The organism is Synechococcus sp. UW86 (genome assembly GCF_900474085.1).
GTDB lineage: Bacteria > Cyanobacteriota > Cyanobacteriia > PCC-6307 > Cyanobiaceae > Parasynechococcus.
On the sequence record NZ_UCNU01000009.1, the window covers coordinates 165874 to 222018 of the forward strand.

Genomic DNA, 56145 nt, shown 5'->3' on the forward strand with positions numbered 1-56145 from the left:
CAAAGGATGATCAAAGGCCAACGGCGTTGTTGAAAGGCTTGGAACATCAGATCAGGCCTCCACCATGCGTCCTTTTTGCGGGAACAGACCCGCGGGACGGAATTGAAGGAACACCACGATCAGAGCGAACACCATCACCTGGGCCATGCTCGTGGTGGCGAAGAAATTCACCGCGCCGGCCAGGGGAGCTGGCATGTCAGGCCAGATCGTCAGCAGACGTCCAGCACCGATCAAGTCGGTGAGCAGGCCAATGGCAAAGGACGCGAGCACGGTGCCCAACAGGTTTCCGACGCCACCGAGCACCACCACCATGAAGCAGCCCACGATGTAGGAGCCGCCCACGTTGGGGCCCACCGAACCCAGCAGGGAAACAGCAACCCCCGCCACACCGGCCAAACCGGAGCCGATGCCAAAGGTGAGCACATCAACGGTGTCGGTGGGGATGCCAAGGCAATCACTCATCGAACGGTTCTGAGTCACAGCACGAATGCGCATTCCCCACACGCTTTTGTTGAGGAACCACGTCACCCCAACCACCGCAACGATGGTGATCACGATGATCACCAGGCGCGGCACGGGAAAGGTGATGTCCATGAATTCGATCCCGCCGCGCATCCATTTGGGTGCCGTCACATCCACATTGCGGGAGGTGGCCCTGGCGATGCGGCTGATTTGTGAGGCCAGGCCACCGGCCAGCAGCACACCGCCCAGGGCTGAAACAGCCCAACTCCCCGCACGCACCAAACGAGCCCGAGGCCCCGAAAGAAGCGAGGAGGGAAGCAGCAGCGGCAGGCCAAAGCCCAGCACCAGCGCCAGGATCAGGCCGGCGGCGTGGGCCAGGGCAACACTCCGCACGAACTGCTGAAGAATCAAGCTGACGCCCCAGGTCGCGAGCAGGGTCTCCAGCGGGTTGCCGTAGAGCCGGCGAATCACGGTACGTTCCAGCAGGATGCCGACCACACCACTGACGATGAAAGCCAGGGGAAGCGCCACCAGCACGTAGGCGTTGTAAACCGGCTGCAGCGCAGGCAGCTTGAAGATCAGCTGCACCACGTAGGTGGTGTAGGCCCCAAGCATGATCAGCTCACCATGGGCGAGGTTGATCACGCCCATGAGGCCGAAGACAATGGCCAGTCCGAGGGCGGCCATCAGCAGCACCGAGCCGATGGCAACACCGTTGAACAGGCTTTCGAGAAGCAGTTGCACGGACGTGTGAAACGAAGCGTTCAATGAAACGACGAAAGGAGGAGCCCGTCACCGGGCTCCTCCCTGAAGAGCAATCAGGCTGTGATCAGAAGATCAGAGCTTGTACTTCTCACCCTTGGCGGCGTCGGTCCAGTCGCAAGCGAAGCCCTTGGAGCTGGGCTCGAACTGGTTCCAGGCCTGAGGAGCCACGGGGCCATCGGTGGATTCGAGGATCTCGAACTGGCCGTCAGCAGTGATCTGGCCGATGCGCACGGTCTGGGAGAGGTGGTGGTTGGGCATCACCTTCACAGGTCCCTGAGGAGCGTCAAACTCGATGCCGACCAGGGCCTCACGCACCTTGTCGTCGTCGAAGCTGTTGGCCTTCTCGACAGCCTTCTTCCACAGGTAGACCATGTTGTAGGCCGACTCCTGAGGGTCAGCGACCTGGCGGTCGGCGCCGTACTTGGCCTTGAAGTCAGCAGCGAACTTCTTGGATGCCGGGGTGTCGATCGACATCATGTAGTTCCAAGCGCCGTAGTGGCCCTCAAGGAACTCAGAACCGATGGTGCTGATCTCCTCTTCCGCGATGGAGTAGCTCATCACGTAGTAGCCGTTATCGGGGGTGATGCCGGCGTCCTGGATCTGCTTGAAGAAGGCGACGTTCTGGTCACCATTCAGGGTGTTGATGATCACACCACCGTCAGGCAGGGCCTTCTTGATCTTGGCGATGATCGGAGCAACCTCGGTGTTGCCCAGGGGCAGGTAGTCCTCACCGACCACTTCGCCACCCAGGGACTTGAGCTGTTCCTTGGTGATGGTGTTGGAGGTGCGGGGGAAGACGTAGTCCGAACCCACGAGGAAGAAGGGCTTGCCAGCGGCAGGCGACTTCTCATACATGAATTTGGTGGCAGGCTCCGACTGCTGGTTCGGAGTGGCACCGGTGTAGAAGATGTTGTTGGAACACTCCTGACCCTCGTACTGAATCGGGTAGTAGAGGAAAGCGTTCTTCGACTCGTACACAGGCAGCATCGCCTTGCGGCTGGCGGAGGTCCAGCCACCGAAGACCACGGGCACCTGGTCCTGGTCGATCAGCTTCTTGGACTTCTCAGCGAAGGTGGGCCAATCGGAGGCACCGTCCTCGACGATGTACTCGATCTTGTACTTCTTGCCATCAACTTCAACGCCACCGGCGGCGTTGATCTCATCGATCGCCATTTTCTCGGTGTCCACCAGGGTGGACTCGGAGATGGCCATGGTGCCGGTCAGCGAGTGCAGGATGCCGACGGTGACGCTGTCGTCGTAGTCAACGTTGGCAGCCTTGTCACCGCCACCGCATGCGGTCACGGCAAGGCCCAGCGATGCCGCGGCCATGCCGGCGAACAGACGCTTAGAGAGAGAAGAGCTCATGGTGTTCCAAAACAGGAATGTGCCTGACGGCAGCTGATGGAAGGTACGGATCAGCGCGTCCTAGTTTTGGTATCAAGAAGAACTAAATAGCGAGCCCAGCAGCAGCGAATCATCGATTCGGTAGCTGTTGCAACAGGAACCCCACCACCTGCTCCAGGCCTTCGCCGCTGTGGAGATTGGTGAAACACCAAGGCCGGTCTCCCCGCATCCGCCGGGTGTCCTGTTCCATCGCTGAAAGATCGGCACCAACCTGGGGAGCCAGATCAATCTTGTTGATCACCAGTAGGTCAGAGCGGGTGATGCCAGGCCCTCCTTTACGGGGGATCTTGTCGCCGGCCGCCACATCAATCACGTAGATGCAGAGATCCACCAGTTCCGGACTAAAGCTCGCCGCCAGGTTGTCGCCGCCGCTCTCAACCAGAACAAGATCGAGATTCGGAAACTGCGTCTCCAGCTCCGCCACGGCAGCTCGGTTGATCGAGCAGTCTTCACGGATCGCTGTGTGAGGGCAACCACCGGTCTCCACGCCACGGATCCGCTCTGGATCCAGGGCACCCGCACGGGTGAGGAACTGGGCATCCTCCTGGGTGTAGATGTCGTTGGTGACCACCGCGAGCTGGAGCTCGTCGCGCAAGCGGCGACAGAGGGCCTCCACCAGTGCGGTCTTGCCGGATCCCACAGGGCCCGCCACCCCCAGGCGCAGTTTGCTGCTCATCAGCTTCGAAACAGGCGTGAATACAGCTCAGCATGGGCAAGCTGCGCCATGCCCGCACCCACACCGCTGCTCCAGAGCTGCTGGGGATCGGCCGCCTGGAGCTGCTGCGCTTGGGAGGCAATCAGCAGCAGCAGCCGCTGTTGCAGCACCTGCGCTCGGGAGGGACCCAACGGCAGCAGCCGCACCGAGGCACTGAGCTGATTGGCAACCCAGCCGTAGAGGTACCCCTCCACCATGTCTCCCCCTGAAACCGACAGGCGCACAGCGGCCCAGGCCCAAGCCGCTGGCCAGCTCAGGGCCACAGGTTCAGGCAGGTCGTGCCCCATATCCGACATCAACTGCAGCAGCGACATCCCCATCTGACGCTGCTGCGCTCGCAACTCCGCGGCCTCGCGGGTGGCCAACAGCCAACCATCAAGATCGATCAGGCGCCCCTTGGCCGCCGCATCGGCCTGGGTGGACCACCCCACCAAAGCCTCCGCCAGAGGCCTTAATGCCGCGGCTTCCAGCCGCACCGCGCCCCGTTGCAGTTCAGCCTCCAACCAAGCCTGGATGGCCTGCTCATCGGCGATGGAGCCCGCCTGAATCAACACCTCCAGCCCCTCTGAATAGCTGAAGGCACCCACGGGCAGGGCAGGGCTGACCAGTTGCAGCAACGCAAGGGACGTCATCCGTGCTGATGGCCTCCATAGGCACCGCCTTCAGGGGCAAACGGCTGCAGACAGCGACTCACCGTCAATCCCCGCCCTTCCAGCATCGTGGCGAGAACGGAATCCTCCGGCAGCAACAGCTCCTGCTCATGCAGCTCCAGGGCGACATGGCGATTGCCCAGGTGATAAGCCGCCTGCAACAGCTCCAGGGGATGCGATCCCTGCACCCGCAGCAACGCCTCCGGCGCTGCCGTCACCTCCACAACGGTCGAACCGGACTGATCCCCCAACAAGTCACCGGGCTGGAGAGAACCCTCACGGGGCAACTGCAGAAGCACCGGACGACCGCAGGAGGTGGTGCGACGGCCCCGCAGCACCGTGCGCTCTTCGGCCGTTAACGGCAACTGCAGATTGGCCGTGGCACTGCTGTTCTGAAGGCGCTGCTCCAACACGACCACCGCATCCGTCACCAGCAGCTCCTCTCCAGTTCCAAAACAAAAGCGTGCCGATCAATCAGCAGCGCTTTGGTGTGCATTGCTACAGAGTTGAAGCCGGTGGCGGCGGAGCGTGAGGCCATGCAACGTCTCGATCCCTGGCACGGCCGCTGCGACCTGCAGTTTCATGCCACCAACGGCAGCACCAAACACCAGGGGGGCTGCACGGCTCCGTTCAAGCTGCTTCGCAGTGAACGCGGAGAAGACGGACGCTGCGAGCTGCCGGTGCTGCACACCGCCGGAGGCCTGGTGGGCGGCGATCAACTCAGCCTGGACTTCAAGCTTGAGGCCAACAGCCGCGGCCTGATCACCAGCGTGGCGGCGCAGAAGGTTTACGGATCGATCGGCCGCAGCCGCCTGCAACCCGAGGGCTGCTTTGCCCATCAACAGGTGCGCTGCTCACTGGCCAGCGGCAGTGACTTCGAATGGCTGCCGCAGGAACTGGTGCTGTACGCCGATGCCCTGTTCGAGCAGCAGCTGACGGTGACCCTGCCCCAGGACGCCTCCTTTCTCAGCGCAGAGATCGTGCGCTTGGGCCGAACCGCCGCCGGCGAAACCCTGCAGCAGGGACGGTGGCGCTCGAGCCTCACCATTCAGCGCCTCGCAGGCAACCGCTCAACCTGGGAGCTGGCGGATCGGGTGGAGCTCGGCGGCGCCAGCCTGGACAGCCCGCATGGGTTGGGAGGCGCGCCGGTGTTCGGAACACTGGTTTGGGCCGCACCGATGGCCATGGGTGCCGAATCAACAGCATCACTGCTGGAGGGAGCGCGGGCCGACCGCGAAGGCCTGACGGGCACAATGCGCTGCGGCGCCCTGAATCAGGGCCTGATCGCCCGCTATTCCGGCGAGTCCAGCCGTGATGCCCGCTTCTGGTTCAGCCGGATCTGGGAGCGAACGCGAACGATCCGGGGGCTGACAGGGCCTCGCATCCCCAGGGTCTGGCCCCTGCAGGAACAGCCTCTGCGCCGACAAACGTCCACTGTGAACGCTTTCGAGGCTGCAGCGGAGACACACTGAAGAAGACCGAGCTTCGCCATGCATCTCAGTCCCCAGGAAAAGGACAAGCTCCTGATCGTGACCGCGGCACTGCTTGCTGAGCGGCGCTTGAACCGTGGCCTGAAGCTCAACCACCCCGAAGCGGTTGCCTGGCTCAGTTTTTTGGTACTGGAAGGCGCCCGTGACGGCAAGAGCGTGGCGGAGCTGATGCAGGAAGGCACCACCTGGCTGCGTCAGGACCAGGTGATGGAGGGCGTGCCCGAGCTCGTCCATGAGGTGCAGATCGAGGCCGTCTTTCCCGATGGCACCAAGCTCGTCACCCTGCACGACCCGATTCGCTGAGGCAGAACCCATGGCACCTCTCATCCCAGGCGAACTGCTCCCCGAACCGGGTGAACTGGAGCTGAATGCAGGCCGGCCCGTCACCACACTGAGCGTCTCCAACAGCGGCGACCGGCCGGTGCAGGTGGGCTCCCATTTCCATTTCGCCGAAGCCAATGCCGCCCTGCAGTTCGACCGGGCCGCAGCCCGCGGTCAACGGCTCGACATCCCCGCCGGCACCGCCATCCGCTTCGAACCCGGCGACAGCCGCGACGTGAACCTGATTCCCTTCGCCGGTGAGCGACGCGTCATCGGCTTCAACGGCCAGATCAACGGACCCCTCGACGCCTGACCCATGCCCTACCGCATCTCCCGCCAGGCCTACGCCGAGACCTACGGACCCACCACCGGCGACAGGGTTCGCCTGGCCGACACCGATCTGATTCTGGAAGTCGAAAAGGACTACACCGTCTACGGCGATGAGGTGAAGTTCGGCGGCGGCAAGGTGATCCGCGACGGCATGGGCCAATCCCAGACCCCTCGAGCCGAGGGCGCCGTCGACACGGTGATCACCAATGCCCTGATCCTCGACTGGTGGGGCATCGTCAAAGCCGATGTCGGCCTCAAGGACGGCCGCATCGTGGGCATCGGCAAAGCCGGCAACCCCGACACCCAGGAGGGGGTGACGATCGTGGTGGGCCCCGGCACCGAAGCCATCGCTGGGGAGGGCCACATCCTTACGGCGGGTGGCATCGACACCCACATCCACTTCATCTGCCCCCAGCAGATCGAAACGGCACTGGCCAGCGGCGTCACCACGCTGATGGGCGGCGGCACCGGACCGGCCACCGGCACCAATGCCACCACCTGCACCCCCGGCGCCTTCCACATCGGACGGATGCTCCAGGCCGCCGAAGGCCTGCCGGTGAACCTGGGCTTCTTCGGCAAAGGCAACGCCAGCACCCCGGAAGCGCTGGAGGAACAGGTGCGCGCCGGTGCCTGCGGCCTGAAGCTGCACGAAGACTGGGGCACCACGCCCGCCACCATCGATGCCTGCCTATCCGTGGCCGATCGGATGGATGTGCAGGTGTGCATCCACACCGACACCTTGAACGAAGCCGGCTTCGTGGAAGACACGATCGCCGCCATCAAGGGACGCACGATTCACACCTTCCACACCGAAGGCGCCGGCGGTGGACACGCGCCGGACATCATCAAGATCTGCGGCGAAGCCAACGTGCTGCCCAGCAGCACCAACCCCACCCGGCCTTACACCCGCAACACGCTCGAGGAGCACCTCGACATGCTGATGGTGTGCCACCACCTCGATCCGAAGATCCCCGAGGACGTTGCCTTTGCCGAATCACGGATCCGGCGCGAAACGATCGCCGCCGAAGACATCCTTCACGACCTGGGCGCCTTCTCGATCATCGCCAGCGACTCCCAGGCCATGGGCCGCGTGGGCGAGGTGATCACCCGCACCTTCCAGACCGCCCACAAGATGAAGGTGCAGCGCGGTGCATTGCCGGAAGACTCCGCTCGCAACGACAACCACCGGCTCAAGCGTTACATCGCCAAGGTGACGATCAACCCGGCGTTGGCCCACGGCATCAGCAGCGAAGTGGGGTCAATCGAAACCGGCAAACTCGCCGATCTTGTGCTGTGGAAGCCTGGCTTCTTCGGCATTCGCCCGGAACTGGTGGTGAAGGGCGGTTCGATCGTCTGGGCCCAGATGGGCGATGCCAACGCCTCGATTCCCACCCCGGGCCCGGTGCACGGCCGGCCGATGTTCGGCGCCTTCGGCAAAGCCCTCGCGCCCAGTTGTCTCACCTTCGTGAGCGAAGCGGCGATGGATGCTGACATCCAACGCCAGCTGGGGCTGGAGCGCACCTGCATGGCGGTGAAGGACACCCGCAGCGTGGGCAAGAACGCACTCAAGCTGAATTCAGCGCTGCCCAAGGTGAGCGTGGACCCACAGACCTATGAGGTGTTCGCTGATGGTGAACTGCTCACCTGTGAGCCCGCCGAGGTGCTGCCCCTCGCCCAGCGCTACCTGCTGCTTTGAGCCCCACGCTGCTGGTGGTCCAACACGTGGACCATGAAGACGCCGCACTGGTGGGAGAGCTGGCGCGGCAGCGGGGCCTGACACTCGAGATCCTGAGGCCCGACCGGGGCGACCCACTGCCGGACCCCAGGACATGTGCGAACAGCATCGCCCTTGTGCTCGGTGGCCCGATGAGCGTGAACGATCGCGAGCAACCATGCATGGACTGGTTGCGGCAGGAACTGGACTGGTTGAGGGCCTGGCACCAGCAACGCCGACCGGTGCTGGGCATCTGCCTGGGGGCACAGCTCTTGGCTGTGGCTGCAGGGGGCAGCGTGCAACCGCTGCAGGTGGGAGCACCACCGCAGCAGCTGAAGGAACTGGGGCTCGGCGCGATTCACTGGGTCGCGGATCCCAGTGATGAGGCCCTGCTCACGGGGCAACCAAGCAGCACCCTGGTGCTGCATTGGCATGGTGATCGCATCCACCTCCCGGCTGATGCAACCCTGCTGGGTTCTTCACTGCACTGCGCCGAACAGGTGTTTCGACTCGGAGCCCACGCCATTGGCCTGCAGTGCCACCTCGAGATCGACGGTGAAGCGCTTGAATGCTGGATCGCCAACGACCACGACTACGTGGTGAACGCCCTTGGAGCTGAAGGGCCCGATCGCCTGACCCAGGACTGGCTCAGGCTGGGCACCACGCTTCAGGAACAAGGCCGAAACTTCTTCAATGCTGTGCTCGATCAACTGATTGAGATCAGCCAGACCCACTAATTCCTACGCACAAAAATAAACAAAACCAAAAACTTTTCTGAAGAGGTATCAACCTGAACACCACTTCGGCATTTGCAAGAGCTTCAATATTTCTGTAGCAACAGCTACCGATCGTTCACTTCGCATCGCGCGAAGCGCAGTTCGCCTCAGGCCATGGAACGGGGACCTGAGCTTGCTTCGAGGACCATCCAATGACCACCCTTCTCTATCGCGGGCATCAGTACCAGCAAAACAACGCAACTCAGGGCAAGCCCGGGGTGCAGCTGGTTTACCGCCGCAACGTGTACCAAGCCCGCCAGATCAACAACCACCGCACTCCGGTGCAGCTCGTTTACCGCGGCGTGGGCTACACGCGCTAGGCCAACTTCTTAATCCGTAGCAACTCGAACATTCCAGTCCCGAGGATTGAGGCGTAATAGATCCAGCTTCAGCAACGACGTTGGATCTCATCACCTCTCGCCTCGACCAAGGCCTTGTGCAAGTGAGTCCCTCCAGCGTGCATGGAGTGTTCTGGCTGCAGACCCACTTTCCGTCTCAGGAATGGGATGCCCTGCTGTCTGGACAAGCCGCCTTTGGCATGGATTGCATCGATGACCTGATCACCGACGCCCGTCAGGCCGGCCTGAACGTGGAGTGGGAAGCATCCGTCCCCAGCTGAACACACCGGAAATGAATTGCCGATAAGCCCTGCACACGGCTGTGTTGCAGGGCTTTTTTAATGGCGTGACCGATGGTGAATGCTTAAGCCACCAAACGGTTGAGCATCGGCAACTCCGACAGTTCATCCCTCCACTCCTGGGCCCAGAGAGCCTGACTGCGCTCGTACACCTCCATCAACTGCTCCACGGCGCGCTCGTGGAAATCAACGCGCAGATCCAACAGCGGGAAAGCCGCTTCGCCGCTCACCTGCACCGCCGCTGACGTGCAGAAGGGAGAACGATGGTCACCACCAGCCGCTTCCCCGGCCAGCAGAGCCATCATCAGGCGGCGGCCCAGTTTCAAGCTAGGGTCGCTGGTGAGAAAGGCCTGCTCCATGGCTGCCAGCACGCCCTCATCCACCAAGCAATTACCGGCAACAGACAGATCACGCTGATGGCGATGGCCTGCCCAAGGGCCGCAATCCTGCCCCGTCCAACAGGCCGTACGACCGTCCAGATCGATCAGGTGAAACTGACGCCGGTCACGGTGCTGATCATCCGCAAGAAGGCTGGTGAGAACGCTCTCGGCATCCGAACTCTGCTCCAGGCGCTCAAGGCCACAAATCCCCAGATACGGATTGGTGTGGGCCTGGGTGGCGACGGCACCAACCCCGGCGCGGATGTGAGGCACAGTGGATCCAACGGCCAGATGACAGGTGGCCACAGCAACACCAAAGCGACCGTTGCTGGGGTCCCGGGCCAGGATCGAAAAGGTCACGGCAGCTGACGGTCGAGCCGCAGCAACGTTTCCAGCAGCACCGCGGTGCCCGCCCAGCACTGCTCGTCACTGGTGAACTCTGCAGCGGAATGACTCAGGCCGCCCCGGCTGGGCACAAAAATCATTCCCATCGGCCAACGGCGGCCAACCTCCTGCGCATCGTGGCTGGCACGGCTGGGGAGATGGCTGTGGGACAAGCCGAGATCGGCCGCGGCCGCAGCGATCGCGGCCATCACCACAGCATCAGCGGGGGTGGGATCAACGCTGAACTGAGGGTCCACCGCAATCGGACAGCCCGTTTCAGCACCGATGTTCTCCACCTGCTGCATCAACTCCTCCACCAACTGATCGAGGACGGTCGGATCCACATCCCTGAGGTCAACGGTCAAGGCGACAGCACCGGGGACAACATTGGCGGCATTGGGCCAAACCTCCAGTCGACCCACCGTCGCCACCGGATCTCCGGGATGACGGGAGGCCATCGCCTCGACGGCAAGAACAAGACGCGAGGCCGCCACGAGGGCGTCCTGTCGCAACCCCATCGGTGTGGTGCCGGCGTGATTGGCCTGGCCCCTCACATTGATGCTGAAGCGACGCTGACCAACAACACCCTCCACAACACCGATGGCATCGCCGCGTTGCTCAAGAACGCCACCCTGCTCAACGTGCAACTCCAGGAAAGCGGCATAGGCCTCATCGGAGCGGCGAGCCGAGGCCAGGGAGGGCCAATGGCCGCCGATGCGCGCCAGGTTGTCCTGAATCGGCTGACCATTGCTGGTCGCAAAACTCTCCGGGTCATCGGAGGCCGTGCCCGCCAAGCCCTTGCAGCCCACCATGGTCGACTCCTCGTCGGCAAAGGCGATCAACTCGATGCCGTGTCGCAGGCGCAGGCCCTGGTCTTGAAGAGCGCGGCAGGCTTCCAGACCGGCCAACACCCCCAGGGCCCCATCAAAACGTCCACCGGTGGGAACCGTGTCGAGGTGCGACCCGGTCACCAGGGCAGGGCGGTGGGGATCGAGGCCTTCCAGACGTCCGATCAAGTTGCCAGCGGCATCAACACGCACCTGCATGCCGAGCTGCTTCATCCAGTGGGCCAGCAACTCACGGCCCTGCACATCCTCCGGCGAGAACCCGCGTCGACAGACGCTGCCGTCCGGCTTGGCGCCAATGCTGGCGAGCTGCTCAATCGTTGCGATCAGCCTGTCACGGTTCGGTCGTGCGGAAACTTTGCTTGGCTCGATCCCGGTTGCAGGGGTGGTCGGAGAAGCCGAGATGAGCGTGGGCAATGCCGTGACCTTCGTTTCAAACGGAAGGCAATACTCACCCGAAAACCCGCGGAGCCTTGTAGCTAGCGCAACGATTTAATCCTGACCAAAGAATTCAAACGGGCATCAGCACCCGCCAGCCCAGGCGGTCCGCCTCCCGGCGTGCCAGGGCTGGCACGTCTTCCGCCACAAACATGCGGTGCAACATCTGCACGCCCAGCAGGTGATTGATCACCGCATCCATCTGCACACGCTCCGCGTCGGTGGTGGCCGGGTCCTCGTGACGGGCAAACAAGGCGCGCACACCGGCTTTGCTCAACAAACCAGCGGCATCGATCGCCTCATCACTGAGGTAGTCGTTGGCGAGCTGCTTCATCTGCTCCCATTTCTCAGGCTCGGTGTGGGCGGGCGGGGCCATGAAGGCGAACTTCTCACGCCGGTACAGCACCTCCGGCAACAGGCCAGCCATGGCTTCCCGCAGCACGTATTTCTCGGTTTTCCCCTTGATCCGCAATTCGGGCGGCACCTGCACCGCCACCGCAGCCAGATGGTGATCGAGGAAGGCAGGTCGCGCCTCCATGGAATTGGCCATGTCGACCCGATCGCCACCCCAGGTGAGTATCTGGCCCTCCAGCATGGTCTTGATCCAGACGTACTGGGCCTTGTCCAGGGCATGGCGCCCGTCCAGTTGATCCCCATCCAGTTGCTCGGCAATCGCCTTGCCCGGGGAGTAATCCTTCAGGACTTCGGCATGGGACTGTGCCAGAAGCTCCGGCACCAAGGGCGCGCAAGCCAGCCACGGCTGCAGGCAACTGGGGGTGAAGCCGACCACCGCATCAAGATCGGGGTCATCCACCTGATTTTCAGCCAGCATCGCCCCCTTCACCAGGGCATTGGACTGCTGCAACAGGCTTTCCCAGCTGGCGCGCTCCTCCTGCGGCAGGTCATCCAGACCATGGAGGAACATGTCGCGGCGAAAGGCGGGATAGCCCCCGAACAGCTCATCGGAGCCTTCGCCAGTCATCACCACCTTGTAATCCACATCATTGACATGGCGGCTCATCAAGAACTTGGCCACCGCCAGGGTGTTGTAGATCGTTCGCTCCGCATGCCAGATGGTGCGCTCCATGTGGCCATAGAGCTCCTGACCCGAGAGACGCATCAGATCCTGCTCAGCGCCGGTGGCTTCGGCCATCTCCCGGGCAATCGGCGACTCGTCGTAACGGGCGTCGTCAAAGCCGATCGTGAACGCCTTCACCGGTGCCTGGCTCACGGCTGAGGCCAAGCCAAGGATCGAACAGCTGTCAATGCCGCCGGAGAGGTAACAACCCACCGGCACATCAGCCACCATGCGCAGCTCAACGGCCTCCAGCAATGCCGCACGAACGGCAGCGATGTGGTCGGCTTCGGTTCGCTTGGGGTCCCGCTCGTCCTTGCGCGGAAAGTCGACGTCCCAGTAGGTGGACTCCGACACTTCCAGATGGCCATTCACCCGTTGCACCTTGAGCACATGGCCGGGCTTCACCTGATGCACCCCGGCAAAGGCGGTGGTGCCGGGAACCATGGTCTGCATCAACTGGTGGAACAGACCCTCCGAGGTGAAGCGTCGCTCCACCGCCGGATGGGCAAACAGCACCTTCAACTCGGAACCGAACACCAGACCCTCAGGCGTCATCGCCCAGTACTGCGGTTTGATGCCGAAGCGGTCCCGCACCAGGTAGAGGCAGTCTTCGGAGCGATCAAACAAGGCGAAGGCGAACTCACCGCGCAACAGGGGCAGGGTCGCCTCCAAGCCCTGGCGTTGGTAAAGCCGCAGCAGGATCTCGGAATCGCTCTTGCTGCTGAAGCGCACCCCCTGGGCGGTGAGGTCAGCCCGGATTCGCTGGAAGTCGTAGAACTCACCGTTGTGGGCCATCAACACCTCACCGTCATCGGTGAGGAAGGGCTGCCGGGCCCGAGACTCATTCAGGTCAATGATCGAAAGGCGGGCATGGCAGAAGCCGACGCCGGCCTGATCGAGCACCTCAACGCCGAAGCCATCGGGCCCGCGATGGGCCTGAATCGCCGCCATGTTGACCAGCAGCTGGCGATCCACCCTCTGGCGACGGTCTGCATTGAAAACACCTCCGATTCCGCACATCAGCCCGCCTCAGATCACATCCATCACGCGTTCAGCGCGATCCACCATGCAGGTGAGCAGGGCCATCCGCAGGAACACAGCTCCCCTGGCCTGGCTGAAGTACCAGTTGTGGGGCGTGTCATCCAGGCAGGTGCTGAGTTCGGCTCCCCGCGCCAAGGGATGGAGCACGATCGCTTCCGGTTTGAACGGCATGTCGCGGGTGAGGCGGAATCCTCCGCCGTGCACTTCATAAGAATCCCCCACCCAGGCAATGGCATTGATGTAGACGACATCCAAGTCGGGCACTTCAGCCTGAAGATCGGTGCTGGAGCGCACCTTCATCCCACACGCTTCAAGCTCCTCCAACTGTCCTGGGTCGAACAGCAGCTGATCCGGCTCCAACCCAGGGGCGTGAATCACCACCACCTCGTCCACGGTCTGCGGGAATTTGGCAAGGATCCTCAACAGGGAGCGAACCGTTCGCATCCGCGAGGGAATTCCGACGATCCCAATGCGAATCCGATCAGCGGGTGCCACCTCAGCTTCAGCAAGCTTGGGACGCCACTTGAAGATCGTGTAGAGATCGGCCATCGCCTGGGTTGGATGCTCATCGATCCCATTTCCAGCGTTGATGATCGGGATCCGCAGGGTTGACGTCATCGCGTAGACGGCACCGGGATCGCTGTCCCGAAGCACCACACAATCGCCGTAGTTGTTGAACATGTGGGCGACATCTTCCAGAGATTCACCCTTGGCAATCCCCGTGGTGGCCCTATCGGTGATGTTGATGGAGGTACCGCCGAGTCGGTGCCAGGCACTATCAAAAGACAGCCGCGTGCGCGTGCTTGGTTCGTAAAACGCGTTGATCAGAATCTTGCCTGTAAGAGGCGTGTTGTGACGGCAATAGCGATCTGGATTGCTCTCAAACTTCGCCGCCAGGCGAAACACCTGCAACAAAACCTCAGGGCGAAACGGTTGGATCGACACCACGTGCTGATCCACCAAATCCTTCAAAGGTTCAACATCTTCAGCAATCGCGGCCAGCAGCTCCTGCGGTTGGTTCTGCCCGTAGACATCGGGCCCCATCGGCTCAAACCGAATCTGAACCGAAGACGCGTCCACAACTGCTGTTTTGGCCTGTGCCATAGCGGGATCTGATCAACACTCTGTTTGCCAAACCGAGTGCTAAAGCCAGGAACTACATCTTTTACCGGTAACAACAACCACACCGCTGCGTCCACGAAGAAGCAGCTTCTTAAGCAAAGATCCGGAAAGGATTGTGCTGGGTGGACAGCTAAAGGAGACATCACCAAACCCGGCCATTGCGCCACTCCACCCACCAAATCACCAGCAGCACGAGCACCGACAGCACCAGGGCGAACTGACTGGCCACCAGCAGAAACTGAAAACCCGACAGACCAACAAGGCTGGCCATCAAAGGAAGTGTTTGGATCATCCCTCCTCCTGCAGCAAGGTGAAGTCGAAGCGTTCCGGCCGCATGCGACTGCCAATCAGCATCACGACGGCCGAGACGGCCGCTGAAAACACAGCAGCGCAGTAGGGCGCGATCAGCCCATAGGCGAGCAGGCCCACAACGCTGCCGGCAAGCATGGCCGCGATGGCAGCCGTGCGGTTGGCCGTGCGCCAGTACAGGCCGCATGCCACAGGCCAAACCGTGGAGGCCACCAGGGCACCGGTGAAGAACAGCACCGACGCCAGCGAATCCAGCCGCGGCCAGGACAGCGCCAGGGTGACGACGGCCAAGCCCACCACCATCAGCCGCGCCGCCTGCTTGAGCTGCAGGTCGCTGGCCTGGGGCCGCAACAGGCGGAAGTACACATCCTCCGCCAACAGATCGGCGGTGGATGCCAGCAACGAATCCAAGGTGGAGGTGAGTGAGGCAAACACCACCACAAACACCAGGGCCGCGCCACCGGCCCCAAGCAGATCGGCTGCCATCACAGGGAACACCATGTTCACCTGCTCGAGAGGCAACTCACGGGCCAGGGCCACCAGTCCGATGGAGCCCGTCACCATCGGCACGCTCATCCAGGCGATTCCCCCCAAAACAAAAGAGGTCATCACCACCGAGCGCCGACTAGCGAACACGCGGGACCACCAGATGTTGTTGTGAAACACCTCGCCCATCGAAAAGAGGGCGGAATTCCAGGCAATCAACAAGCCCGCCGGCAGCAGCAGATCAAGCCGATCGGGATGCCGGGCCAACAAGGAGGCATGCACCTCGGGCATCGAGAATTGACGGAAGGCGAGCACCGCCACCACCGCCAGCAGCACCATGATCAACAGCGACTGAATGAAATCGGTGCCGATCACGGCCCGCATTCCACCGAAGAGGGTGTAGACGGTGGCAACACCAATCACCACCACCATTCCCACGTGGTAATCAAAGCCTGAAAGGGCCTGCAGCAGCAGGCCAGCACCCATCGCCTGGGTCATCAGAAAGCCCAGGGTGTAGATCGCGGTGATCAGCATGAACACCCACCAGGCCAGGCGTCCGTAGCGCAATCGGATGAAGTCCCCACTGGTGCGACCGTTGGGCATCAACTGCTTGATCCGGGAGGCCAGGGGGGCGAACAGAATCAGGCCAAGCCCGGCCAGCGCATAGCTGAACATGCCCCAGAGGCCAGTTTTGTAGCCGAATTCAGGAGCGAGCAGGGTGGTGTTGCCGGTGACCCAGGAGGCCATCAACGTGGCCGTGCTCAAGGCCAGCCCGATGTTGCGCCCCGCCAGCATGTAGTCGTCGGCATTGCCTTGACCACGCCGGCCCCAGGCAATCCCCAGCGCCACCCAGAGAACAGAGAACAGCACCACCAACGCCCAGGCGATCCCGGGCTGAAGGAAGGGAACCGAGTCAGCGGACATCCATCGACCCCCTGCGGTTCCAATACATGTGTCCGCGCAGAATCATCACCACCGTCGCCGCAGTCACAACGGCACCAAGGGCAAAGATCAGTCGCGCCCAGAGCAATTCATCCAAGGCGAAGAGCGTTTGAACTCCAGAGACAGATAAGCAAAGGAGGCACCCTGCCCTGGCCCTGTGCCCTCGATTCAGGTGCCTACGGATACCCAAACAACAGGCGATCAGCGTCCTCTTGCCTGAAATTGCGGAATGTGTAGCAACCACCACCCGAAGTGGAGTGGGGCGACGCCTTGGATAAACCTCGATTGTGCGATCAGGATGTTCACCGACTACAAACCGACAGTCGGCTTCGACGAATATTTCTGCGGTGAAACGGCCACACCACGAACCGATCTGGCCCCACTACTCGCATCACTGGGGCAGATGGGATTGCCCGAGCTCAACCGCAGCCATGCTTCGGCCAGTCAGCTGCTGCGTCGCCTCGGCGCCACCTTCCGCCTCAACGATTCCGGCCTCAAAGGCAGCGAACGAATTCTCCCCTTCGATCCCTTGCCTCGGCTGATCGGCCGCAGCGACTGGATCACCCTGGAGCGGGGACTGCTGCAACGCCTGGAAGCCATCGACTGCTTCCTCGCTGACATCTATGGCCCCCAGCAGATCCTCAACGACGGTGTGATCCCACGGGAAGACGTGGAAAGTTCCTCCGGTTGGCGACCTCAGATGCAGGGCATCAGCCTGCCCCTCAACCGCTGGTGCCACATCTCCGGGCTTGACCTGATCCGCGACGGCAAGGGCACCTGGCGGGTGTTGGAGGACAACCTGCGCTGTCCTTCTGGGGTGGCCTACTTCCTCGAGAACCGTCGGGTGATGAAGCGATTGTTCTCTGGCCTGTTCGAAGGCCGTGCCGTTCAACCGATCGACGACTATCCCTCCCATCTGCTGCGCACCCTTCAGGACCTGGCGCCCTGGAGTGACACCCCCCGCGTGGCGATCTTGACGCCCGGGGTGTTCAACAGCGCCTATTTCGAACACAGCTACCTGGCCCAAGAAATGGGCATTCACCTGGTGGAGGGGCGCGATCTGGTGTGCGAAGGCGGCCGGGTGTGGATGCGCAGCACCAATGGCCTGGAACCCGTGGATGTGATCTACCGACGCATCGACGATGATTTTCTTGATCCCACCGTGTTCCGCAAGGACTCGATGCTGGGGGTGCCGGGCCTGATCGACGTGCTGCGGCAAGGACGGGTCGCCATCGCCAACGCCCCTGGCACCGGCATCGCCGACGACAAGCTGATCTATGCCCACGTGCCGGCGATGATCCGCTACTACCTCGATGAGGAGCCGATCATCGAGAACGTTCCCACCTACCTCTGTGCCCGGCCAGACGATCAGCGCTATGTGCTCGAACACCTCGAGCAACTGGTGGTGAAGTCGGTGGCGGAAGCCGGCGGCTACGGAATGCTGATCGGCCCCCAGGCCAGCCGATCGGAGCTAGCGGACTTCGACACGAAGATCCGTGCGAATCCCCGCAACTTCATTGCGCAGCCCACGCTGCAACTCTCCACCGTGCCATCCCTCAGTGACGGTGAGCTCTACCCCTGCCATGTGGATCTGCGCCCCTATGTGCTGCGCGGCGCAAGCAGCTGGGTGAGTCCAGGGGGGCTGACGCGCGTGGCCCTCAAGCGGGGCTCACTGGTGGTGAATTCGTCCCAGGGCGGCGGCTGCAAGGACACCTGGATCGTCGACGACCAACCGATGGCAGCACCGCAAGCCCAGGAGGCTGTGCCGTGCTGAGTCGCGTTGCCGATTCGCTCTACTGGATCAACCGCTATCTGGAACGGGCCGAAAACATCTCGCGCTTTCTGGAAGTGAGTGAAGCGATGGCATTGGACTGTCCTCCGGGCAGCGCCGAACCGTGGCTGCCGCTGGTGGAGGTGACGGGAGATCGCCACCGCTTCGATACGGCCTACCCCGGTGCCACGCCCAAACAGGTGGTGCGCTTCCTGCTGCTGGACCGCAGCAATCCCAACAGCATCGTGAGTTGCATTGCGATGGCCCGGGAAAACGCACGGCAGATCAGGGATGTGATCACCACGGAGATGTGGGAGCAGATCAATGATCTGCACTGGAGCCTGCAGGACGACGAAGACATCTGGCGGGAACCGGTGCAGGAGCAACTGCGGATCATCCGCCGCGGCTGCCAGCTCGTGTACGGGATCACCGACACCACTTTGAGCCGTGATCTGAGTTGGCTGTTTAGTCAGCTGGGACGTCTGATCGAACGAGCCGATAAAACCTCCCGCATCCTCGACGTCAAATATTTCCTGCTGCTGCCCTCCCCTGAGGAGGTGGGCGGCGTGCTGGATGAACTGCAATGGATCACCCTGCTGCGCACAGCGGGGGCTTATCAGATGTACCGGCAGAGCATGCAGCACGCGATCAGCCCTGCCTCCGTGGCCCGCTTTTTGCTGCTGGACCCCATCTTTCCTCGCTCGGTGCGGTACTGCCTGCAGGGCATCAGCGACACGTTGCAACAGATTCAGCAGCAGCCAAACCAAGACACCCCGGATGACCTCGACTGTTTGCGCGGACAGCTCCTGGCCCGCTGGAGCTATGTGCGGATCGACAACCTGATCGAAGCCGGTCTGCATGAAGCCATTGACCAGCTTCAGCAGGACCTCAACCAACTCCACAACCTGATCCAGACCCGCTACTTCACGAGCGCCGACCTCCGTTCCATCCCCACCGATCCTGCATGCGTGCTCTCATCGTTCACCGCCTGACGTATCGGTATGAGGCCCCCGTTTTCCTCGGGGAACATCGCCTGTGTTTGAGGCCTCGGGGGCAGGGGTTTCAGACCCTGCTGGAGCATCAACTCAGCGTGCTGCCGGAACCAGAGCAACGTCGGGAACTGGTGGCCGCCAGCGGCGACGAAATCCAACGGCTGCGTTTTCTCGGCAGCACTGATGAATTGGTCTTTGAGGCCCGCAGCCTGGTGGAGACCCGGCCAGCACCCCCGCTGGAAAGCTGCTTCAACGGACTGGAACCACCCCTTCCCTACCCGCAAGGCCAACTCAACAGCGACCTTCAGGGGGCCCTGGAGGGCTGGTTGCCCAACGGCCAGCACGAACCCGCGGCCATCGACCTCACCCAGGAAGCCCTGATGGGCAGCAACCAGCAAACCCTGGCTTTTCTGAAGCAACTGATTGAGCTGATTCAAGAGCGGGTGAAATACACCCAACGCCATGTGGGCCCCGCCTGGCCGGCGGGTCGAACTCTGCGCGAACGTATCGGCTCTTGCCGTGATCTGGCCATGCTGATGGTGGCCTGCTGCCGTGTGGTGGGTCTCCCCGCCCGATTTGTGAGCGGCTATCAACTGCAGCAACCTCCCCCGAAGGATTACGACCTGCATGCCTGGGCAGAGGTTTACCTGCCGGGAGCGGGCTGGCGCGGCTTTGACCCCAGTGCCGGGATGGAAGTCAACGAGCGCTACGTGGTGCTGGCCACCTCCTCCAAGCCGGAACTCACCGCAGCTGTGAGCGGCAGCTTCAGCGGCCCCCCGGGAACAAACAGTGAATTGACCTGGCAGATTCAGATCAGCGAAGAAGCCTCCGCAACGGAAACCCCTTCACGCAACCTGGTTCAGGCCGCCTGAAGCAACGGTTCCACCCCGTGCAACTGGGGCTTCGGCGCCGAGCTGTGGGTGGCTGCCATCAAAGCCGGAATTTCGGCGCTGTTGTAAACGCGAAATTCATGCACCAGAGAAGCGCCTTCTTCACGAACCGCCTGGTTCAGAACGACGGAACCATCGGGATCGGAGATCGAACGATGGAAGGTGCCAGGAGGGATGCGAAGGATGTCACCACCGCTTTCGAGCCGAACAATGTGAAACGGCTGCTCCCAGGCCAGGTTCACCAAGAAGAAGGTTCTGCCGCCACTGGCCGCCAGCAGATTGTCTTCCTGATGGGGATGCAGATAGAACTGCCAGGCTCCGCTCTCCGGATCGTTGGGAGGCGAGACCGCTGGGCCGCTGTGAATCACTAGGTCGCGCGCATTCGAGGTATCCACGGTGACGTCGAAAAAACGAACCGACGGGGTGTCGCGGAAGCGCTCGTAGGCCAGCAGTTCAAACATGTGGATGGATCCTTTTGGATCCTTCAGCTGCCCCGTTGTACCGAGAGCATCACGCAAAAACGGTGACGATCACGACGGTTCAGCCCCCCAGATACGCCATTTCCGCATGGGTTGACGCAGCAGCCGCTGGATCACGCTCCTCGCTGTAGCGGTCTTGACGTCGCTGCCAAAGCTGGCGCATGGCCTGCTCGAGGCGAGGCTCCGACGCCAGCGCAGGCTTGAGATCCGTGCCATTAGCGGAGAACAAACAGGTGAACGCCTGTCCATCGGCAGTGACGCGCAAGCGGTTGCAATCGCCGCAGAACGGCTCAGTGATGGAAGCGATCACACCGATGGATCCGGCGCCATCGCCATAGCGCCAACGCCGGGCCGTCCCACCCCGCGGGCGACCCAAAGGCTCCAGGGGCCAACGGGCATGAATGCGCTCCACCATCTGCGCCGCCGGCAGCACCTGCTCCAGCATCCACTGGTTGCGGTTGCCCACATCCATATATTCGATCAAACGCAGCTCGATCCCCTGCTGCCGCGCCAAACCGGCCAAGGGCAACAGCTGATCGTCATTGATCCCCCGTTGGATCACGGCATTGAGCTTGAGCTCACCACATGAGGGGTCAAAGCCAGCCGCACAGGCCGCGGCGATGCCCTCCTGCACCTGGCGCACCAGGCGGTCTCCAGCCACGGCACCACCCTGGAGCCCAGCCATACGCGCCGCTGCTTCCCCTTCCGCCGCATCCAGGCTGATGGTGATGCGATCCAGCCCTGCGGCACGCAACGCGCGAGCCATCGGTTCCGACAACAGCACCCCATTGCTGGTGAGCGCCACGGTCTGCAAACCGGCCATCGGATCCGAACGATCCCGCCGGGCCTGCGCCACCGCCTCCAACAAAGGCAACAAACGCCGGCTCAACAACGGCTCTCCACCGGTGAGCCGCAACGTTTGTGCCCCCAGGCGCGCGGCCACACGAATCACGCGCATCTGCTGCTCCAGCGTGAGCAGGCCAGGGGGCTCCTCCACATCCGGACAGCAGTACGGACAGGCGAGATTGCAACGGGCCGTGAGCGACAACCGCAACACCCCGATGGGCCGGTTGAGGCGGTCTGCGAGCGGCAGCGACGTGCTCATCTCTCCAACGCTGCCAGATCTGCAGGGCAATTGGCATTGACCAACGCCTCTTGAGGCAAGCGCGCCGCCTGATGGGGAACGCAGGTCAACCAATCCATCCAGCGCAACTCTCCGCGTTGCAGTTGCTGATCAAGGCAGGAGCGGAAGGGAGAACCGGAGGGGATCACCGCCAGCAATGGCTGCAGCCGTTGCCCGTCATGGGCCACCGCTGCCTGCTGCGGAGCACGCTTCCAGGCTGCGATCAGCTGCCGGACAACGGCGGTGTTCAAACGGGGCATGTCCACCGGCAGCACCAACAAAGCCTCCCCAGGCCGAGACGGCAACAGCCTGGCCAGCGCCTGCAGAGGGCCATTCCAGGGAGGGGGCTCCAGCACCACGGAACATCCCGGCCGGTGGGCCAGCAGCTCTGCGTGGGCGGCATGACGACTCAACACCTGCACCGGATGACCGAGGGGCAACAGCTGATCGACCAGGGCAGTGAGCCAGACACCACCGGAGGGATGCGGCAGGAGGGCCTTGTCACGCCCCATGCGACGGCTGCTTCCGCCACTGAGCACACAAACCCGCAAGCCTTGGTTCACATCGCAGACCAACAATCTGCACCAGCGGAGTCCAACAACCCACAAAAGTTGCAACCGCTACCAAATCATTGCCGCACAAGAACGTCTGATCCGATCAATCAGCCCCGTTGATGTTTGCTTCGGTACAGAAAAACAGAAATCGGTAACCAATCTGACCAAACACGGGCCCGACGAATTGATTAACTGCGCGGGTCAAACGGATTCTCTTTTCGACCGTTTTGCCATCCCCGGGCACCCTTCCTTTTGAAGCCCGAGGTTCCATTTCTTCTCCTCAATGCTTGGCGACCTCTGGTCGTTCCAGGGCAGGTACCGAACCCTTCACCTGACCTGGATCGCCTTCTTCCTGACCTTCGTGGTCTGGTTCAACCTGGCCCCTCTGGCCACCACCGTGAAAGCGGACCTCGGCCTGACCGTTGGTCAGATCCGCACCGTGGCCATCTGCAACGTGGCCCTCACCATTCCGGCGCGCGTGCTGATCGGCATGCTCCTGGACAAATTCGGACCCCGGATCACCTACTCCTCGATCCTGGTGTTCTCGGCGATTCCCTGCCTGCTGTTTGCGTCCGCTCAGGACTTCAACCAGCTGGTGGTGGCCCGTCTGCTGCTCTCCATCGTTGGCGCCGGCTTCGTGATCGGCATCCGCATGGTGGCCGAGTGGTTCCCGCCCAAGGAAATCGGCCTGGCTGAAGGCATCTACGGCGGCTGGGGCAACTTCGGCTCCGCCTTCTCCGCCCTCACCATGGTTGCCCTCGCTGGCTTCCTCTCCTTCTCCGGCGGCTTTGAACTGCCCACCGGCGCTGTTCTGAACTGGCGCGGTGCCATCGCCCTGACCGGCATCGTCTCCGCCGTATACGGCCTCTTCTACTTCTTCAACGTCACCGACACCCCCCCCGGCAAGACGTATCAACGCCCTGAGAAAACTGCAGGTCTGGAAGTCACCTCCATGCGCGACTTCTGGGGTCTGCTGGGCATGAACGTGCCCTTCGCAGCCATCCTCTGCGTGCTCTGCTGGCGTCTTGGCAAGGTGGGCTTCCTCACCGCAAGCACCTACCCGCTGGCCCTCGGTGCCGTTGCCGTCTGGTTTGCCTTCCAGACCTGGGGAATCATTCGCACCAACCGCGACCTGATCCTCGGCAACAAGGTTTATCCCAAGGAAGATCGCTACGAGTTCCGCCAGGTGGCGATCCTCGAGCTCACCTACATCGTGAACTTCGGCTCCGAACTGGCCGTGGTTTCGATGCTGCCCACCTTCTTTGAAACCACATTCGATCTGCCGAAGGCCACCGCCGGAATCCTGGCGTCCTGCTTCGCATTCGTGAACCTGGTCGCCCGCCCTGCTGGCGGTCTGATCTCCGACCGCGTCGGCAGCCGCAAGAACACCATGGGCTTCCTCACTGCCGGTCTCGGCGTGGGCTACCTGGTGATGAGCATGATCAAGCCCGGCACCTTCACCGGCACCACCGGCATTGCCGTTGCCGTGGTGATCACCATGCTCGCTTCGTTCTTCGTGCAGTCCGGTGAAGGCGCCACCTTCGCGCTGGTGCCCCTGGTCAAGCGTCGCGTCACCGGCCAGGTGGCCGGCCTGGTGGGTGCCTACGGCAACGTTGGTGCTGTGACCTACCTGACCATCTTCAGCCTCCTGCCGATGTGGATGGGCGGCGGCGGCGAACCCACCCCCGAGGTGATCGCGGCTTCCAACAGCGCCTTCTTCCAGATCCTGGGTGTGGCCGGTCTGATCGTGGCCTTCTTCTGCTTCTTCTTCCTGAAGGAGCCCAAGGGGTCCTTCGCAGACCTGCACGAAGGCGAAACCGCCTGATCCATCTCCCTCCGCAGCACCCTGTCGCTGCACAACGACCCGGAGCTTCGGCTCCGGGTTTTGTTCTTTTTTTGGTTCCTGCATGACCAACTCACCCCGCAGCGTGCGCAGCCAGTGCCCCTACTGCGGCGTGGGTTGTGGCCTGGAGCTCTTGCCTCCTGCCGTGAAGGGTGAGGCCGTGAAACGGGATGCCGAGGGCAACCCGATGTGGACCGCCCGCGGCGACCGCGAACACCCCTCCAGCCTTGGCCAGGTCTGCATCAAGGGCGCCACCGTCGGCGAAACCCTGGCCCCAGGCCGCCTGCGCCAACCCCTGTTCCGCCAGACCCTTGAGGACGACTTCGCGCCGATCAGCTGGGACGACGCTCTCAACAAAATCACCGGCCAGATCCAGGCGAGCGTGGCCCGGCGCGGCAACGCCGATGGCATCGCCATGTACGGCTCCGGTCAATTCCACACCGAGGATTACTACCTCGCCCAGAAGCTGCTGAAAGGCGCCCTGGGCACCAACAATTTCGACGCCAATTCACGGCTGTGCATGAGCTCAGCGGTGGCGGGCTACACCCGCAGCCTGGGCTCCGATGGTCCCCCCTGCAGCTATGAGGACCTCGACCACTGCACAGTGGCGTTTCTAATCGGCACCAACACGGCCGAATGCCACCCGGTGCTGTTCCAGCGGCTGCTGAAGCGAAAACGCAAAAACCCCGGCAGCGTCAAGATCGTGGTGGTGGATCCACGCCGCACCGACACCGCCAAAGCCGCCGATATCCACTTACCGATTGCACCGGGCAGCGACCTGGCCCTGCTGCACGGCATTGCCCACCTGGTGCTGCGCGAAAACGGCCAGGATCCGGCCTTCATCGACGACCACACCGAGAATTACGACGCCTTTTTTGACGTCGCCGCCCGCTGGACCCCAAGACGGGTGGCCCTGTTCTGCAACATCCCCGAAAAACGCCTGCGGGAAGTGGCGGCTCTGTTCCACCGGCGCGAGAAGGTGCTCAGCCTCTGGTCGATGGGGGTGAACCAACGCCGTGAAGGAACGGCCGTGGTGCAGGGGTTGATCAATCTGCATCTGCTCACTGGCCAGATCGGCAAGCAAGGAGCGGGCCCGTTTTCCCTCACCGGCCAACCCAACGCCATGGGCGGACGCGAAGCCGGAGGCCTGGCCCACCTGCTGCCGGGCTACCGCCTGGTGGCCAACGCCGAACACCGCTCCGAAGTGGAGCAGGCCTGGCAGCTGCCGGCGGGACGAATCAACGCCAAGCCCGGATTGGCGGCCTGGCAGCAGATCGAAGCCATGGACCAGGAGGCGCTGGATCTGTGGTGGGTGGCCGCCACCAACCCCCTGGTGAGCCTCCCGGATCTCGACCGGGTGAAGTCAGCCATGCAGAAGTGCCCGCTGGTGGTGGTGAGCGAGGCCTACGCCGACTCGGAAACGTCCCACTACGCCCATCTGCTGTTGCCCGCAGCCCAGTGGAGCGAGAAGGCCGGCGCCATGACCAATTCCGAACGGCGGGTCACCTACTGCCCGGCCTACCGGCGTCGTTTCGGCGAGAGCCGTCCCGACTGGGAGGTGTTTGCCGAGGTGGGCCGGCGCCTGGGCTACAGCGAACAGTTCAACTTCGAATCAGCAGCTGAGGTGTACGCCGAATTCACGGCTCTCACCCAGGGCAGGCTTTGCGATGTGAGCGGCCTCAGCCATGAACTGCTGGAAGGCGAAGGCCCGCAGCAGTGGCCCTATCCCAGCGGCAGCACCCCCACCACAGAGGCCAAACGCCTCTACGAAGACCATCAATTCGCCACCCCCAACAAACGCGCCCGCTTCAGTACCGATCAACCGCTGGGACTGGCGGAACCCCCCTGCGACACCTATCCGCTGGTGCTGACGGTGGGCCGCTACCTGGGCCAGTGGCACACGATGACCCGCACCGGCAAGGTGGAACGGCTGATGAAACAGCATCCCGAGCCGCTGCTGGAGATTCACCCCGGTGACGCGCAGGAGTTGAAACTGCGCAACGGCGAACTGGCGGCGATCAGCTCACGCCGCGGCCACCTCACCGCCACGGTGAAAGTCACCGATCGCATCCGGCGTGGGTCGGTCTTCCTGCCGATGCACTGGGGATTCACCCAGGAGAAAGCCTGCGAAGCCAACACCCTCATGCACGACGAGGCCTGCCCGGTGTCAAAGCAGCCTGAACTCAAGGCCTGCGCGGTGATCGTGGCTCCCGCCGTCTCGGTGGTGAAGCCCGTTGAACAGCAGAAGGGACGATTGGAGGCCCTGCGCCGGCTGCTCACACCAGCACTTCGCTGAAGGCTGCCTCAAGGTTGTGGTGGTCGTGCCCAGGCCGAACCAACTTGCACAAGGCAAAGCGATCCAGCTCACTGATCTGGGTCCACTGCTCCAGGGTCAGCGCCACACCCCGCACTGTGGCCGCCTCCTGCACCACAGCGGGCAGCTCCGCCTGCTGTTGCCAGGGGGCACCACTCACCGGTGGCAGATCCTTGGCCATGCCATCGGCCATGGAACTCGTGCAATCGCGCAGGTGTTGGCGAAGCTGCTCAAGAGCATCGGCCCCATCCGGCCAATCCACCAGGGCTTGACGTTGCTCCTGAGAAAGCTCAAGCCAGTGGTTGAGCTTCAACTTCACCCCACACAGATCCAATTTGCGTCGCACACACAGAGGGATGCAGCGCCAGTTGCCGATGAAGTCCTGTTCAAAGGCAAAGCAATGGCTGGCGGAATTACGGCGGCTGGACATCAACCAAAGCCTTGATCGGTGTCAATGATGACAACGGAAGTCCACGGAAACAGAGATGTTTAACCAGATACAAATGTTGGTCTGTGCGCTTCGCCCTCTCCCTCGGAATGCTGCTGGGAATGTCCCATGGATGGGTCACGGCTGATGCACTCCAACAGCAGCCCATGCAGGGCTTTGATCCCATAGAAACTGTTAATTCCGCTACACAATTCAACCCGTTTAGTAGTCGTTCACACCAATTTTTTCCATACTGAAGCTCTGTTCAAAGAGTTTCTGCCGTGACCAGCAGCATCTCGTCCGCTTCCGGCCGCAGCCCCATCACCCTGGCCGCCGGTTTCCTGGGTGCCTTCATCGTTGGTTCCCTCGCCGTGCAACTGGTGCGCAGCCAGTCGGCTTCCGTTCAGGCCGGTGCCGCTGGCGTGGAGCCGGTGATCGCCGGGCCTGCCGCTCTGTGGGCTCCCTTGGCCGAGCGCGACATCGCCAGTGCCACCGCAGGCGCAACAGCCCAACCCACTGCTGCCATCCAGCCCGCCGTTGAGCCTGTTGTGGGCTCCGAAGCCACCCTCTGGTCTGCCTTCGGCGAGCGCTGATCGCACTGCCCACGTGGCACAGCCCACCAGCCGGCCCGCATAAGGTGCCGGCATGGGGATTCAGCGCCGTCACTTCCTCCAGCAAACGGGCGGTCTTGCCTTGGCCGCCCTGATCCAAGCGCGCCCCGTTGAGGCAGTAGAGGAGGGTTTCTGCAGCCCGAATGATCCACTCGAGGCCCTGATGGAGGGGAACCGCCGATTTGCCGAGGCCTGGCGCCAGGGCAAACAAGACGACGGAACGACGCCCCGAACGGCGGATCCCGACCCGCGCTGCTTCAACTCCCCCAGGGCGTTGGCCACCAGCCAACATCCCTGGGCCACCGTGCTCACCTGCTCTGATTCACGGGTGTCGCCGAGCTGGGTGTTCGACACCACGCCTGGCGAGCTGTTCGTGATCCGCAACGCCGGCAACATCGCATTCACCGAAGCCATTGCCTCGGTTGAATACAGCGTCAGCGTTCTCAAGACGCCACTGTTGATGGTGATGGGACACAGTGGCTGCGGAGCCGTAACGGCGGCGATGGACACCAACCCGCTGACCCCCTCCCTGGACCGACTGATCCAACCCATCCGGGAGAACATCAACGGCAGCAGCGATCTCGAGGACGCCGTGAAGCGCAACGCCCTCGCCAGCGCCTCCACCTTGATTCAACGCAGCGCCGTTCTGGCTGAGGCCAAAGCCAGCGGTGCGCTGAAACTGGTGGTGGGTTGTTTCCAACTCAGCAGCGGTGTTGTGAGCTTGATCGAATGACGCAAGACCTGAGTCACCTGAACCAGCAAGGCGAGGTTCACATGGTGGACGTGGGGGACCGGCCGACCACCCACCGCGAAGCCCATGCCCGTGGCGCCATTCGCATGGACGCCTCAACCCTCGGCCTGATCCAGCGGGGCGAGACACCGAAAGGAGATCTTCTGGCGGTCGCCCGGGTGGCAGCGATCCAGGCCGGCAAACGCACCTGGGAGCTGATTCCCCTATGCCATCCGCTGCCACTCAGTGGCATGGATGTGTCGATCGACGCCGACGCCTCCCTGCCTGGCCTGGTGGTCCACTGCCGTTGCCGCACCACAGGTCAAACCGGGGTGGAAATGGAAGCGATGACGGCTGTGTCCGTGGGGCTGCTGACCCTTTACGACATGCTCAAGGCGGTTGATCCAGCCATGACGATCGAAGCGATTCAGCTGGAATTCAAGGAAGGAGGGCGGAACGGTGTCTGGAAACGCTGAGCCCTACGGACGCGAAGGGCTACCCCTCGAAGAGGCACGTCGACGGGTTCTGGCGGCGCTTCGGCCGATCACAGCCAGCAACACAGTGCCGCTGCAGCAGGCCCTCGGCCGGGTGAGCGCTGCGGATGTGCTGGCCAGCGCTGCCGTTCCGGGATTCCGGGCCTCGATCATGGACGGCTACGCCCTGGGGCAGAGCCACCAGCCCAACCCTGGGGACACCTGGCAGCTGAAGGGACGCTCCGCCGCCGGCCAGCCCTTCAACGGAACACTGGCCGCCGGCAAGGCGATCCGCATCCTCACCGGCGCTCCACTGCCGGACGGTGCCGGCTGGGTGCTGCCCCAGGAGCTGATCAGCGTGGACGGCACCAGCCTCCAGCTGGTGAAAGAGGCGTCGGATCGTCCCTGGATTCGCCCCGAGGATGAGGAATGCAGACCGGGAGACCTGCTGCTGGCCGCTGGACAGCGCCTTGGTGCCGCCGATCTCGCACGCCTCGCCGGCTGCGGCATCGCCGACCTAACCGTTGCGCAGCAACCCCGCATCGGGCTGCTAATCAGCGGGGACGAGCTGGTGCCACCCGGAACAACGCGGCAACCCGGTGCCATCTGGGAGAGCAACGGCACGCTTCTGGAGACGATGCTCCGGGCCCTGGGGCAATCGGTGACCCAGCGACGGGTGGTGGCCGATCAACCCGACGCCCTGCGCCAGGCCCTGCTGGATCTGGCCCATGACTGCGACGTGGTGGTGAGCACCGGCGGCGTCTCCGCTGGCGACAGCGATTGGATCCGACCACTGGTGGCGGAGCTGGGTGCCGTGGACTTCTGGAAACTGTTCCTACGCCCGGGGCGCCCCTTCGCCTTCGGCATCATCGGCGAAGGCGTGCCATTTTTCGGTCTGCCGGGCAATCCCGTGGCGGCGGCGGTCACCGCCCTGCAACTGCTCTGGCCCGCCCTGCAGGTTCTGGAGGGCCAGAGCGAACCGGAACTGTTCCCCCGGGTGATGGTGGAACTCGCCGACCCGTTGTCCCGCCGACCGGGACGGCCGGAATTGGCTCGGGCCCGCCTCGACACCAACGCCGCAGGAACGCTGCTGGCACGGGTGGATGGCTCGCAGGCCTCGTCCAGGATCGGTTCCCTGCAACAGGCCGATCTGCTGCTGGAACTGCCAGCGGAAGCCGGCCCGCTCGAAAGCGGCACCCGTCTCTGGGCCCAGCTGATTCGTCAGCGGATTTTCTGAGCCGGATCAGGCTGAAAGCAGCGGCGCTCCCAGGCCATGAGCTGGCCCGATGAACCGAAATGGATGCTGATCTGCTGAAACAGGTCAGCGCCGAGACGGCCACCGATCTCGAGGCTGAAGGGCGCACTGGGGAGCTCACTGGGCACCGAGAACACCAGGCCGTCGGGCATCACCGCTGAGCAGTCGTTATGCAACAGCTGGCTTGGATCGAACACCAGCGAAGCGGCGTCCTCCGCCTGGCCGTTCACCCCCGCCTGCGGCTTGAGCATCTGCCGCTCGCCACTCCATCCCTGCACCGGCGCCAGCAGGGCCTCGGGTGTCCCGCATGCGGGACGGTCGGGTTCGGGATCGGTGCCGTTCAAGCAACGGAAACCAACCGCCCCAACACGCTGCAAACGCCAGCCGCCGTCAAGTGGTTCCCAGAGCAGCACCAGCATCGAGCGGGAACGTCCGCAGAACAGGTTGATCTCATGGCCGAAGCGGGGATGCTCGGCATCCAACCCCCGGCTGGACTGACCGCCCGCCCCGGGGAACTGCCAGCAGCCTCCGCCGGCGTTGTAGGTGGCCCGGCTGATGGGATAGGTGGCCTTACCCCCGGGGGCAAAGGCCAGACCCGATCCATCCCACACCCCGTGGTCGTCATCGGAAAAGGAAATCGCGTAGGTGGTGGGGTCGATCCGACGGGTCGGATGCTGCAGATCCAGCCGACCGCTGCCGTCCCGCTCAAACCAAGAACCACAGCCCTGCCAATGGCCCGCGAAATTGCGGCGGTTGAGGGTCCATTGATCAGTCATGTCCGTGACGGCATGGAACGGTCGATCTCCTTAGGGTCGCCCCAACAGCCATCCCCGCCATGGACCTGACGATCGTTGGCTGCGGCTACGTGGGACTCGCCCTGGCGGAGCGGCTGCAACCAAGACGCCCCCAGCTGAAGCTGACGCTGACCACCACCACCAGCGAACGGCTGGAGCAACTCAGCCCCCTGGCCGATCGGGTGGAGCTGTGCGACGCCACAGACCCCGTGCAATTGCGGAACGCCCTGCGGCAGAGCAGCAGCGCCGTGTTCTGCCTCGGGCCTAAGGGAGATCGCCAGGTGGATGCCAACGGCTACCGCCGCACCTTCGTCGACAGCTTCCATTGCCTGACGTCGCTGTTGCCACAACTGCCGAAACTGCGGCAGATCGTCTACACGGGCAGTTGCTCGGTGTACGGCGATGCCGCGGGGGACTGGGTGGATGAGCAAACGCCTCCCGCGCCAGGCCGCGGCCATGGCGATGTTCTGCTGGAAAGCGAACGACTGCTCAGCGGCATCAGCGGCCGGCGGGTGTGCATCCTGCGCCTCGGGGCGCTCTATGGCCCTGGCCGCGATCTCGACCGACGCCTGCGCGGGCTCGCCGGACTGGAACGCCCTGGCAGCGGCTCGACCTACAGCAACTGGCTGCATGTGGCGGATGCTGCCGGTGCCCTGGAAGCAGCTCTCGATGCTGAATGGGCCGGCCTGGTGAATGTGGTTAACGACGAGCCGATTCGGCTGCGGGACCTGGTGGGGCGCAGCCTGCAGCGCCAGGGCCTGGCGCCCGTGCGCTGGCTTGGGCAGGACGAACCGGGTTCAGGGGGCCGGCGGATCCGCAACACCCGGCTCAAACAGCTGGGCTACCAGCTGCAGCACCCGCGCCTTGATCAAAGTGGCGTGTTGGCCTCCAGCCAGGTGCCCTGACCAGCGCACCACTCCCGCTTCCAGAACGGTGCCTGGTGCTTGAGTTGCTCCAACAAGGCGGCCGAGCAGCGCTGCGCCGCCCCACGACGATCGGCCTGCACCGCCACCAGCACGATCGGCTCACCGGGGGCGAGCTTGCCCACCCGATGCAGCACCAAAATCGGCCCCGTCCGGTGCTCCTGCTGCAGCCGCTGCGCCATGGCCGTGATCTGACGTTCGCAAAGGCCGGGGAAGTGCTCCAGCTCAAGTGCCTCCAGAGGCCGGCCATCCATGGTGGTGGGACGCACCCGACCCATGAAGATCGCCGCGGCCGCGGCATCCCCGCTCCAAAGCGCCAGCTGCTGCCAAGGATCAAAGGGATCCGGGCACACCTCCACACGGCAATCGGTCACGCTTCACCCCCCCGTGAACGGTGGAAGAAAGGCCAGCTCATCACCGGCCTGCAACGGCTGATCGGCACCGACCAACTCCTGGTTCACCGCAATGCTGATGCCCTCCAGCGGACCAAGATCCAGCTGGTTCCAGACCTCACGGGCCGTCCAGACGCCTGGTGTGAAGGGAAGGGAACGCTCGGCCCAACCGGCGCGTTCTCGCAGGGAAGCGAACAGCAGCACCTTCAGCACCACGTCCATGGCAGCTGGAGTGGTTCTAGCGTCCGAGGGCTCCGCCGCTGTGCCATGGGCCTCTCCATCGCCCTGCTCACCATCTCCGACACACGCACCTTGGCGGACGACAGCAGCGGAGATCAGCTGCAGCGCAGCCTTGAAGACGCGGGGCATCGCCTTCAGGAGCGACAACTCTGCCCGGATGATCGCTATCAAATCCGCCGTGAACTGAGCCGCTGGATCGCCGATCCTGGGGTTGATGTGGTGATCACCAGCGGCGGAACCGGGCTCACCGGCCGCGATGGCACCCCCGAAGCGGTGGCACCGCTGCTGGACAAAACCATCGAAGGATTCGGTGAACTGTTCCGTGTGCTCTCCTTCGAGAGCATCGGCACCAGCACCCTGCAAAGCCGCTGCCTGGCCGGCGTGGCCAACGGCACATTCGTGTTTGTGCTACCGGGATCTCTGGATGCGGTGACCACCGCTTGGAACCGGCTCATCCGGGCTCAACTCGATGCCGACACCCGACCGTGCAACCTGGCCCAGCTCCGGGCTCGCTTGAAGGAATAGAGCGGAATCGAGCGGAGCTGTTCAGAACGGAATCGGCATCGTGACCGCTGCCGGTGTGGGCCTGCAGGCTTCAACCTGCTGATCAATCACCTCACCCACCACAACGATCGAGGGTGACTTGAAGGCTTCGGCTCGGCATTGGTCGGCAACGTCAACCAAGGTGGCTTTGAGGCAGCGTTGCCCCGCCACCGTGCCCTGCTGGATCACCGCCACGGGGGTAGTCGCAGCCAAACCACCCGCCATCAGCTCCTCTGCAATCCGAGGCAGGTTGTGCAGCCCCATGTAGATCACCAATCCGTCACTGGCCGCAGCCAGGGCACGCCAATCCACGGAAGGACGGCGCTTGTCGATTTCCTCATGACCGGTGACGAAGGTCACCGATGACCCCGCCCGCCGGTGGGTGACGGGAATTCCGGCGTAGGCAGGGGCAGCAATGCCAGCGGTGACACCAGGCACCACCTGAACAGGAATGTTCCGCTCCGCCAAGTAAGCGGCTTCTTCCCCTCCACGACCAAACAGGAAGGGATCACCCCCCTTCAAGCGCACCACGGTGCTGTGTTTCTGGGCCATTTCCACGAGCACGGCATTGGTGCTGGGTTGGGGCACCGAATGATGTCCGCGACGCTTGCCGACAAAACGGCGTTCGCAGGTTGCCGGCACAAGATCCAGCACTTCCTCGGGCACCAGCGAGTCGTACACCAGGGCATCGCACTGGCTCAGCAGCCGATGCGCCTTCAGCGTGAGCAACTCGGGATCGCCGGGACCGGCTCCCACCAGATAAACGGTTCCGGTTTGGTCAGCGGTGGTCACGGCAAGGAAACAAGCAGATCGATCAGGGCCTGACGTGTGGGGGGATGCTCCAGCAGAGGAGGCAATCCACCAGCTTCGCTCAACGCATCCGTCATGCGGTTTGGCGCGAGGGTTAGTGGAAGTGGCCGAGCCCTGGGGTGGCGCTGCTGGAACTCGGGCCAGGCATCAAAGGGAACCAACGGCAAAGCCAGGCGAGACGCCAGCATCGCGAGAAAGCGATCCGCCACCCCCGGGCGCAAAGGGTGGTGCACCAGCACGGCATCAGCGCGCTCAGACGACGGAAGTGCTGAGAGCACAGCGTTCCACCAGGTGGTCCAAGAGCCCAGAAAGGGCAGCAACCGCACACTGGCTCCAGCCCCACGAAGCCTGTTGCGAATCGCCGGCACATCCGTGCGGGCGTGCGCCCCAGGCAGCAGCAGCAACGGAACGATCCAAGAGGATTGGGGAAGCGCCGATACGGGTTGTTCAGCCGTCAGCACCTCCAACTGCACGGGCGCCGAACGCCGCTGAGCCAGAAGGTCTGGCAGAGAGGCCAAACACTCAGGAACAACACCGCCACTGCGGCCATGCACCACCAGATGCAACCCTTGCCGCCCCCCATCGGAAGCGTCATTCCGTAGCAATGGCCACGGATTGATGACCATGCCGGCTGATGTCATCGGGTTGTTGTGAACGTTGGATGAGTCATGGCGCCCCGCCGTCGTTTTGATCGTGCCCCATTGGACAGCCGCTCCTACCGGGAGCCGTTGGACGGACGCATTGAGCGGTACGACTTCCGAGACGACCGGTACGACGCCCGGGACGACCGGTACGACGTCCGAGAAGACACTTACAGCCGGGGGTACGACGCCAGGGAGGCTCGTTACGACCGGCATGACCGGTACGACCGAAGCTTCGACCGCCCCACCGGACCCTCCGAACTCGACCAAGACTTCGCTGCGATGAAGCGGGTTTGGCAGATGCTGCGGGCCGGAGCGGTGCGCATGGTTGGCGAAATTGGACGCCAATACTGAGGCGGAAACAAGTTGCCTTTTACGGCCTCGCGGGAACCGTCAGATGTAGCCGGTTTTACAAATCCGAGAGGACAAAGCCCCTGGCATTGATCAACGCCAAAAGTGTTCCCTTTGTTACGGACCAGGGTCGCCGTCGCAGTGTTTATTCAGTCAACCCAACGCTCCCCTTCCTTTTGAAGCGTTGCCGGTCTTCGGGCCATCTCGATTGATTCGCGCCTCGTCTTTGAGCAATCAATCCGCCCAATCGTTATTCGACTTATGACCATTAGCTCTCCCTCCAGGCCTTACCTGGATGGCAAGAAGCTCAACAAGATCGAGCAGAACAAGGCGGCCAAAGATGGCCTGTTGGTCGGTAGCGAAATCGAAAAATTCGCCGAGCTCGGCTGGGAGCAGGTGGATGAAACCGACCTCCAGTTGCGTTTGAAGTGGTACGGCATGTTCTGGCGTCCGAAAACGCCAGGCAAATTCATGCTGCGCTTGCGGGTGCCCAATGGTGTGCTGACGGCCGATCAGCTGCGGGTGGTTGGCTCCATCGTCGAGCGCTACGGCGAAAACGGCAGCTGCGACATCACCACCCGTCAGAACCTGCAATTGCGCGGTGTGCTGCTGGGCGACCTGCCGGAAATCCTCAAGCGGCTGAAGGAAGCCGGCCTCAGCACGATCCAATCCGGCTTCGACAACCCCCGCAACGTCACCGGCAACCCCATCGCCGGTATTGATCCCAACGAGATCGTCGACACGCGGCCCTACACCACCGAGCTGCAGAACTTCCTCACCAACAACTGTCAGGGCAATCCGGAGTATTCCAATCTGCCTCGCAAGTGGAACACCGCCGTTGCCGGTGCAAAGGACAATTTCCTGCTCCACAACGACATCGTTTTCCACCCCGTGGAACGGGATGGGGTGATGGGATTTGGCGTCTGGATCGGCGGTGTTCTGTCATCGCAGATGAACGCCTATGCCGTTCCCCTGAACGCCTGGGTGAAGCCAGAGGAAATCTGCAAGATGACCGATGCCGTGATCCGGCTCTGGCGTGACAACGGTGAGCGCGACAAGCGCCCCAAAGGCCGCTTCCGGCTCTACCTGGATCAAGTGGGCCACGACGTGTTCCGCAGCCAGGTGGAAGAACTCTTCGGTCCGTTGACCCCAGACCCGGGCTCTGTGTTCAACACCACGCCCCGCTCCCATTACGGCTTCCATCCTCAGAAACAGGAAGGGCTTTCCTATGCCGGACTGCACGTTCCGGTGGGTCGCCTGACCGCCCAAGATCTGCAGGATCTGGCAACCGCAAGCCTCAACTACGGCAGTGGTGAGGTGCGTCTCACCGAAGATCAGAACGTCATCCTCGTTGGCCTTCCCAACGACAAGCAGGACGCCCTGAAGGCAGACGCCCTGGTGCAACGCTTCCCGCTGGAGCCCGGTCATATCTCTGCAGGAACGGTGTCCTGCACCGGCAACACCTACTGCGGATTCGCCCTCACTAACACCAAAGACCAAGCGCTCGAAGCAGCCAAGGAACTCGACCAGGAGCTCAATCTTCCTGAAGAGCTGAAGATCCACTGGACCGGCTGCCCCAACACCTGCGGCCAGGCCTACATGGGTGCCATCGGCCTCACCGGCACCAAGGCCAAAAACAGTGAAGGTGTGATGGGAGAGGGCTACACGATGACCATCGGTGGGTCCCAAGGTGCCAACCCGAGCATCGGCGAAATCCACCGCAAGGCCATCCCGGCCGATGAGATCAAGACCGCTCTCAAACAGGTGTTGATCGAGAAGTTCGGGGCCACCCCCAAGGCCTGATCGCTGCTGTAGCCGTGACGCTTCCTTTTGAAGTCACGGCTCCCCGCATCGACCACTTCCCCTCACCGTCATGGCCAACCGCAACGACGTGTTCTCTCGTTTCGTCAACTGGCTCAGCGCCAGTGGTCGCGACGGAGCCGCCATCAACCGTCAGGGCGGCAGCCCTGATCTGTTCTCCCGCCTGATGAACCGCATCAGCGGCTGACATCAAAACCTTCGTCCAACTCTCAATCTCATCTGATGGACTACGTCCTACCCAATGAGCTTGTCGACGGCATGATTGCCGCCGGCGGCAAAAAATCAACGGTCAGCGTGAAGAACCTGCTGATCCGTGGCTTTTACTCCGGAGCCATCCTTGGCCTTGCAGTGATCCTGGCCCTCACCGTGGGCATCACCGTCAAAGCCCCCTTCGTGGGCTCGCTGCTGTTCCCCTTCGGCTTCGCCAGCATCGTGCTGTTCGGCATGGAGCTGGTGACCGGCAACTTCGCCCTGCTGCCGATGGCCACCTGGGCCGGCAAGAGCACCTGGGGTGCCACGTTCCGCAACTGGGTTTGGGTGTGGATCGGCAACTGGATCGGCACCGCCGTTGTGGCCGTGATCATGGCCATCAGCCTCACCAGCGGCACCATGGATGGCGCTGCTGACAACGTCGGCCCGCCGATCTGGGATGCCGTGGCCCAGAAGATCATGGCCCTCAATCAAATCAACGTTGAGAAGAAGTACGAGGCCCTGGGAAGCATGGGCTTCTTCCTCGCCTTCCTGCGCGGACTCGTGGCCAACTGGTTGGTTTGCCTGGGCGTGACCATGGCTCTGGTGAGCAAGAGCGTTCCCGGCAAGATCCTGGCCTGCTGGCTTCCGATCACCGCCTTCCAATCGATGGGCATGGAGCACATCGTGGTGAACCAGTTCCTGCACACCGCTGGCCCGATCCTCGGTTCAGGCGTCCCCTTCACCAAGGTGATCTTCTGGAACTTCCTGCCTGTCACCCTCGGCAACATCGTGGGCGGCATGGTGTTCATCGGCATGCTCTTCTACAGCACCCATCGCACGCCGATGGATAACGTGCTGCCCACCGAGCACGATGAAAAGCTGGAGCGTGAGCTCGCTGCTGAACTGGGTGCCCGCTGATCCATCCATGAACGACGAAGCCGTTCTCTGGGAACGGCTCGCCCGATCTCGACGCGCTCCTTTGGAGCCCGCTTGGCTGGGGGAGGTCTACTCCCCCAGCCTTTCTGTTGATCTGCGGCGAGCCCTCTGCGAAAAACTGGGGATGCAGGCCGAGCGCGGCTGGCCAGTGATCCAAGACCTCCTCGCCAGCCACGGGGTTTTGCCCGATTTGGTGATGGCGGCAGGGCTCTGCCACCAGAGCGAAGCCCGCGATTGGTTGTTGGCTCAACTCGAGCAAACCTCAGACGATGAGGACGCCAACCTGATGGTGGTTCAGGCTCTCGCCTGCTGGGGCGCCGAAGTTCCCGAATCGGTGGTGGTGAATTGCCTGCATCACCCGGGCCAACTACACCGACTTGCCGGTCTTCAACTGCTCAGCTTCCGGTCCCACTGCCTCGACGACGGTGAACTGCTGCAGTTCTGCCAAGAGGTTTTGAATGATTTTCGCGATCCAGTCGTTGTGGCCGCCATTCGGGTTCTGCAACGCCGCGATGGCGTGTTGATCAGCGAAAAGCTGGCAGAGCTGTGTGGAAATGGTTCCCTGCCTGTTGCCGAGGCCGCCTTCCGCGCGCTCGGTTGCATCGCCACACCTTCCAGTCAGCGCTGCCTGCTGGAGTTAAGCCAGGAGCTGAATGACGACGTTCGGCGGAAAATGGCCAGCACCCAACTGAGCCAACAATTCCGCCAATAAAAAAACCCCGCACTTGCGGGGCTTGATGTCTTCAATCAAGACACTTGAATGTTCACCACTTTTTGTAAGGCAGGAACTTGCCGCACATGGTGATTTTGACGCGATCACCTTTGGGATCCTCCACTTTGTCGACATCAAGCGTGAAGTCAATCGCGCTCATGATGCCGTCACCAAAATGCTCCTGGATCACATCCTTCAGGGGCATGCCATAGACCTGCATGATCTCGTAGAAGCGATAGATCAAGGGATCAGTGGGGATCACCGGATCGAGGCTTCCCTTGGTGGGGAACTCCTGCAAAGCGGCAGTGATGGCTGGGTCAAGGGAGAGCAGCTCAGCCAGCTTTTCAGCCTCTTCTTTTGAAGCTGTGGCTTGTCCATAGAACAAGGAAGCGATCCAGACCTCGTCGAGGCCCAGGGCTGCTTCCAGATCAGCAAAGCTCATGCCCTTGGCCTTCTTGGCAGCCATCAAGTTGGCGGTGACGGTCTCCTGGGAAGGAGCTGCCAACGACGGGGTCGAGGGAACAGCTGAAACAGTCATGATTGAACGAAAAATTGTTATGGCCGCCTCAAAAACAGCGTTCCAAGCCGGAACGTCTCAGCAGCCCCGAAACTGTTGCGCAAACGCTGACTGAACAATGAAGCATCAACTACAAAACAACAGCCTGTTTTGAAGCAACAAGCACAGCCGACAGTCTCTTGATCGGGGAAATTTGTTTTACAGAAGAAATTTGCAATGAGCCAATTCTTCCAATCGATGGCGACCCTGCTGCAGGCGCAATTCCTTCCGCCAACCACTGCTCCCCAACTGATGCTGGAGCGGCTCTATTACGCCGAAGGACGCCACCACCCGCAGCACCCACGCCATGGCAGTTTCGAGGGGCTATCTCGGCTGAGCAGGCCCTGAGCTTTCGTAGCAATTGCTACCCCTGCCGGGTCAGTCACTCCTGAAGACTGATCACAGCTAGAGGCCGGACCTTTGACGAGCGCAGTTCTCTCCGGCCGCGACCGCTTCAAGCAGCACCTGCGCAAGGTGGGAAGCGGTGAACACACCAGCAAAGGCATGAGTCGCGAGGAAGCGGCTGATGCCATGGAGCTGATGCTGCAGGGCGAAGCGACGCCCGCACAGATCGGCGCTTTCCTGATTGCCCATCGCATCCGACGGCCCGAACCCCAGGAACTCACGGGGATGCTCGACACCTACCGAGCCCATGGCCCGGTGTTGCAATCCACGGCTGGCAGTCGAGCACCGTTGTGTTTCGGCATGCCCTACGACGGGCGCACGCGCACAGCGCCGATTTACCCGCTCACCGCGCTGGTGCTGCTGGCCTGTGGTCAGCCGGTGGTTCTGCAGGGCGGTGAACGGATGCCGATCAAATACGGCGTCACCGCTGTTGATCTGTTCCGCCTTCTCGATCTGGACCTCACAGGTCTACCGATCAGCGCCGTTGCAGACGGGTTCCAGCAGAACGGCTTCGCCCTGATTCACCAGCCGGATCATTTCCCCATCGCGGAAACCCTGATCGGCTACCGCGAAGAACTAGGCAAGCGGCCCCCGGTTGCCAGCCTGGAACTGCTCTGGACACCCCACCAAGGCGACCACCTCCTTGTGAGTGGCTTTGTCCACCCACCAACAGAAGCCCGCGCCTGGGAAGCCCTCAAGCAAGCCGGCGAAACCGATGTTCTCACCGTGAAGGGGTTGGAAGGAGGCACCGACCTGCCCATCGGCCGAGCCTGCATCACGGCCCGGGTGCGGAATGGCAAAGCGGAGCGATTGATCCTGCACCCCCGTGACCATGGCTGTCACGACGCCGACGTGGAATGGGCTGACGACACCACCTGGGCTGAGCAGGCACGAAACGCCCTTCAGAACAAAGGCCCTCTCTGCGACGCCCTGCGCTGGAACGCCGGTGCCTATCTGTGGTTCGCCGGCTGCAGTGAGTCCCTGGAACAGGGCATTCAACGGGCAGCATCCGTTCTGGAGATGGGCCAGGCCCAAGCCCAGCTTGATCAACTCTGCGCTTGGCGAAACAGCTTGACCATCCGATAGCGCTCGAACGGAACGCCTCCAATCAGGATCGTCTCTGGCGCTTCCACACACCAGCCCCGTCGCTCCAGCAACGGTCGGCTGAACTGGCTGGCCTCCGTTCGTAATTGTTGAACGCCGGACTCCAGCGCATCCGCCTCAATCCGTTTCAGGAGGGCACTGCCATGCCCCCGCCTCGAGGCACAACCACGGCAGTAGAGCAACGAAAGACGATCTTCCGGATGGCGAATCGCAAAGGCCGAACCATCAGTGGTGAGCCATCCCGAGCCCTCCCGAAAACTCGCATCGAGCACGCCGGGCAACCAGGCCAGAGCCGCCCAGGCCCTGACTTGTTCATCTGAATAAAGGAGGGGAGCCTGCGATTCGATCGCATCGGCATAGATCTCCCGCAACAGCGGGTGATCCTCCGGAGCGATCGGACGCAAAGCCATGGAGCCGCCTGTGGGAATGTGAGTCTCTCCTGCGTGGCAGCAAGCTTGCAGCGTCCTCGGATTCCCACACTGCTCAGCGCGTTTCTCACGCTGCTCAACGACCGCCTCAGCGAAAGCATTGTTTTTCCGCTGTTGCCCTTTCTCCTGGCCCAGTTCGCCCCAGACGGACGAACCCTGGGACTGTTGGCGGGAAGCTATGCCCTGGCGCAGTTCCTGGTCACTCCCTTGATCGGAGCGCTCAGTGATCGCTACGGCCGCCGCCCCGTGATCAGCATCTGCGTCGCAGGATCCGTGGTGGGGCTCGGCCTGTTTGCCGTGACGGTTTCACTGCCTTGGCCCAGCCAAAGCCTGCTGCCCCTGCTGCTGTTGTTCGCAGCACGGATCATTGACGGCATCAGTGGCGGTACGGCAGCAACAGCCAGCGCCGTGCTCGCCGACATCACGCCTCCCGACAAGCGAGCCCGTGCCTTCGGCTTGATCGGCGTGGCCTTTGGTTTGGGGTTCATCCTTGGCCCCTTCGTTGGCGGGCAACTGGCCCGGGTGGCCGTGTCCCTTCCCGTTTGGGTGGCCACAGGTTTCGCTGCACTCAACCTCTTGGTGGTGCTCAATCTGCTGCCGGAAACCCATCCCCAGGACTCCCGCAAAAACCTGCCCAGAAAACGCGACCTCAATCCGTTTGCACGGCTGAGCCAGGTGCTGATGAACCCCAGCGTGGGGCGACTGTGCGGAGCTTTTTTCCTCTTCTTCCTGGCCTTCAACGGCTTCACCGCCATCCTGGTGCTCTATTTCAAGCAGCGCTTCGGCTGGGGCCCTGAGCTCGCCACCACCGCCTTCCTCGTGGTGGGGGTCGTCGCCACCGTGGTCCAGGGAGGGCTGATCGGGCCGCTGGTGAAACGGTTCGGTGAATGGCGTCTGACCTTGCTGGGCCTCGGCCTGGTGATCATTGGGTGCCTGCTGATCCCCAGCGTCGGTGCATCCGATCGGGCGGGCGCCATCTTCACTGCCGTCGGCATCCTGGCCCTGGGCACCGGATTGGTCACACCAAGCCTGCGCAGCCTGGTGTCACGGCGCCTGGGTCGGGAAGGGCAAGGCAGTGCCCTCGGCAGCCTGCAGGCCCTGCAAAGTTTGGGCAGTTTCCTCGGCCCTCCCCTGGCGGGATTCAGCTACGACCTGCTGGGTCCAGTGAGCCCGTTTGCAGCTGCGGCAACCGTGCTGGTGATCGTGATCGGCCTGGTGGCCGGCAGCCCTCTACCGGACATCTCCGACACACAACCAAGCCAGTCCTGATTGCTACGTTTCGGCTAACGACACCAGCGCCGAGCCGTTCAGCCCATGTGCGCAGCAGCCTTAGCCCCGGAGCACTACATCAACCGGGAGCTGAGCTGGATCGCCTTCAACGAAAGGGTGCTGGCCCAGGCCCTGGATCCGCGCACACCTCTGCTCGATCAAGCCAAGTTCAGCGCCATCTTCAGCAACAACCTCGACGAATTCTTCATGGTTCGCGTGGCGTCACTGAAGTCTCAGGTGGAGGCGGGCGTCAGCAGGCCAAGTGAGGATGGCAAATCGCCGTTGGAGCAGCTGCTGGCGATCCGGGAACGGCTGATTCCCCTGCTGCGAGAGCAACAGGTGCATTACCGCCAGCACCTGAGGCCAAAGCTGCTGGAACACAAGGTTGAGCTGCTCGATTACAAACAGCTGAACGACGACCAACGCCAATGGGTTGACAACACCTTCCAGACCTCGGTGTTTCCGGTGCTCACACCTCTGGCTGTGGACCCCGCCCATCCGTTCCCCTTCGTCAGCAACCTGAGCCTCAACGTTGCGGCCGTGGTTGTTGATCCGGAAACAGGACAACGGCAATTTGCCCGGGTGAAAGTTCCCCAGAAAAATCTGCCTCGCTTCATCGCCATCCCCTCGCACCTGAGCGGCCAGGAGCACAAACCCGTTCACACCGCCATCGCCCTCGAGCAAGTGATCGCCTTCAACCTGAAGGAGCTGTTCCCTGGCATGACGATCGAGGGGCACTACTTCTTCCGCGTGACGCGGGATGCGGATCTGGAACTGAGGGATCTGGAAGCCGATGACCTGATGCTGGCCCTGGAACAAGGACTGCGAAAGCGACGCATGGGCGGTGAGGTGGTGCGCCTCGAGGTGCCCAACGAAATGCCTCAGGACGTGGTGGAGATGCTGATGACAGGTCTCAGCGTTGAAGAGGAAGACCTCTATGTGATTGATGGTCCCCTGGGCCTGGACGACCTGCTCAGCCTGACCGCCCTACCGCTGCCGAAACTCAAGAGCCAAAGCCACGGAGGCCAGACACCCACGGTGCTAGCCCGCAGTCAGCAACACCTGCTGGACGAGGGAGCAATCAAGCCGGATGAGTTCAGATCGATCTTCTCGGTGATTCGCCGTCAGGACATCCTTCTGCACCATCCCTATGACCTCTTCTCGACAACCGTCGAAGAGTTCATCAACCAGGCAGCGGACGATCCCCAGGTGATGGGCATCAAGATGACGCTCTACCGCACCTCCAAAGACTCGCCGATCATCGCTGCACTGATCCGTGCCGCCGAAAACGGCAAGCAGGTGATGGCACTGGTGGAATTGAAAGCACGATTTGACGAAGACAACAACATCCAATGGGCCCGGCACCTGGAGCAATCCGGAGTGCATGTGGTCTACGGGGTGCTGGGGCTGAAAACCCACACCAAGATTGTTCTGGTGGTGCGCAAGGAGAAAGACAAGCTGCAGAGCTATGTGCACATCGGCACGGGCAACTACAACTCCAAAACCTCCAAGCTCTACACCGACCTGGGCCTGCTCACCGCCAACCAGGAACTGGGTCAAGACCTGGTGGAACTGTTCAATTACCTCACCGGTTTTTCCAAGCAGCAAAGTTTTCGTCGCCTGCTCGTAGCCCCCGTCACCCTGCGAAAAGGCATGGAGCTGTTAATTCGCCGCGAAATTGAACATGCTCAGCAGGGCCGAGAGGCCGTGATCCGAGCCAAGATGAATTCCCTGGTGGACCCAACGATCATTGCGCTTCTTTATGAAGCTTCCCAAGCCGGAGTGACGATCGAATTGATCATTCGCGGCATGTGCAGCCTCTATCCCGGTTGCGAAGGATTGAGTGAAAACATTCGTGTAATCAGCATCATCGGCCCGTTCCTGGAACACTCGAGAATCTTTTCCTTCGCCAACGGCGGCTCACCGGAGGTGTACATCGGCAGTGCCGACTGGATGAGCCGCAACCTCGACCGCCGCATTGAAGCAGTCACTCCGATCGAAGACCCAGAGCATCGCCAGAAACTTGAACGCCTGCTGCAGCTTTACTTGAATGACAACCAGGCCGCCTGGGACATGCAGAGCGACGGAACATTTGTGCAGCGCAAACCCGAAAACGACACCTCGGAACGCAATTCCCAGATTCAATTGATCAAGGAATGGAGCAACGGCATCCAATCCTTGTGATTCTTTTGGTTTTCAAAGGGATTGCGTCTGTGACATCCGATACAACATTCCTTCAAAAACAAAGTTGAAGCCACCACGATCACGGCCGAATCAGTTGTTTTGAAAGCCCAAAGATTCAGCTCCTGAAATTCTTTCGATTCGAAACAGTCAGCACTGTTGCTTGGTGCTAAGTTCAGCCCAAATTCATTCAGGAGACCAGGGTGATGGGGATCCCTCTGGAATCTTCCGGCACGACAAAACAGTCGTCCCGGAAGGAACCTGCGTTGCCGTCCACCGGACGTCGACCATCAACTCGACAAGGAGGGCGGCTTGCCACCGACTCCATCGGTTTTTATCTGAGCAGCATCGGACGCATCCCCTTGCTGACGGCAGCTGAAGAGATCGAACTTGCACACCATGTGCAAGCCATGAAGCAACTTCAGGAGCTACCGGAAGAGGAGCTGACCTCCCGGCATCGCCACAAGATCCGCATGGGCAAACGGGCCCGCGACAGGATGATGGCCGCCAACCTCCGCCTCGTGGTGAGCGTGGCGAAGAAATACCAGAACCAGGGCCTGGAGCTGCTCGATCTGGTTCAGGAAGGTGCCATCGGCCTGGAGCGAGCGGTCGACAAGTTCGACCCCGCCATGGGCTACAAATTTTCCACCTATGCCTACTGGTGGATTCGTCAAGGCATGACGCGGGCCATCGACAACAGCGCCCGCACCATTCGCCTGCCGATCCACATCAGCGAAAAACTCTCCAAGATGCGTCGCATCTCCCGGGAGCTGTCCCACCGCTTCGGTCGTCAACCGAATCGGCTGGAGTTGGCGAGTGCCATGGGCATCGAGCCCCGGGAACTGGAGGATCTGATCTCCCAGAGCGCACCCTGTGCATCCCTGGATGCCCATGCTCGTGGCGAGGAAGATCGCAGCACCCTGGGTGAACTGATCCCGGATCCCAACGGTGAAGAACCGATGGAGGGGATGGATCGCAGCATCCAGAAAGAACATCTGGGGGGCTGGCTCTCGCAGTTGAACGAGCGCGAGCAGAAGATTCTGAAGTTGCGGTTCGGTCTTGGTGGTGAAGAGCCTCTGACCCTTGCCGAAATCGGTCGTCAGATCAATGTGTCGCGTGAGCGCGTCCGACAGCTGGAGGCCAAAGCGATTCTCAAACTGCGCGCCATGACCAACCACCAACAAGCCGCCTAAGCCACTTGCTTTCCATCACCGGACCCATCGCCATCCTGACCTGGATGGCGATGGTGGTAGTAGGCGCCGTGTTTTGCCGCCGGCTTCGGCCGAATCAACGGGAACTGAGCCGAAAAATTGTGCACATCGGAACCGGAGCCGTGGTTCCTTTGGCCTGGTTCTTTGAAATTCCCTTCGTTGTTGCCCTGCCTGTTGCGGCGGTGATCACCGTTGTGACGACGATCAACCACCAATGGCGCTTCATCCCCGCCGTTGAGGATGTTGATCGCAACAGCTACGGCACCATCGCCTACGGCATCGCAATCACAACGCTGCTTCTGCCGTTCTGGCCAACCCGAGCCGATGCGGTGTCCGCCGGGGTTCTGGTGATGGCCTTAGGGGATGGGCTTGCAGGGTTGATCGGCCGCAACGTCGTGTCCCCGAAGTGGGTTCTGTTTGGTCAGACCAAATCAAGCGTCGGCACGATGACCATGGCCGTTGTCTCAGGCCTGGTGCTGATCGGCCTGGCGCGATGGTCGGGGGCTGACCTGTCCCTGCCAGCAGCCCTTGGCATGGTGGCCATGGCAACCGGTTTGGAACAGCTCAGCTGGCGGGGTCTCGACAACCTCAGCGTTCCCCTCAGCGTGGGGGTGCTGTGGAGTCAACTGGTGGTTTGAACCAAGGCGTTGATGCTCAGGCGGTAACCGTCTGTTTGCGACTGGCCACAGCCGCGGCCAGATCCTCCAACAGGGTTTCGGTGGTCTCGAGGCTGATGCAGGCATCCGTGACGCTCTGGCCATAGGTGAGCTGCGTCAGGTCGGCGTTGAGCTTCTGGTTGCCTTCCACCAGATGGCTCTCGATCATCACGCCCATCACGTGATTGGAGCCCCCCCGCAACTGCTCGGCAACGCTGGCCAGCACCTCCGCCTGTCGGCGGAAGTCTTTGTTGCTGTTGGCATGGCTGCAATCCACCATCAGACGATCCTGCAGACCGGCTTTGCTCAACTCGGCTGCGGACTCCTGCACAGCTTCCAAGTGGTAATTGCTGCCCTGGCTGCCGCCGCGCAGCACGAGGTGGCCGTAGGGATTGCCCGTAGTGCTGACGATCGAGGCATGACCATCGCGATTGATGCCGAGGAAGTGATGCGGCTTGGCTGCCGCCTGCATGGCATTGATCGCGATGGTGGCGCTGCCGTTGGTGCTGTTCTTGTAGCCGATCGGCATCGACAACCCTGAGGCCATTTCGCGGTGGGTCTGACTTTCCGTCGTCCTGGCACCGATCGCGGTCCAACTGATCAAATCAGCGATGTACTGCGGAACAACGGGATCGAGCAGTTCCGTTGCAGCAGGCATCCCCTCCCGGGCGAGATCCAACAGCAGTCCCCGGGCCCGCCGCAGGCCGGTGTTGATGTCGTAGGAGTCGTCGAGATGGGGGTCGTTGATCAGTCCCTTCCAACCAACCGTGGTGCGCGGCTTCTCGAAATACACCCGCATCACCACCTCGAGCTGATCCTTCAAGCGCTCGCGGATCGGAGCCAGGCGCTGGGCATACTCCCGGGCAGCCTTGACGTCATGAACAGAGCAGGGGCCCACCACCACCAGCAAACGCTGATCACGGCCACTGAGGATCTCTTGAATGCGCCGGCGGGCTGACGCCACGGTTTCGAGTGCCGCCGCGTCCATGGGCAGCTCATGATGCAACACAGCAGGGGCCACCAAAGGACGTGTCTCCACCACATGCAAATCGGAGGTGGTGGCCATGACTGGACGCGAGACTCCGACCAAGGCTACGCACCCCGCTCACTGGCAACAGACACGGTCCGGAAGAATGGTGGTCATCCCTGAACAGAGATCTCCATGCTGAGCGCTTACCGCGAGCTGGCCGCCGCCCGGGAAGCCCAGGGCGTTCCCGCTCTTCCGCTCAACGCCGAGCAGACCCAGGGACTGACCGAATTGCTGCAGAACCCTCCCGCCGGCGAGGAGGAGTTCCTGCTGCACCTGCTCAGCGAGCGGATCCCACCGGGTGTGGATGAAGCGGCTTACGTGAAGGCCACCTGGCTCAGTGCCGTGGCTCAGGGAGACGCCAAAAGCCCCCTGGTGTCACCACTGGAGGCCACCCGGCTGCTGGGAACGATGGTGGGGGGATACAACGTCGCCGCCCTGATCGAGCTGCTGAAGCACTCCGACGCTGCACTGGCTGGCTGTGCTGCTGAGGGACTCAGCCGAACGCTGCTCGTCTACGACGCCTTCAACGAAGTGATGGATCTGGCGGCGGACAACCGCTTCGCCAAGCAAGTTGTGGACAGCTGGGCCGCAGCCGAGTGGTTCACCGCCAAGCCCGAACTGGCCGAGAGCATCACCGTGACGGTCTTCAAGGTTGAAGGCGAAACCAACACGGACGATCTGTCGCCGGCCACCCACGCCACCACCCGGCCGGACATCCCCGTCCATGCCCTGGCGATGCTCGAGACCCGCGATCCGGAGGGACTGAAAACCATCGCAAGCCTGAAAGAGAAAGGCCATCCCGTGGCCTACGTCGGTGATGTGGTGGGAACCGGCAGCTCCCGCAAGAGCGCCATCAATTCGGTGCTCTGGCACACCGGCAATGACATTCCCCATGTGCCCAACAAACGGGCCGGCGGCGTGATCCTTGGCGGCAAGATCGCCCCGATCTTCTTCAACACCGCTGAAGACTCCGGTGCCCTGCCGATCGAATGCGATGTCACCGACCTGAACACTGGTGATGTGATCACCATTCGCCCCCACGCCGGCACGATCGAACGGGACGGCAAGGTTGTGAGTCGGTTCGAGCTGAAGCCCACCACCATCAGCGACGAGGTGCGGGCCGGCGGTCGCATCCCCCTGATGATCGGTCGCGCCCTCACCGACAAGGTGCGCGCCAAGCTTGGCCTCACCCCTTCGGATCTGTTCATCCGCCCCTCAGCCCCGGCAGACACCGGCAAGGGCTTCACCCTGGCGCAGAAGATGGTGGGCAAGGCCTGCGGTCTTGCAGGCGTCCGACCCGGCACCAGCTGCGAACCGCTGATGACCACCGTCGGCTCCCAGGACACCACCGGCCCGATGACGCGGGACGAGATGAAGGAACTGGCCTGCCTGGGCTTCTCCTCCGACCTGGTGATGCAGAGCTTCTGCCACACCGCCGCCTATCCGAAGCCGGTGGATCTGCAGACCCAGAACGAACTGCCCGACTTCTTCGCCCAACGCGGTGGCGTGGCCCTTCGGCCCGGTGACGGCATCATCCACAGCTGGCTGAACCGGATGCTTCTGCCCGACACCGTCGGCACCGGCGGCGACAGCCACACCCGCTTCCCCCTCGGCATTTCCTTCCCAGGCGGCTCTGGAGTGGTGGCCTTTGCAGCCGCCATCGGCGCCATGCCACTGGACATGCCTGAATCGGTGCTGGTGCGCTTCAGCGGATCCCTGCAACCGGGCGTCACGCTCCGGGACGTGGTGAACGCCATCCCATGGGTGGCCATTCAGCGGGGACTGCTCACCGTTGAAAAGGCCAACAAGAAGAACCTGTTCAACGGCCGGATCATGGAGATCGAAGGTCTGCCCGACCTGAAGCTGGAACAGGCCTTCGAACTCACCGATGCCAGCGCCGAACGCTCCTGCGCCGGCTGCACGATCAAGCTCTCCGAAGACACGGTGAGCGAATACCTGCGCAGCAACGTGGCGCTGCTGAAGAACATGATTGCCCGCGGCTACAGCGACGCCCGCACCCTGGCCCGCCGGATCAAGGAGATGGAGGCCTGGCTGGCAAATCCCCAGCTGATGAGTGCTGACACAGACGCGGAGTACGCGGAAGTGCTGGAGATCAACCTCGACGAGCTCACCGAACCGGTGGTGGCCTGCCCCAACGATCCCGACAACGTGAAGCTGCTCAGCGAGGTGGCTGGTGACCCTGTGCAGGAGGTGTTCATCGGCTCCTGCATGACCAACATCGGCCACTACCGCGCCGCGGCCAAGGTGCTGGAAGGCGCCGGCCAGAACACGGCGCGCCTGTGGGTCTGTCCCCCAACGCGGATGGACGAAGAGACCCTCAAAGAGGAGGGCTACTACGCCACCTTCGAGGCCGCCGGGTCCCGCATGGAGATGCCGGGTTGCTCCCTCTGCATGGGCAACCAAGCCCGCGTGGAGGACAACACCACCGTGTTCTCCACCAGCACCCGCAACTTCAACAACCGCCTGGGCAAGGGTGCTCAGGTGTACCTGGGCAGTGCCGAACTGGCCGCCGTCTGCGCCCAGCTGGGACGCATTCCCACCCCGGAGGAATACCGCCGCATTGCGGCCGAGAAGATCGATCCCCTCTCCGACGAGCTCTACCGCTACCTGAACTTCGATCAGATCAGCGGCTTTGAAGACCAGGGGCGCGTGGTCAGTGCTGACGACGAAGCAACCGTTCTGGCTCAGGCCTGATTCCGGATCACCTCATCTGTGCCATCCCTGAGCGAACCCAAGCAACGACGCCACCTCCTGGGCTCCAGCCGGAGCATCAGGAGGTTGTTGGAACGCCGCTGGCAAGTGGTGGTTCTGGCTCTGGCGCTCACGGGCCTTGGGGCTGCCATCACCGGCCTGCTGTTCACCAGCGGCATCAACCTGCTGCGGGATTGGCGGCTCGACCTGCTCGATGAATTTCCAGCCTGGGTGGTGCTCCCCGCCCTCGGCGCCATCGGCGGCATGGTCTCGGCCTGGTTGATCACCAACCTGTCTCCAGCCGCTGGCGGAGCCGGGATCACCCACATCATGGGCTTCCTGCGCCACCGGTCGGTTCCGATGGGGCTTCGGGTGGGCCTGGTGAAACTGGTGGCCGGCATCATTGCCATCGGCTCGGGTTTCCCCCTGGGCCCGGAAGGCCCCGCCGTTCAGATGGGCGGCTCCGTGGCCTGGCAGATGTCCCGCTGGCTGCGGGCACCGGTGGCCTTTCGCCGGGTGATTGTGGCCGCCGGTGGTGGTGCCGGTATTGCCGCCGTATTCAGTGCTCCCATCGGTGGATTCATCTACGCGATCGAGGAGCTGCTCCACTCCGCCAGGCCCGTGGTGCTGCTGCTGGTGATCATCACCACCTTCTCGGCCGACACCCTGGCGGATGTGCTGGGCTTTCTTGGCCTCAACCCCGGGGGCGGCGGGCTCAACAGCACCATCGGGTTTCAACTGGAACGGGAGTACACCCCCCTGGTGCGCTTCCTGCCAGTGGATCTGCTGTATCTGGTGGCTCTCGGTGTGGTGATCGGTGTGCTGGCGGAGCTTTACACCCGCTACGTGCTCACCATGCAGCGGCAGGGCAACCGTTGGTTCGGAGACCGACTGATCCTGCGCATGACGGTGAGCGGGCTCGTGCTGGGCTGCGTTTACGCAGCCCTGCCGGATGCCTTCCATAACCCCAGCGAACTGAAGCACCTGATTGGAGCCGGCAAGGCCGATATCAGCCTGGCCCTCGCCAGCTTTGTGGTGCTCTTCTTCAGCACCGGACTGGCGGCGGGATCAGGAGCGCCAGGGGGACTGTTCATGCCGATGCTGACGCTGGGAGGGGCCATTGGCTTGGCCGGTGGATTTGGCGTTGAGGCCCTCACCGGCCATGTACCCACCACCTATGTGTTCGCAGGCATGGGCGCCTTCGTTGCAGGCTGTTCCCGCACGCCGATCTCGGCGATGTTCCTGGCCTTTGCCCTCACCAAGGATCTGCTGATCCTCAAACCGATCCTGGTGGCCTGTCTCACCAGCTTCGTGATCGCCCGAGTGTTCCACCCCCACTCGATCTACGAGCGTCAGATGGGCATGGAACTCGACGCTGAAGATCGGATGGCCATGAAGCTCAATCGCTACAGACGTCCGTTCACGCCGCCAACCCCGCCATCAGGCCCAACAGGAGGCCCCAGCTGAACCAGGAAACGCTGCTGTTCGATCCGGCCACGCCGGAACCCGGAGCCCTGCGCACGGTGCTGGCCTTTCCCAGCACCTACACCGTGGGCATCACCAGCCTCGGTTATCAGATCGTCTGGTCCACCCTGGCGATGCGGACCGACGTCGACGTGCGCCGGCTCTTCACTGATCAAGGAGATCCACCCCACAGGCACTGCGACCTATTTGGGCTTTCTCTCAGCTGGGAACTCGACGGACCAGTCCTGCTCGATCTGCTGGAACAGCAGCGCATCCCGATCTGGAGCCACGCGCGCACCGACGAGCATCCAATCGTGTTTGGTGGCGGACCTGTACTGACCGCCAATCCCGAGCCCCTTGCACCATTTTTTGATGTCGTGCTGCTGGGCGATGGCGAGGATCTGCTGCCCGCCTTTATCGATGCCCTTCAGAGCGTGAAGGGCCAACCCCGAGCCGAACAACTGCAGCATCTGGCCCGGGTGCCGGGGATCTACGTGCCTGAGCTCCATGCACCCCGCTATGCAGCGGACGGCACCCTTTTGGGGGTGGCACCGGTGGATGCAACTCTTCCAGAACGGGTGGCCAAACAGACATGGCGCGGCAACAGCCTCAGCCACTCGACGGTGATCACGCCGGAAGCGGCTTGGCCTGACATCCACATGGTGGAAGTGGTGCGCAGCTGCCCGGAACTGTGCCGCTTTTGCCTGGCCAGCTATCTGACCCTGCCGTTCCGAACACCGTCGTTGGATGACGGGCTGATCCCGGCCGTGGAAAAAGGCCTTAAAGCCACCAAACGCCTCGGGCTGCTGGGAGCGTCCGTAACCCAGCACCCCCAGTTCGGCGATCTACTCCATTGGCTAGCCCAAGATCGTTTCGATGACCTACGCGTCAGCGTTAGTTCCGTGCGGGCCGCAACGGTCACTCCGAAGCTGGCGGCAGTGTTGACAAGACGAGGCAGCAAATCACTCACCATAGCGATCGAAAGCGGCAGCGAGCGCATGCGCCGCGTGGTGAACAAAAAGCTCAGCGGCGAAGAAATCGAAGCCGCCGCCCGCCATGCCAAGCAAGGTGGCCTCAAGGCCTTGAAGCTCTACGGAATGGTGGGACTTCCCTGTGAAGACAACGACGATGTGGAAAGCACCGCAGCGCTGCTGCTGAGCCTTAAGAAAGGCACCCCTGGGCTGCGCTTCACCTTGGGGGTGAGCACCTTTGTGCCGAAGGCGCACACCCCGTTCCAATGGCAAGGGGTACGCCCTGAAGCGGAAAAACGCCTGAAGCTGCTGGCGAAACGTCTCAAACCCAAAGGCATTGATCTGCGCCCGGAAAGCTATGGCTGGAGCGTGATTCAGGCCCTGCTGTCTCGAAGCGACCGGCGCCTGGCCCCCGTAATCGCAGCGGTGCGCGGCTCCCAGGAAAGCCTGGGGGGTTGGAAAAAGGCCTACCGAGCGGCCCTGGCCGGTGAACTCCCTGAAGCCCGCAGCGCAGGCGTTGTCTTACCGCTGCCTCCCAGTTGGGAGAGCGTGGTGCACGACGAGTGGGCCTCTGATGCGGTGTTGCCCTGGGGCCATCTCGATGGCCCCTTAAGTCAGGAAAAGCTGCAGGAACACAGGCAAGAGGCCCTCAGCCTGGGCTGAGCGCTGCCGTCTCGGTCTCCCGAATCCGACTGCGAAGTCCGGCCAACAGAATCCAACCGGCAATGTTCACGCGACTGTCAAAGAAAGGCATATCAGTGCCGTGAAGCACCACCAGCACCAGCACCGCAGCCCACCAGGCGCGATCAAACAACCCCATGCGGCTGCAGCGCAAGGAGACGATCAACAACGCCAGCACCAGACCCACCAGCGCAAGCGCCGCCGGCACCCCACTGCTGACCGCCAGCTCCAATGGCAGGTTGTGGGAATGGCCATGCCATTTGCCCGTGCGCAAGGGGTACAGCACAGAAAAAGCCGCAGCACCCCAACCCACCCATGGCCTTTCAACGATCAACTGCAAAGCCACACCCCACTGACTGAGACGAGTGGAAGCCAGGGCACGCTCCCCCGCATAGCGGCTGTCGCTGAGCCGTGACCACACCGACTCAGGCACCAAGGCCCTGGCAGGCTCCTGCAACACCACAGGCACCCCAGGCAGCACTGCCAACAGCACCGGCACGAGCGCCAGAGCAAGACAGGGCAGCAACCATGGCCAACTCACCGGCCCCAGCACCAAGGGCATCGCCAGCACCAAGGCACCCCAGCCATTGCGGGACTCGGTGAGCACCAACGCAGTCACCAAGGCCGCGGCGAGGCCGAACACCACCACCCGCCGGGTGCGATTCAAGCCAGGCTGAATCAGGGCCGCCAGCATCAACGGCCACACCAGCGCCAGCCAGGCCGCGGCGATGTTGGCGTAATCGAACAAACCCGACAGCCGGCCCTCGGGCTCACCTCCAGGAGCCATGAACCAGATCACCAGGCCCCCCAGGGACTGCCAGGGACCCACCCAACCCAACCACAACTGACCCAAGCCAGTCACCACAACAGGCACCGTGCCCGCCACCATCCAGAGCGCCGTTCGGCGGCGCGCCCCCGCCTCCGCCACATAGGGCTGGAAGCCCCAGAATCCCCAAAAAAAAGGCAGCCAGTTGGCCAGACCTGCCCATGCCAGGTCAGCACGCAAGGCGCTGAAACAGCCAACCAACATGAACGCGCCAGCCACCAGGAGCGGCCAGTTCCAGCGGTCGCGCCAGTAGTCGCATTCACGACGGAGGCTGCCAAGGACCAAGGCCGGCAAAAACAGCAGACTGGCCAACAACACTGACGAAGGAAGCAACAGCAGTCCGAGCTGAAACAGACACCAACCCCAGGGGGAAGCGGCGGCCGGACAGTCGCGCCTCAGCCATGCGTACAGACGTGCCGTCATGCGAACACCGCCGTACGCCCGCGATAGACCATCACCTGACGGCGCAGATGCATGCGAAGGGCCCGCGCCAAAGCAAGGCGTTCCGTGTCACGGCCCTTGCGGATCAGATCCTCCACTTCGTCCCGATGGCTGACGGAAACGGTGGTTTGCTGAATGATCGGGCCGTCATCCAGATCTTCGGTGACGTAGTGGGCTGTGGCGCCGATGAGCTTGACCCCACGGTCCCAGGCCCGGTGGTACGGCTGAGCACCCTTGAACGCTGGCAGAAACGAATGGTGGATGTTGATCACCTGGGGGAAACGCTTGAGGAAATCACTGCTCAGCACCTGCATGTATTTGGCCAGCACCGCAAGTTCAACCTTGTTCTGTTCAAGCAGCTCCAGAATCCGCTGCTCCGCTTCCGCTTTGGTATCCCGACTGACGGGAACACAAACAAATGGAATCCCAAAGGGTGCACACAGGGGTTCCAGATCAGGATGGTTGGCGATGACCAGGGGAACCTGCATCGGCAGCTCCCCGCTTTGAACCCGCCAGAGCAGATCCTGCAGGCAGTGGCTCTGCTTGCTGGCAAAAATCGCCACACGGGGATGGTCGTCTGAAAAGTGGAGCTGCGCTTCGCCACCAAGCCGCTGTCCCAGAGACTGGGCCGCTTCAGGAAGCACATCCCGGGGAATGCCGAATCCCTGAAGCTGCCACTCAATCCGGCTGAGAAACAACCCAGCTCCCGCATCCGTGTGGTGATCGGCATGACGAATGCTGCCGCCATTGGCCGCCACCCAACCCGCCAATTCGCTGACCAGGCCCGGCCGATCGGGGCAGATCATCTGAAGGATGACCGTGGCGTCACTCACAACAACGCTTTGAAAAACAAAATTCTCCCGCGCAGGAGGGGCTGGTTAAAGTCGCAAGGAAATTTTCGATCACCATGCTGAAGGCTCTGAGCCGCCTTGCCGCGTTCTGCCTCTGCGTCGCTTTGAGCCTGGGTCTGATGGCCCCGGCTGCTGCCAATGCTGCGGGGATCAGTCCTGACGACCTGGGCGTGATCCGCCGCCAAGCCGCAGCCTTTGAAGACGCAAAGACCCGTCTGCCTGATCTGGCCCGGCTGGTGAGTGAAAAAGATTGGGTGTTCACCCGCAACCTCCTGCATGGCCCCATGCAAGAAGTGAGCCGGGAAATGTCATACATCAATCAGCGCCTCGACAAGAGCGAGCGCAAGGAAGCCACCAAGGTGGCCCGCTCCTTGAAAGAAGCTCTGGCCGATCTGGATGAAGCGGCACGCCTGCAGGACTTCAGCCGCCTGCAGAAGTCCTACAGCGCCGTGGCTGCCGGGTTTGATGCTTACAGCGATCTGATCCCCGCTGAGGCCTTCAACTGAACCGCTCCATTGGAGTGATTGGTGCCGGGGCCATCGGCCTCGGCATCGCCTGGCATCTGGCCCAGCAAGGGCACGATGTTTCTGTTTACGACCCTCGCCTGAACCAGTCCGTTGATCGCGAGGGATCAGCAAACGATTTGAGTGGAACCTCGGCATCCCTCGGGTTGCTGATGGGCCACGTGTTTCGCCGCAGCAGCGGACGGGGCTGGAGGCTGCGCCGCCGGAGCATGGAGCTCTGGCCGCAATGGATCGAAACGCTGCAGGCTCACCAGCCTGACCTCAAACTCCATGCGGGGCTGCTGCAAATCGCCGAGGATGAACGAGCGGCTGAGCGGATGGAGGTGCTGGCCGCCCAGCGCGTTGACCTAGGCCTGCAGATGGTCACCAGCTCCGAACTGACAGTGGTCTGGCCGACGGCCAGGCACGGTGGCCTGCACTCGCGCCACGACGGTCGCGTGGATCCCCTGCTGCTGCAACGGGCCCTGCGACAGGCGCTGGCAGGGCAAAGCGTGGAGCTGAATGCCACGGCAGTGATGCGTCTGGAGCGCAACGACAACCACTGGCGTGTGCATCGCGCCGATGGAGACAGCTCCGTTCACAAGCTTGTGGTGCTCTGCACAGCCCTGAGCTCGGACGTCTTGCTGGAACCACTGGGTCAGACCCGACCGATGACACCGGTGTTGGGCCAGGCCCTGTCACTGGAACTGACAACGGGTCCGACAACGTGGAACAACTGGCCCTCGGTGC

The 56145-nt window shown here is 62.4% G+C and carries 60 protein-coding genes (2 of these 60 cut by a window edge); 34 read left to right on the forward strand and 26 right to left on the reverse strand.

What is annotated here, in order from left to right:
• The 6 genes from urtC to ureE form a co-directional block, all read right to left on the reverse strand.
• On the reverse strand, positions 1-47 hold the 5' end (the start) of the coding sequence (gene urtC, locus DXY04_RS03300; protein WP_115160971.1) for an urea ABC transporter permease subunit UrtC. Its footprint begins 1081 nt before the window's first position; only the first 47 of its 1128 coding nucleotides appear in the window; it begins with the start codon at positions 45-47; the stop codon falls past the left edge of the window.
• 4 nt (positions 48-51) lie between these two features.
• Positions 52-1206 carry a branched-chain amino acid ABC transporter permease gene (locus DXY04_RS03305; RefSeq protein ID WP_115131366.1) on the reverse strand — a complete coding sequence of 385 codons (1155 nt, stop codon included), beginning with the start codon at positions 1204-1206 and terminating at the stop codon, positions 52-54.
• A 93-nt stretch (positions 1207-1299) separates the two neighbouring features.
• Entirely contained in the window at positions 1300-2592 is a 1293-nt protein-coding gene (gene urtA, locus DXY04_RS03310) for an urea ABC transporter substrate-binding protein (RefSeq protein WP_115009793.1), read from the reverse strand.
• Positions 2593-2701: 109 nt separating this feature from the next.
• Positions 2702-3307 (reverse strand): urease accessory protein UreG, encoded by a 606-nt coding sequence (gene ureG, locus DXY04_RS03315; protein WP_115160972.1) that lies wholly within the window; start codon positions 3305-3307, stop codon positions 2702-2704.
• Complete coding sequence (locus DXY04_RS03320) at positions 3307-3978, reverse strand: urease accessory protein UreF (protein WP_115160973.1); 672 nt, start codon at positions 3976-3978, stop codon at positions 3307-3309. Before DXY04_RS03320 ends, ureG begins: the two co-directional genes overlap by 1 nt.
• Positions 3975-4427, reverse strand: coding sequence for an urease accessory protein UreE (gene ureE, locus DXY04_RS03325; protein ID WP_115160974.1), 453 nt, complete (start codon positions 4425-4427; stop codon positions 3975-3977). Before ureE ends, DXY04_RS03320 begins: the two co-directional genes overlap by 4 nt.
• A gap of 105 nt (positions 4428-4532) precedes the next feature.
• Here ureE and DXY04_RS03330 point away from each other — a divergent pair, with 105 nt between their 5' ends.
• The 7 genes from DXY04_RS03330 (at position 4533) to DXY04_RS03360 (ending at position 9246) form a co-directional block, all read left to right on the forward strand.
• Positions 4533-5468 (forward strand): urease accessory protein UreD, encoded by a 936-nt coding sequence (locus DXY04_RS03330; RefSeq protein WP_115161259.1) that lies wholly within the window; start codon positions 4533-4535, stop codon positions 5466-5468.
• Between the two features lie 18 nt (positions 5469-5486).
• Complete coding sequence (locus tag DXY04_RS03335; protein WP_006851427.1) at positions 5487-5789, forward strand: urease subunit gamma; 303 nt, start codon at positions 5487-5489, stop codon at positions 5787-5789.
• Between the two features lie 10 nt (positions 5790-5799).
• Positions 5800-6120, forward strand: a complete 321-nt coding sequence (locus tag DXY04_RS03340; RefSeq protein ID WP_115160975.1) for an urease subunit beta — start codon at positions 5800-5802, stop codon at positions 6118-6120.
• 3 nt (positions 6121-6123) lie between these two features.
• Entirely contained in the window at positions 6124-7833 is a 1710-nt protein-coding gene (gene ureC / locus DXY04_RS03345) for an urease subunit alpha (protein ID WP_115160976.1), read from the forward strand.
• Positions 7830-8588, forward strand: a complete 759-nt coding sequence (locus DXY04_RS03350) for a type 1 glutamine amidotransferase (protein ID WP_115160977.1) — start codon at positions 7830-7832, stop codon at positions 8586-8588. The genes ureC and DXY04_RS03350 overlap by 4 nt, the downstream gene beginning before the upstream one ends.
• Before the next feature lie 191 nt (positions 8589-8779).
• On the forward strand, positions 8780-8947 hold the full coding sequence (locus tag DXY04_RS03355) for a DUF4278 domain-containing protein (RefSeq protein ID WP_114988753.1): 168 nt from the start codon (positions 8780-8782) through the stop codon (positions 8945-8947).
• 122 nt (positions 8948-9069) lie between these two features.
• The gene (locus DXY04_RS03360; RefSeq protein WP_244275797.1) at positions 9070-9246 is read left to right on the forward strand and encodes a hypothetical protein; all 177 of its coding nucleotides are present in this window, start codon (positions 9070-9072) and stop codon (positions 9244-9246) included.
• A gap of 83 nt (positions 9247-9329) precedes the next feature.
• Here the strand turns inward: DXY04_RS03360 and DXY04_RS03365 are convergent, their stop codons facing one another.
• The 6 genes from DXY04_RS03365 to DXY04_RS03385 form a co-directional block, all read right to left on the reverse strand.
• On the reverse strand, positions 9330-10004 hold the full coding sequence (locus tag DXY04_RS03365; protein ID WP_115009784.1) for a DUF1028 domain-containing protein: 675 nt from the start codon (positions 10002-10004) through the stop codon (positions 9330-9332).
• The gene (locus tag DXY04_RS03370; RefSeq protein WP_115160978.1) at positions 10001-11290 is read right to left on the reverse strand and encodes a Zn-dependent hydrolase; all 1290 of its coding nucleotides are present in this window, start codon (positions 11288-11290) and stop codon (positions 10001-10003) included. Before DXY04_RS03370 ends, DXY04_RS03365 begins: the two co-directional genes overlap by 4 nt.
• A 94-nt stretch (positions 11291-11384) precedes the next feature.
• Entirely contained in the window at positions 11385-13409 is a 2025-nt protein-coding gene (gene asnB / locus DXY04_RS03375; protein WP_115160979.1) for an asparagine synthase (glutamine-hydrolyzing), read from the reverse strand.
• 9 nt (positions 13410-13418) lie between these two features.
• Positions 13419-14534, reverse strand: a complete 1116-nt coding sequence (locus tag DXY04_RS03380) for an aspartate carbamoyltransferase (RefSeq protein ID WP_115160980.1) — start codon at positions 14532-14534, stop codon at positions 13419-13421.
• A 160-nt stretch (positions 14535-14694) separates the two neighbouring features.
• A complete protein-coding gene (locus tag DXY04_RS12525) occupies positions 14695-14823 on the reverse strand; it encodes a hypothetical protein (protein WP_256377331.1) in 129 nt (42 codons plus the stop codon).
• Between the two features lie 17 nt (positions 14824-14840).
• Entirely contained in the window at positions 14841-16271 is a 1431-nt protein-coding gene (locus tag DXY04_RS03385; protein WP_115160981.1) for a sodium:solute symporter family protein, read from the reverse strand.
• Between the two features lie 316 nt (positions 16272-16587).
• Here DXY04_RS03385 and DXY04_RS03390 point away from each other — a divergent pair, with 316 nt between their 5' ends.
• Genes DXY04_RS03390 through DXY04_RS03400 form a run of 3 tightly spaced genes read left to right on the forward strand, consistent with a single transcriptional unit; the run spans position 16588 to position 19924 of the window.
• Positions 16588-18063, forward strand: coding sequence for a circularly permuted type 2 ATP-grasp protein (locus tag DXY04_RS03390; RefSeq protein WP_115160982.1), 1476 nt, complete (start codon positions 16588-16590; stop codon positions 18061-18063).
• Positions 18057-19052, forward strand: a complete 996-nt coding sequence (locus DXY04_RS03395) for an alpha-E domain-containing protein (protein WP_006851593.1) — start codon at positions 18057-18059, stop codon at positions 19050-19052. The genes DXY04_RS03390 and DXY04_RS03395 overlap by 7 nt, the downstream gene beginning before the upstream one ends.
• A complete protein-coding gene (locus DXY04_RS03400) occupies positions 19025-19924 on the forward strand; it encodes a transglutaminase family protein (RefSeq protein WP_115160983.1) in 900 nt (299 codons plus the stop codon). Before DXY04_RS03395 ends, DXY04_RS03400 begins: the two co-directional genes overlap by 28 nt.
• Here the strand turns inward: DXY04_RS03400 and DXY04_RS03405 are convergent.
• The 3 genes from DXY04_RS03405 to DXY04_RS03415 form a co-directional block, all read right to left on the reverse strand.
• Positions 19912-20403, reverse strand: coding sequence for a redox protein (locus DXY04_RS03405; RefSeq protein ID WP_115161260.1), 492 nt, complete (start codon positions 20401-20403; stop codon positions 19912-19914). The two genes, DXY04_RS03400 and DXY04_RS03405, sit on opposite strands and share 13 nt — an antisense overlap.
• Before the next feature lie 79 nt (positions 20404-20482).
• Entirely contained in the window at positions 20483-21526 is a 1044-nt protein-coding gene (locus DXY04_RS03410) for a GTP 3',8-cyclase MoaA (protein WP_115160984.1), read from the reverse strand.
• A complete protein-coding gene (locus tag DXY04_RS03415; RefSeq protein ID WP_256377332.1) occupies positions 21523-22107 on the reverse strand; it encodes a molybdenum cofactor guanylyltransferase in 585 nt (194 codons plus the stop codon). The genes DXY04_RS03410 and DXY04_RS03415 overlap by 4 nt, the downstream gene beginning before the upstream one ends.
• Positions 22108-22381: 274 nt before the next feature.
• Between DXY04_RS03415 and DXY04_RS03420 the strand changes: the two genes are divergently transcribed.
• The gene (locus DXY04_RS03420; protein ID WP_115160985.1) at positions 22382-23923 is read left to right on the forward strand and encodes a NarK family nitrate/nitrite MFS transporter; all 1542 of its coding nucleotides are present in this window, start codon (positions 22382-22384) and stop codon (positions 23921-23923) included.
• A gap of 82 nt (positions 23924-24005) precedes the next feature.
• Positions 24006-26237, forward strand: coding sequence for a nitrate reductase (locus tag DXY04_RS03425; protein WP_115160986.1), 2232 nt, complete (start codon positions 24006-24008; stop codon positions 26235-26237).
• Here the strand turns inward: DXY04_RS03425 and DXY04_RS03430 are convergent.
• Positions 26218-26685, reverse strand: coding sequence for a nitrate reductase associated protein (locus DXY04_RS03430; protein WP_115160987.1), 468 nt, complete (start codon positions 26683-26685; stop codon positions 26218-26220). The genes DXY04_RS03425 and DXY04_RS03430 overlap by 20 nt on opposite strands.
• Before the next feature lie 278 nt (positions 26686-26963).
• On the opposite strand from DXY04_RS03430, the gene DXY04_RS03435 reads away from it, so the two are divergent.
• From DXY04_RS03435 to glp, 4 genes are read left to right on the forward strand one after another with little or no spacing between them, the layout of a single operon-like run.
• Complete coding sequence (locus DXY04_RS03435; RefSeq protein ID WP_115160988.1) at positions 26964-27275, forward strand: hypothetical protein; 312 nt, start codon at positions 26964-26966, stop codon at positions 27273-27275.
• Positions 27276-27327: 52 nt separating this feature from the next.
• Positions 27328-28026: a carbonic anhydrase gene (locus DXY04_RS03440; RefSeq protein ID WP_115160989.1), complete on the forward strand. Its 699-nt coding sequence runs from the start codon at positions 27328-27330 to the stop codon at positions 28024-28026.
• Positions 28023-28499, forward strand: coding sequence for a cyclic pyranopterin monophosphate synthase MoaC (gene moaC, locus DXY04_RS03445; RefSeq protein ID WP_115160990.1), 477 nt, complete (start codon positions 28023-28025; stop codon positions 28497-28499). The genes DXY04_RS03440 and moaC overlap by 4 nt, the downstream gene beginning before the upstream one ends.
• A complete protein-coding gene (gene glp / locus DXY04_RS03450; protein ID WP_115160991.1) occupies positions 28483-29733 on the forward strand; it encodes a gephyrin-like molybdotransferase Glp in 1251 nt (416 codons plus the stop codon). The genes moaC and glp overlap by 17 nt, the downstream gene beginning before the upstream one ends.
• Here the strand turns inward: glp and DXY04_RS03455 are convergent.
• Positions 29718-30527 (reverse strand): hypothetical protein, encoded by an 810-nt coding sequence (locus DXY04_RS03455; RefSeq protein WP_115160992.1) that lies wholly within the window; start codon positions 30525-30527, stop codon positions 29718-29720. The two genes, glp and DXY04_RS03455, sit on opposite strands and share 16 nt — an antisense overlap.
• A 59-nt stretch (positions 30528-30586) precedes the next feature.
• Here DXY04_RS03455 and DXY04_RS03460 point away from each other — a divergent pair, with 59 nt between their 5' ends.
• Positions 30587-31450, forward strand: coding sequence for an NAD-dependent epimerase/dehydratase family protein (locus DXY04_RS03460; RefSeq protein ID WP_115160993.1), 864 nt, complete (start codon positions 30587-30589; stop codon positions 31448-31450).
• On the opposite strand, the gene DXY04_RS03465 is transcribed toward DXY04_RS03460, so the two are convergent.
• Positions 31414-31842 carry a molybdenum cofactor biosynthesis protein MoaE gene (locus tag DXY04_RS03465; protein ID WP_115160994.1) on the reverse strand — a complete coding sequence of 143 codons (429 nt, stop codon included), beginning with the start codon at positions 31840-31842 and terminating at the stop codon, positions 31414-31416. The genes DXY04_RS03460 and DXY04_RS03465 overlap by 37 nt on opposite strands.
• 3 nt (positions 31843-31845) lie before the next feature.
• On the reverse strand, positions 31846-32082 hold the full coding sequence (locus tag DXY04_RS03470; protein ID WP_115160995.1) for a MoaD/ThiS family protein: 237 nt from the start codon (positions 32080-32082) through the stop codon (positions 31846-31848).
• A 45-nt stretch (positions 32083-32127) separates the two neighbouring features.
• Here DXY04_RS03470 and moaB point away from each other — a divergent pair, with 45 nt between their 5' ends.
• A complete protein-coding gene (gene moaB / locus DXY04_RS03475; protein WP_115160996.1) occupies positions 32128-32625 on the forward strand; it encodes a molybdenum cofactor biosynthesis protein B in 498 nt (165 codons plus the stop codon).
• A 21-nt stretch (positions 32626-32646) separates the two neighbouring features.
• On the opposite strand, the gene cobA is transcribed toward moaB, so the two are convergent.
• Together cobA and DXY04_RS03485 are read right to left on the reverse strand one after the other, a co-directional pair.
• Positions 32647-33435, reverse strand: a complete 789-nt coding sequence (cobA, locus tag DXY04_RS03480) for a uroporphyrinogen-III C-methyltransferase (RefSeq protein ID WP_115160997.1) — start codon at positions 33433-33435, stop codon at positions 32647-32649.
• A complete protein-coding gene (locus tag DXY04_RS03485; protein ID WP_244272347.1) occupies positions 33432-34079 on the reverse strand; it encodes a DNA mismatch repair protein MutS in 648 nt (215 codons plus the stop codon). Before DXY04_RS03485 ends, cobA begins: the two co-directional genes overlap by 4 nt.
• 42 nt (positions 34080-34121) lie before the next feature.
• Here DXY04_RS03485 and DXY04_RS03490 point away from each other — a divergent pair, with 42 nt between their 5' ends.
• The 5 genes from DXY04_RS03490 to DXY04_RS03510 all read left to right on the forward strand — a co-directional run bounded on the left by DXY04_RS03490 (position 34122) and on the right by DXY04_RS03510 (position 38106).
• Complete coding sequence (locus tag DXY04_RS03490) at positions 34122-34448, forward strand: hypothetical protein (protein WP_136975360.1); 327 nt, start codon at positions 34122-34124, stop codon at positions 34446-34448.
• A gap of 258 nt (positions 34449-34706) precedes the next feature.
• Entirely contained in the window at positions 34707-36248 is a 1542-nt protein-coding gene (locus tag DXY04_RS03495) for a ferredoxin--nitrite reductase (protein WP_115160999.1), read from the forward strand.
• A gap of 70 nt (positions 36249-36318) precedes the next feature.
• Positions 36319-36453, forward strand: coding sequence for a hypothetical protein (locus tag DXY04_RS03500; protein WP_006851080.1), 135 nt, complete (start codon positions 36319-36321; stop codon positions 36451-36453).
• Positions 36454-36488: 35 nt separating this feature from the next.
• Positions 36489-37376 carry a formate/nitrite transporter family protein gene (locus DXY04_RS03505; protein ID WP_115131399.1) on the forward strand — a complete coding sequence of 296 codons (888 nt, stop codon included), beginning with the start codon at positions 36489-36491 and terminating at the stop codon, positions 37374-37376.
• Positions 37377-37383: 7 nt separating this feature from the next.
• On the forward strand, positions 37384-38106 hold the full coding sequence (locus tag DXY04_RS03510; protein ID WP_115161262.1) for a HEAT repeat domain-containing protein: 723 nt from the start codon (positions 37384-37386) through the stop codon (positions 38104-38106).
• Positions 38107-38158: 52 nt separating this feature from the next.
• Here the strand turns inward: DXY04_RS03510 and cynS are convergent, their stop codons facing one another.
• Complete coding sequence (cynS, locus tag DXY04_RS03515; RefSeq protein WP_115161000.1) at positions 38159-38611, reverse strand: cyanase; 453 nt, start codon at positions 38609-38611, stop codon at positions 38159-38161.
• A 228-nt stretch (positions 38612-38839) separates the two neighbouring features.
• On the opposite strand from cynS, the gene DXY04_RS03520 reads away from it, so the two are divergent.
• Complete coding sequence (locus tag DXY04_RS03520; protein WP_115161001.1) at positions 38840-39010, forward strand: cyanate hydratase; 171 nt, start codon at positions 38840-38842, stop codon at positions 39008-39010.
• 72 nt (positions 39011-39082) lie between these two features.
• On the forward strand, positions 39083-40153 hold the full coding sequence (locus DXY04_RS03525; protein ID WP_115161002.1) for an anthranilate phosphoribosyltransferase family protein: 1071 nt from the start codon (positions 39083-39085) through the stop codon (positions 40151-40153).
• Here DXY04_RS03525 and DXY04_RS03530 read toward each other — a convergent pair.
• Complete coding sequence (locus tag DXY04_RS03530) at positions 40114-40581, reverse strand: GNAT family N-acetyltransferase (protein ID WP_115161003.1); 468 nt, start codon at positions 40579-40581, stop codon at positions 40114-40116. The genes DXY04_RS03525 and DXY04_RS03530 overlap by 40 nt on opposite strands.
• A gap of 45 nt (positions 40582-40626) precedes the next feature.
• Here DXY04_RS03530 and DXY04_RS03535 point away from each other — a divergent pair, with 45 nt between their 5' ends.
• The 4 genes from DXY04_RS03535 to DXY04_RS03550 all read left to right on the forward strand — a co-directional run bounded on the left by DXY04_RS03535 (position 40627) and on the right by DXY04_RS03550 (position 45898).
• Positions 40627-41868, forward strand: a complete 1242-nt coding sequence (locus DXY04_RS03535; RefSeq protein ID WP_170951342.1) for an MFS transporter — start codon at positions 40627-40629, stop codon at positions 41866-41868.
• Between the two features lie 45 nt (positions 41869-41913).
• Positions 41914-44052, forward strand: a complete 2139-nt coding sequence (ppk1, locus tag DXY04_RS03540) for a polyphosphate kinase 1 (protein ID WP_115161005.1) — start codon at positions 41914-41916, stop codon at positions 44050-44052.
• 203 nt (positions 44053-44255) lie between these two features.
• A complete protein-coding gene (locus DXY04_RS03545; RefSeq protein ID WP_115009753.1) occupies positions 44256-45242 on the forward strand; it encodes an RpoD/SigA family RNA polymerase sigma factor in 987 nt (328 codons plus the stop codon).
• Between the two features lie 5 nt (positions 45243-45247).
• A complete protein-coding gene (locus DXY04_RS03550) occupies positions 45248-45898 on the forward strand; it encodes a diacylglycerol/polyprenol kinase family protein (protein WP_115161006.1) in 651 nt (216 codons plus the stop codon).
• 16 nt (positions 45899-45914) lie between these two features.
• Here DXY04_RS03550 and DXY04_RS03555 read toward each other — a convergent pair whose 3' ends face one another.
• Positions 45915-46982, reverse strand: a complete 1068-nt coding sequence (locus tag DXY04_RS03555; protein ID WP_115161007.1) for a 3-deoxy-7-phosphoheptulonate synthase — start codon at positions 46980-46982, stop codon at positions 45915-45917.
• A gap of 96 nt (positions 46983-47078) precedes the next feature.
• Here DXY04_RS03555 and acnB point away from each other — a divergent pair, with 96 nt between their 5' ends.
• Genes acnB through DXY04_RS03570 form a run of 3 tightly spaced genes read left to right on the forward strand, consistent with a single transcriptional unit; the run spans position 47079 to position 52756 of the window.
• On the forward strand, positions 47079-49661 hold the full coding sequence (acnB, locus tag DXY04_RS03560) for a bifunctional aconitate hydratase 2/2-methylisocitrate dehydratase (RefSeq protein WP_115161008.1): 2583 nt from the start codon (positions 47079-47081) through the stop codon (positions 49659-49661).
• An 18-nt stretch (positions 49662-49679) separates the two neighbouring features.
• A complete protein-coding gene (locus DXY04_RS03565) occupies positions 49680-51125 on the forward strand; it encodes a ClC family H(+)/Cl(-) exchange transporter (RefSeq protein ID WP_115161009.1) in 1446 nt (481 codons plus the stop codon).
• A gap of 56 nt (positions 51126-51181) precedes the next feature.
• On the forward strand, positions 51182-52756 hold the full coding sequence (locus tag DXY04_RS03570; protein ID WP_244278558.1) for a radical SAM protein: 1575 nt from the start codon (positions 51182-51184) through the stop codon (positions 52754-52756).
• On the opposite strand, the gene DXY04_RS03575 is transcribed toward DXY04_RS03570, so the two are convergent.
• Both DXY04_RS03575 and purU read right to left on the reverse strand, forming a co-directional pair.
• Positions 52743-54023 (reverse strand): O-antigen ligase, encoded by a 1281-nt coding sequence (locus tag DXY04_RS03575; RefSeq protein ID WP_115161011.1) that lies wholly within the window; start codon positions 54021-54023, stop codon positions 52743-52745. The genes DXY04_RS03570 and DXY04_RS03575 overlap by 14 nt on opposite strands.
• Positions 54020-54874, reverse strand: coding sequence for a formyltetrahydrofolate deformylase (gene purU / locus DXY04_RS03580; RefSeq protein ID WP_115161012.1), 855 nt, complete (start codon positions 54872-54874; stop codon positions 54020-54022). The genes DXY04_RS03575 and purU overlap by 4 nt, the downstream gene beginning before the upstream one ends.
• Positions 54875-54948: 74 nt before the next feature.
• Between purU and psbQ the strand changes: the two genes are divergently transcribed.
• Positions 54949-55398 (forward strand): photosystem II protein PsbQ, encoded by a 450-nt coding sequence (gene psbQ, locus DXY04_RS03585; protein ID WP_115161013.1) that lies wholly within the window; start codon positions 54949-54951, stop codon positions 55396-55398.
• Positions 55399-55412: 14 nt separating this feature from the next.
• Positions 55413-56145, forward strand: partial view of an FAD-binding oxidoreductase gene (locus DXY04_RS03590; RefSeq protein ID WP_115161014.1) — the 5' portion only. It continues 335 nt past the right edge of the window; 733 of the gene's 1068 nt are visible here — the first part of the coding sequence; its start codon is at positions 55413-55415; its stop codon lies off the right edge, out of view.

Bases quoted from the DNA above. Each gene is read 5' to 3' on its own strand.
- urtA (WP_115009793.1), bottom strand. From the start codon at position 2,592: ATGAGCTCTTCTCTCTCTAAGCGTCTGTTCGCCGGCATGGCCGCGGCA.
- ureG (WP_115160972.1), bottom strand. From the start codon at position 3,307: ATGAGCAGCAAACTGCGCCTGGGGGTGGCGGGCCCTGTGGGATCCGGC.
- DXY04_RS03320 (WP_115160973.1), bottom strand. From the start codon at position 3,978: ATGACGTCCCTTGCGTTGCTGCAACTGGTCAGCCCTGCCCTGCCCGTG.
- DXY04_RS03330 (WP_115161259.1), top strand. From the start codon at position 4,533: ATGCAACGTCTCGATCCCTGGCACGGCCGCTGCGACCTGCAGTTTCAT.
- DXY04_RS03335 (WP_006851427.1), top strand. From the start codon at position 5,487: ATGCATCTCAGTCCCCAGGAAAAGGACAAGCTCCTGATCGTGACCGCG.
- DXY04_RS03340 (WP_115160975.1), top strand. From the start codon at position 5,800: ATGGCACCTCTCATCCCAGGCGAACTGCTCCCCGAACCGGGTGAACTG.
- ureC (WP_115160976.1), top strand. From the start codon at position 6,124: ATGCCCTACCGCATCTCCCGCCAGGCCTACGCCGAGACCTACGGACCC.
- DXY04_RS03355 (WP_114988753.1), top strand. From the start codon at position 8,780: ATGACCACCCTTCTCTATCGCGGGCATCAGTACCAGCAAAACAACGCA.
- asnB (WP_115160979.1), bottom strand. From the start codon at position 13,409: ATGTGCGGAATCGGAGGTGTTTTCAATGCAGACCGTCGCCAGAGGGTG.
- DXY04_RS03380 (WP_115160980.1), bottom strand. From the start codon at position 14,534: ATGGCACAGGCCAAAACAGCAGTTGTGGACGCGTCTTCGGTTCAGATT.
- DXY04_RS12525 (WP_256377331.1), bottom strand. From the start codon at position 14,823: ATGGCCAGCCTTGTTGGTCTGTCGGGTTTTCAGTTTCTGCTGGTGGCC.
- DXY04_RS03385 (WP_115160981.1), bottom strand. From the start codon at position 16,271: ATGTCCGCTGACTCGGTTCCCTTCCTTCAGCCCGGGATCGCCTGGGCG.
- DXY04_RS03390 (WP_115160982.1), top strand. From the start codon at position 16,588: ATGTTCACCGACTACAAACCGACAGTCGGCTTCGACGAATATTTCTGC.
- DXY04_RS03400 (WP_115160983.1), top strand. From the start codon at position 19,025: ATGCGTGCTCTCATCGTTCACCGCCTGACGTATCGGTATGAGGCCCCC.
- DXY04_RS03405 (WP_115161260.1), bottom strand. From the start codon at position 20,403: ATGTTTGAACTGCTGGCCTACGAGCGCTTCCGCGACACCCCGTCGGTT.
- DXY04_RS03410 (WP_115160984.1), bottom strand. From the start codon at position 21,526: ATGAGCACGTCGCTGCCGCTCGCAGACCGCCTCAACCGGCCCATCGGG.
- DXY04_RS03420 (WP_115160985.1), top strand. From the start codon at position 22,382: ATGCTTGGCGACCTCTGGTCGTTCCAGGGCAGGTACCGAACCCTTCAC.
- DXY04_RS03425 (WP_115160986.1), top strand. From the start codon at position 24,006: ATGACCAACTCACCCCGCAGCGTGCGCAGCCAGTGCCCCTACTGCGGC.
- DXY04_RS03430 (WP_115160987.1), bottom strand. From the start codon at position 26,685: ATGTCCAGCCGCCGTAATTCCGCCAGCCATTGCTTTGCCTTTGAACAG.
- DXY04_RS03440 (WP_115160989.1), top strand. From the start codon at position 27,328: ATGGGGATTCAGCGCCGTCACTTCCTCCAGCAAACGGGCGGTCTTGCC.
- moaC (WP_115160990.1), top strand. From the start codon at position 28,023: ATGACGCAAGACCTGAGTCACCTGAACCAGCAAGGCGAGGTTCACATG.
- DXY04_RS03455 (WP_115160992.1), bottom strand. From the start codon at position 30,527: ATGACTGATCAATGGACCCTCAACCGCCGCAATTTCGCGGGCCATTGG.
- DXY04_RS03460 (WP_115160993.1), top strand. From the start codon at position 30,587: ATGGACCTGACGATCGTTGGCTGCGGCTACGTGGGACTCGCCCTGGCG.
- DXY04_RS03470 (WP_115160995.1), bottom strand. From the start codon at position 32,082: ATGGACGTGGTGCTGAAGGTGCTGCTGTTCGCTTCCCTGCGAGAACGC.
- moaB (WP_115160996.1), top strand. From the start codon at position 32,128: ATGGGCCTCTCCATCGCCCTGCTCACCATCTCCGACACACGCACCTTG.
- DXY04_RS03485 (WP_244272347.1), bottom strand. From the start codon at position 34,079: ATGGTCATCAATCCGTGGCCATTGCTACGGAATGACGCTTCCGATGGG.
- DXY04_RS03490 (WP_136975360.1), top strand. From the start codon at position 34,122: ATGGCGCCCCGCCGTCGTTTTGATCGTGCCCCATTGGACAGCCGCTCC.
- DXY04_RS03495 (WP_115160999.1), top strand. From the start codon at position 34,707: ATGACCATTAGCTCTCCCTCCAGGCCTTACCTGGATGGCAAGAAGCTC.
- DXY04_RS03500 (WP_006851080.1), top strand. From the start codon at position 36,319: ATGGCCAACCGCAACGACGTGTTCTCTCGTTTCGTCAACTGGCTCAGC.
- DXY04_RS03505 (WP_115131399.1), top strand. From the start codon at position 36,489: ATGGACTACGTCCTACCCAATGAGCTTGTCGACGGCATGATTGCCGCC.
- DXY04_RS03510 (WP_115161262.1), top strand. From the start codon at position 37,384: ATGAACGACGAAGCCGTTCTCTGGGAACGGCTCGCCCGATCTCGACGC.
- DXY04_RS03520 (WP_115161001.1), top strand. From the start codon at position 38,840: ATGAGCCAATTCTTCCAATCGATGGCGACCCTGCTGCAGGCGCAATTC.
- DXY04_RS03530 (WP_115161003.1), bottom strand. From the start codon at position 40,581: ATGGCTTTGCGTCCGATCGCTCCGGAGGATCACCCGCTGTTGCGGGAG.
- ppk1 (WP_115161005.1), top strand. From the start codon at position 41,914: ATGTGCGCAGCAGCCTTAGCCCCGGAGCACTACATCAACCGGGAGCTG.
- DXY04_RS03545 (WP_115009753.1), top strand. From the start codon at position 44,256: ATGGGGATCCCTCTGGAATCTTCCGGCACGACAAAACAGTCGTCCCGG.
- DXY04_RS03555 (WP_115161007.1), bottom strand. From the start codon at position 46,982: ATGGCCACCACCTCCGATTTGCATGTGGTGGAGACACGTCCTTTGGTG.
- acnB (WP_115161008.1), top strand. From the start codon at position 47,079: ATGCTGAGCGCTTACCGCGAGCTGGCCGCCGCCCGGGAAGCCCAGGGC.
- DXY04_RS03575 (WP_115161011.1), bottom strand. From the start codon at position 54,023: ATGACGGCACGTCTGTACGCATGGCTGAGGCGCGACTGTCCGGCCGCC.
- psbQ (WP_115161013.1), top strand. From the start codon at position 54,949: ATGCTGAAGGCTCTGAGCCGCCTTGCCGCGTTCTGCCTCTGCGTCGCT.